This window comes from Brevibacterium sp. p3-SID960, from assembly GCF_025144725.1.
Taxonomy (GTDB): domain Bacteria; phylum Actinomycetota; class Actinomycetes; order Actinomycetales; family Brevibacteriaceae; genus Brevibacterium.
Map to the genome: position 1 here is coordinate 1 of NZ_JALXKS010000027.1, position 42,900 is coordinate 42,900.

Annotated in this window: 44 protein-coding genes and 1 riboswitch; of the genes, 11 read left to right on the forward strand and 33 right to left on the reverse strand. The window is 67.7% G+C overall.

Translation table 11 applies throughout. The features are described from left to right. Positions 1 to 53: 53 nt before the first annotated feature. The 3 genes from M3B11_RS08915 to M3B11_RS08925 all read right to left on the reverse strand — a co-directional run bounded on the left by M3B11_RS08915 (position 54) and on the right by M3B11_RS08925 (position 4,147). Entirely contained in the window at positions 54 to 2,393 is a 2,340-nt protein-coding gene (locus M3B11_RS08915) for a bifunctional UDP-sugar hydrolase/5'-nucleotidase (RefSeq protein WP_259877150.1), read from the reverse strand. A 225-nt stretch (positions 2,394 to 2,618) separates the two neighbouring features. Beyond that, positions 2,619 to 3,506, reverse strand: coding sequence for a tRNA pseudouridine(38-40) synthase TruA (gene truA, locus M3B11_RS08920; protein WP_259877151.1), 888 nt, complete (start codon positions 3,504 to 3,506; stop codon positions 2,619 to 2,621). Beyond that, the gene (locus M3B11_RS08925; protein ID WP_259877152.1) at positions 3,503 to 4,147 is read right to left on the reverse strand and encodes a hypothetical protein; all 645 of its coding nucleotides are present in this window, start codon (positions 4,145 to 4,147) and stop codon (positions 3,503 to 3,505) included. The genes truA and M3B11_RS08925 overlap by 4 nt, the downstream gene beginning before the upstream one ends. A 194-nt stretch (positions 4,148 to 4,341) precedes the next feature. On the opposite strand from M3B11_RS08925, the gene M3B11_RS08930 reads away from it, so the two are divergent. After that, on the forward strand, positions 4,342 to 5,517 hold the full coding sequence (locus tag M3B11_RS08930) for a glycosyltransferase family 1 protein (RefSeq protein ID WP_259877153.1): 1,176 nt from the start codon (positions 4,342 to 4,344) through the stop codon (positions 5,515 to 5,517). 25 nt (positions 5,518 to 5,542) lie between these two features. Here M3B11_RS08930 and M3B11_RS08935 read toward each other — a convergent pair whose 3' ends face one another. The 13 genes from M3B11_RS08935 to M3B11_RS08995 form a co-directional block, all read right to left on the reverse strand. Continuing rightward, complete coding sequence (locus M3B11_RS08935; protein ID WP_259877154.1) at positions 5,543 to 6,157, reverse strand: energy-coupling factor transporter transmembrane protein EcfT; 615 nt, start codon at positions 6,155 to 6,157, stop codon at positions 5,543 to 5,545. Beyond that, positions 6,154 to 6,984: an energy-coupling factor ABC transporter ATP-binding protein gene (locus M3B11_RS08940; protein WP_259877155.1), complete on the reverse strand. Its 831-nt coding sequence runs from the start codon at positions 6,982 to 6,984 to the stop codon at positions 6,154 to 6,156. Before M3B11_RS08940 ends, M3B11_RS08935 begins: the two co-directional genes overlap by 4 nt. Before the next feature lie 4 nt (positions 6,985 to 6,988). Next, positions 6,989 to 7,612, reverse strand: coding sequence for a biotin transporter BioY (locus M3B11_RS08945; RefSeq protein WP_259877156.1), 624 nt, complete (start codon positions 7,610 to 7,612; stop codon positions 6,989 to 6,991). 162 nt (positions 7,613 to 7,774) lie between these two features. Further along, on the reverse strand, positions 7,775 to 9,373 hold the full coding sequence (gene guaA / locus M3B11_RS08950) for a glutamine-hydrolyzing GMP synthase (RefSeq protein ID WP_259877157.1): 1,599 nt from the start codon (positions 9,371 to 9,373) through the stop codon (positions 7,775 to 7,777). 34 nt (positions 9,374 to 9,407) lie between these two features. Then, positions 9,408 to 9,878: a DUF3817 domain-containing protein gene (locus tag M3B11_RS08955; RefSeq protein ID WP_259877158.1), complete on the reverse strand. Its 471-nt coding sequence runs from the start codon at positions 9,876 to 9,878 to the stop codon at positions 9,408 to 9,410. Next, a complete protein-coding gene (locus M3B11_RS08960) occupies positions 9,868 to 10,767 on the reverse strand; it encodes an SURF1 family protein (protein WP_259877159.1) in 900 nt (299 codons plus the stop codon). Before M3B11_RS08960 ends, M3B11_RS08955 begins: the two co-directional genes overlap by 11 nt. Positions 10,768 to 10,799: 32 nt before the next feature. Next, positions 10,800 to 11,936: a GuaB3 family IMP dehydrogenase-related protein gene (locus M3B11_RS08965; RefSeq protein ID WP_259877160.1), complete on the reverse strand. Its 1,137-nt coding sequence runs from the start codon at positions 11,934 to 11,936 to the stop codon at positions 10,800 to 10,802. 83 nt (positions 11,937 to 12,019) lie between these two features. Next, positions 12,020 to 12,574: a DinB family protein gene (locus tag M3B11_RS08970; RefSeq protein ID WP_259877161.1), complete on the reverse strand. Its 555-nt coding sequence runs from the start codon at positions 12,572 to 12,574 to the stop codon at positions 12,020 to 12,022. A 356-nt stretch (positions 12,575 to 12,930) separates the two neighbouring features. Beyond that, entirely contained in the window at positions 12,931 to 13,401 is a 471-nt protein-coding gene (locus tag M3B11_RS08975) for a hypothetical protein (RefSeq protein ID WP_259877162.1), read from the reverse strand. Beyond that, complete coding sequence (locus M3B11_RS08980; RefSeq protein ID WP_259877163.1) at positions 13,398 to 13,790, reverse strand: hypothetical protein; 393 nt, start codon at positions 13,788 to 13,790, stop codon at positions 13,398 to 13,400. The genes M3B11_RS08975 and M3B11_RS08980 overlap by 4 nt, the downstream gene beginning before the upstream one ends. Further along, the gene (locus M3B11_RS08985; protein ID WP_259877164.1) at positions 13,787 to 14,296 is read right to left on the reverse strand and encodes a hypothetical protein; all 510 of its coding nucleotides are present in this window, start codon (positions 14,294 to 14,296) and stop codon (positions 13,787 to 13,789) included. The genes M3B11_RS08980 and M3B11_RS08985 overlap by 4 nt, the downstream gene beginning before the upstream one ends. 92 nt (positions 14,297 to 14,388) lie before the next feature. Further along, positions 14,389 to 14,862, reverse strand: coding sequence for a hypothetical protein (locus M3B11_RS08990; RefSeq protein ID WP_259877165.1), 474 nt, complete (start codon positions 14,860 to 14,862; stop codon positions 14,389 to 14,391). Positions 14,863 to 14,990: 128 nt separating this feature from the next. Further along, positions 14,991 to 15,902, reverse strand: coding sequence for a LysR family transcriptional regulator (locus tag M3B11_RS08995; RefSeq protein ID WP_259877166.1), 912 nt, complete (start codon positions 15,900 to 15,902; stop codon positions 14,991 to 14,993). A 165-nt stretch (positions 15,903 to 16,067) separates the two neighbouring features. On the opposite strand from M3B11_RS08995, the gene M3B11_RS09000 reads away from it, so the two are divergent. Next, positions 16,068 to 16,781 carry a LysE family translocator gene (locus M3B11_RS09000; RefSeq protein WP_259877167.1) on the forward strand — a complete coding sequence of 238 codons (714 nt, stop codon included), beginning with the start codon at positions 16,068 to 16,070 and terminating at the stop codon, positions 16,779 to 16,781. Positions 16,782 to 16,850: 69 nt separating this feature from the next. Here the strand turns inward: M3B11_RS09000 and M3B11_RS09005 are convergent, their stop codons facing one another. The 5 genes from M3B11_RS09005 to thiM all read right to left on the reverse strand — a co-directional run bounded on the left by M3B11_RS09005 (position 16,851) and on the right by thiM (position 21,271). Then, positions 16,851 to 17,906 carry an epimerase gene (locus M3B11_RS09005; RefSeq protein WP_259877168.1) on the reverse strand — a complete coding sequence of 352 codons (1,056 nt, stop codon included), beginning with the start codon at positions 17,904 to 17,906 and terminating at the stop codon, positions 16,851 to 16,853. A 13-nt stretch (positions 17,907 to 17,919) separates the two neighbouring features. After that, entirely contained in the window at positions 17,920 to 18,675 is a 756-nt protein-coding gene (locus M3B11_RS09010) for a TenA family protein (protein WP_259877169.1), read from the reverse strand. A gap of 59 nt (positions 18,676 to 18,734) precedes the next feature. Continuing rightward, the gene (thiD, locus tag M3B11_RS09015; protein WP_259877170.1) at positions 18,735 to 19,646 is read right to left on the reverse strand and encodes a bifunctional hydroxymethylpyrimidine kinase/phosphomethylpyrimidine kinase; all 912 of its coding nucleotides are present in this window, start codon (positions 19,644 to 19,646) and stop codon (positions 18,735 to 18,737) included. 3 nt (positions 19,647 to 19,649) lie between these two features. After that, positions 19,650 to 20,411: a thiamine phosphate synthase gene (gene thiE, locus M3B11_RS09020; RefSeq protein ID WP_259877171.1), complete on the reverse strand. Its 762-nt coding sequence runs from the start codon at positions 20,409 to 20,411 to the stop codon at positions 19,650 to 19,652. Next, positions 20,408 to 21,271: a hydroxyethylthiazole kinase gene (gene thiM / locus M3B11_RS09025; RefSeq protein WP_259877172.1), complete on the reverse strand. Its 864-nt coding sequence runs from the start codon at positions 21,269 to 21,271 to the stop codon at positions 20,408 to 20,410. Before thiM ends, thiE begins: the two co-directional genes overlap by 4 nt. After that, positions 21,259 to 21,355: riboswitch (TPP riboswitch) on the reverse strand. It overlaps the preceding gene by 13 nt. A gap of 154 nt (positions 21,356 to 21,509) precedes the next feature. Between thiM and M3B11_RS09030 the strand changes: the two genes are divergently transcribed. The 4 genes from M3B11_RS09030 (at position 21,510) to M3B11_RS09045 (ending at position 25,257) form a co-directional block, all read left to right on the forward strand. Beyond that, complete coding sequence (locus M3B11_RS09030) at positions 21,510 to 22,364, forward strand: acyl-CoA thioesterase II (protein ID WP_259877173.1); 855 nt, start codon at positions 21,510 to 21,512, stop codon at positions 22,362 to 22,364. A gap of 100 nt (positions 22,365 to 22,464) precedes the next feature. Then, complete coding sequence (locus tag M3B11_RS09035; protein WP_396121554.1) at positions 22,465 to 23,442, forward strand: metal ABC transporter substrate-binding protein; 978 nt, start codon at positions 22,465 to 22,467, stop codon at positions 23,440 to 23,442. Positions 23,443 to 23,497: 55 nt separating this feature from the next. Continuing rightward, complete coding sequence (locus tag M3B11_RS09040; RefSeq protein WP_259877174.1) at positions 23,498 to 24,394, forward strand: metal ABC transporter ATP-binding protein; 897 nt, start codon at positions 23,498 to 23,500, stop codon at positions 24,392 to 24,394. Next, on the forward strand, positions 24,391 to 25,257 hold the full coding sequence (locus M3B11_RS09045; protein WP_259877175.1) for a metal ABC transporter permease: 867 nt from the start codon (positions 24,391 to 24,393) through the stop codon (positions 25,255 to 25,257). The genes M3B11_RS09040 and M3B11_RS09045 overlap by 4 nt, the downstream gene beginning before the upstream one ends. A 362-nt stretch (positions 25,258 to 25,619) precedes the next feature. On the opposite strand, the gene M3B11_RS09050 is transcribed toward M3B11_RS09045, so the two are convergent. Continuing rightward, positions 25,620 to 26,576: an AraC family transcriptional regulator gene (locus M3B11_RS09050; protein WP_217006460.1), complete on the reverse strand. Its 957-nt coding sequence runs from the start codon at positions 26,574 to 26,576 to the stop codon at positions 25,620 to 25,622. Positions 26,577 to 26,759: 183 nt separating this feature from the next. Between M3B11_RS09050 and M3B11_RS09055 the strand changes: the two genes are divergently transcribed. Both M3B11_RS09055 and M3B11_RS09060 read left to right on the forward strand, forming a co-directional pair. Continuing rightward, positions 26,760 to 27,590 carry an NmrA family NAD(P)-binding protein gene (locus M3B11_RS09055; protein ID WP_259877176.1) on the forward strand — a complete coding sequence of 277 codons (831 nt, stop codon included), beginning with the start codon at positions 26,760 to 26,762 and terminating at the stop codon, positions 27,588 to 27,590. Between the two features lie 5 nt (positions 27,591 to 27,595). Beyond that, positions 27,596 to 28,078, forward strand: a complete 483-nt coding sequence (locus M3B11_RS09060; protein ID WP_259877177.1) for a DUF1772 domain-containing protein — start codon at positions 27,596 to 27,598, stop codon at positions 28,076 to 28,078. A gap of 234 nt (positions 28,079 to 28,312) precedes the next feature. Here the strand turns inward: M3B11_RS09060 and M3B11_RS09065 are convergent, their stop codons facing one another. Beyond that, positions 28,313 to 29,083 (reverse strand): metal-dependent transcriptional regulator, encoded by a 771-nt coding sequence (locus tag M3B11_RS09065; RefSeq protein WP_311197780.1) that lies wholly within the window; start codon positions 29,081 to 29,083, stop codon positions 28,313 to 28,315. Beyond that, a complete protein-coding gene (guaB, locus tag M3B11_RS09070; RefSeq protein ID WP_259877178.1) occupies positions 29,080 to 30,603 on the reverse strand; it encodes an IMP dehydrogenase in 1,524 nt (507 codons plus the stop codon). Before guaB ends, M3B11_RS09065 begins: the two co-directional genes overlap by 4 nt. Positions 30,604 to 30,755: 152 nt before the next feature. On the opposite strand from guaB, the gene M3B11_RS09075 reads away from it, so the two are divergent. Next, complete coding sequence (locus tag M3B11_RS09075) at positions 30,756 to 31,361, forward strand: GNAT family N-acetyltransferase (RefSeq protein ID WP_217006457.1); 606 nt, start codon at positions 30,756 to 30,758, stop codon at positions 31,359 to 31,361. An 81-nt stretch (positions 31,362 to 31,442) separates the two neighbouring features. Here M3B11_RS09075 and M3B11_RS09080 read toward each other — a convergent pair whose 3' ends face one another. Continuing rightward, complete coding sequence (locus tag M3B11_RS09080) at positions 31,443 to 32,354, reverse strand: hypothetical protein (RefSeq protein ID WP_259877179.1); 912 nt, start codon at positions 32,352 to 32,354, stop codon at positions 31,443 to 31,445. Positions 32,355 to 32,419: 65 nt separating this feature from the next. Beyond that, positions 32,420 to 33,433, reverse strand: a complete 1,014-nt coding sequence (locus M3B11_RS09085; protein ID WP_259877180.1) for a pseudouridine synthase — start codon at positions 33,431 to 33,433, stop codon at positions 32,420 to 32,422. Between the two features lie 145 nt (positions 33,434 to 33,578). Here M3B11_RS09085 and M3B11_RS09090 point away from each other — a divergent pair, with 145 nt between their 5' ends. Next, positions 33,579 to 33,980, forward strand: a complete 402-nt coding sequence (locus M3B11_RS09090; protein ID WP_259877181.1) for an HsmA family protein — start codon at positions 33,579 to 33,581, stop codon at positions 33,978 to 33,980. Positions 33,981 to 34,084: 104 nt separating this feature from the next. Here M3B11_RS09090 and groL read toward each other — a convergent pair whose 3' ends face one another. From groL to M3B11_RS09110, 4 genes are all read right to left on the reverse strand, one after another. Then, complete coding sequence (gene groL, locus M3B11_RS09095) at positions 34,085 to 35,677, reverse strand: chaperonin GroEL (protein WP_191726710.1); 1,593 nt, start codon at positions 35,675 to 35,677, stop codon at positions 34,085 to 34,087. A 49-nt stretch (positions 35,678 to 35,726) separates the two neighbouring features. Further along, positions 35,727 to 36,020 carry a co-chaperone GroES gene (groES, locus tag M3B11_RS09100; protein WP_170275095.1) on the reverse strand — a complete coding sequence of 98 codons (294 nt, stop codon included), beginning with the start codon at positions 36,018 to 36,020 and terminating at the stop codon, positions 35,727 to 35,729. A 222-nt stretch (positions 36,021 to 36,242) separates the two neighbouring features. After that, positions 36,243 to 37,112, reverse strand: a complete 870-nt coding sequence (locus tag M3B11_RS09105; RefSeq protein ID WP_259797740.1) for a formate/nitrite transporter family protein — start codon at positions 37,110 to 37,112, stop codon at positions 36,243 to 36,245. A 101-nt stretch (positions 37,113 to 37,213) separates the two neighbouring features. Continuing rightward, positions 37,214 to 38,434 (reverse strand): resuscitation-promoting factor, encoded by a 1,221-nt coding sequence (locus M3B11_RS09110; protein WP_259877182.1) that lies wholly within the window; start codon positions 38,432 to 38,434, stop codon positions 37,214 to 37,216. A gap of 306 nt (positions 38,435 to 38,740) precedes the next feature. On the opposite strand from M3B11_RS09110, the gene M3B11_RS09115 reads away from it, so the two are divergent. Next, positions 38,741 to 39,418 carry a hypothetical protein gene (locus M3B11_RS09115; protein WP_259877183.1) on the forward strand — a complete coding sequence of 226 codons (678 nt, stop codon included), beginning with the start codon at positions 38,741 to 38,743 and terminating at the stop codon, positions 39,416 to 39,418. A gap of 54 nt (positions 39,419 to 39,472) precedes the next feature. Here M3B11_RS09115 and M3B11_RS09120 read toward each other — a convergent pair whose 3' ends face one another. From M3B11_RS09120 to rsmI, 3 genes are all read right to left on the reverse strand, one after another. After that, complete coding sequence (locus M3B11_RS09120) at positions 39,473 to 40,396, reverse strand: TatD family hydrolase (RefSeq protein WP_259877184.1); 924 nt, start codon at positions 40,394 to 40,396, stop codon at positions 39,473 to 39,475. 6 nt (positions 40,397 to 40,402) lie between these two features. Next, positions 40,403 to 42,067 carry a methionine--tRNA ligase gene (metG, locus tag M3B11_RS09125; protein ID WP_259877185.1) on the reverse strand — a complete coding sequence of 555 codons (1,665 nt, stop codon included), beginning with the start codon at positions 42,065 to 42,067 and terminating at the stop codon, positions 40,403 to 40,405. 11 nt (positions 42,068 to 42,078) lie between these two features. Further along, positions 42,079 to 42,900, reverse strand: an 822-nt coding sequence (gene rsmI / locus M3B11_RS09130) for a 16S rRNA (cytidine(1402)-2'-O)-methyltransferase (protein ID WP_259877186.1), incomplete at its 5' end; no start/stop codon positions are given.

Sequence of the window (42,900 nt, forward strand, 5' to 3'; positions counted from 1 at the left end):
GATGGTGGTGGCCTCACCGGTCAGCGGTTCAGCTGACCGATCTCATCTGCTGCTCAGAGCTGCGAGCGGCGGCGAACGGCGTAGACCGAGGCGGCACCTGCACCGATGAGGGCCAGTGCGACACCGAGTGCGGTGGCGAGCTCGGCGCCGGTGCGCGGCAGACGACCCTTGTCGTCCTTGCCCTTGCCGTTGTCGTCCTTGTTGTTGTCGTCCTTGCCCTTGCCGTCGTCATCCTTGCCGTCATCGGACGGGTCGTCGGAGGGCTCATCGCTCGGGTCGTCGGAGGGCTCATCGGACGGGTCGTCGGAGGGGTCATCTGACGGGTCATCTGACGGATCGTCAGATGGGTCATCCGACGGGTCGTCTTCGGGAACCGTCACGGCTGCTTCGACCTCGTGGACGAGCGGCATCGGGTTGTCGTCCCAGAAGGCGTGCTCCGGGTCAGCGGTCAGGCTCACGGTGAACGGGTACTCGCCGGCCTTGGCGCCCTCAGGTGCCGTGATGGTGAACGGGTAGTCCGAGTCTCCGGCCTGGATCTCGTCGATTCGGGCGCCGGCACCCTCGTCGTCGGCGTTCTCGCCGTAGTCGACCTCGAAGCCCTCCGGCAGGCCGGAGACTGCGTAGGTGACCGGTCCGGTGACCTTCTCCTCAGCCTTGAGGTTGACGGCGAAGTTCGTCGGCTCGTCCTCGCTGCCGGTCAGCGTCGCTTCGACGGTGCCGTTGCTGATGACGTCGAGAGCGGCGTCAGCCTGGCGCTCCTTCTTGTCCGGGGAGACTGGGGAGTTCTCCTCGAAGTACTTCTGCCAGATCTCGAAGTCGGTCATGCCCGACTGCTCGAAGGTTCCGGTGGCGAAGGAGGAGAAGTTGTCCCCGCCGGCTGCCAGGAACGACAGCGTGGCGACCTTGTACTCCTTCTTCGGGTCGATGTCCTCACCGTTGACCTTGACGGACTTCACCCGGTCACCGGCCTCGGCAGTCGAGTCGTAGACGACATCGAGCTCATCGGAGATGCCCAGGTGCAGGAACGGACGCGAGGCGCCCTCGGGCTGCCACTGCTCTTCGAACAGCTGGGTGACGGCCTCACCGGACATCGTCACGACACCGTGGTCGTTGGCAAAGGGCAGCACGCCGTTGAGCTCGGCGACGGTGACTTCGCACTGCTCTTCGCTGTTGTAGATGTCATCGCACTTGAGGTCGGTGCGCAGACCGCCCGGGTTGGTGATGCCGAAGTCGGCCTCCCCGAGCTGGGTGTAGGAGGCGCCCTCCTTGAGGGCGTCGGCGACGAGGTTGCCCAGTGTCGACTCAGCGCCGCGGTCTTCCTTGCCGTCCTTCTCTGCCCGGGTGATGTCCTCGGTGATCTTGCCGACGACCTGAGAGCCCTTCTCCTGGGCGACGTCCTCAGCGTCGGAGATGATCTGCTTGACCTTCGTCACGCGCTCGGAGTCGTAGTCCTCGCCCTTGGTCGGCAGCACCTCATTGGTGTCGACCTTCCAGTTGCCGTCGGCATCGGCTTCGAGGACGAGCTTCGAGACGGCCTTGGCGTAGTGGTCGGCCTGCACGATCGGGCGGGTGCGCTCGGTGCCGGGGACCGGAGCTTCGAGCTCCATCTTCTTGTGCGAGTGGCCGAAGAACAGCGCGTCGACCGAGGCGTCGGCGTCGTCGACGAGCTTGGCGAACTCCTTGTTCGAGCCCTTCGCACCGTCGACGGAATCGGTGACGTCCGGGCCGAGGTGGGCCTGGACGATCGTCAGATCCGGCTTCTCGGCATCAGGCAGCGCTTCGAGGCGCGCGGCCTCGTCGTTGACAGCCTCAGTCGCGTCGCCGAATTCGAGTCCGGAGATGCCGTCGGGCGAGACGAGGCTGGCGGTGTCCTGGGTGACGACGCCGATGACCGCGATCTTGACGCCGTCGACTTCGTACTGGTGGCTGGCCGGCAGGGCATCGAAGTGATCCTTCGTGCCCTCCTTGTACACATTCGCGCCGAGGGTCGGGAAGTCGCTGCGCTGCACGACCCGGTTGCTCAGGTCGTCAAGACCGCGATCGAATTCGTGGTTGCCGACGGCCGAGGCGTCGAGCTCGAGGGCGTTGAGGTAGTCGATCGTCGGTGCGTCCTCCTGGGCGGAGGAGGTGTAGATCGAGGCACCGATGTTGTCACCGGCCGACAGCAGCGTCGTCGCTTCCTCACCGCCGTCGAAGGCGGCGCGCTCGCGCTCGATGACCGAGGCGGTGCCGACGCCGTCGGCGTCGAGGCGGCCGTGGAAATCGGTGATCCCCAGGATCTGGATCTTCTTGCCCTCCTCGACATCAGCCATGGCCGGCAGTGCACCGAGCGGCACAACCAATCCGGCGGCGGCTGTGACGCCGATGAGCAGGCGGGGCAGGGATGAAGCCATTTTCGTCCTTCGTCAGGTACCTGATTCGTCTCCGCGCCGGGCCCGCTCAGGGGCAGCGGCGCACCGTTCCAGCCTGCCGTCTGCCGATTGCCTCACGGCGAACTGAAGCTGAACGCGCTGTGAAAACGCTCAGGCTCTTCACATGGTCCAGGAATCACTCTCTCATAGACCAGGGCCGGCCGGAACCCCGGCACGCAGATGCACCAGCTGATGAACCCGCGGTGCTCAGTCGGCGGCCGACTCGGCATCCCGCCGGGCGCGGGTGCGCTCAGCACGCGCCTGCCACTCCCGAGGCGGTGGATACTCGACGTGCTCCATCACCAGGCCGTGAGCAGGGGTGACGAACATCGGGCCGAGGTCAGTGCTTCCTGCCTCGGCGCGGGCGATGAGTTCGGCCGGGCGAGTGGCCGGCCAGGCGCCGGTGCCGACCTTCATGAGCCCGCCGACGAGTGCGCGGACCATGTGGTGGCAGAAGGCGTCAGCGCGCAGGTCGATGACGATGATGTCCTCGTCATCGCGGGTGACGGTGCAGTCGAGCAGGGTGCGGATCGTCGTCGATTCCGGGCGCGGCTTGCAGAAGGGCAGGAAGTCGTGCAGGCCGAGGATCTCCTGTGCCGCGGTGTGCATCGCCGCAGCGTCGAGGGGTTCCTTCGACACGGTGGTGTGCCCGGCGGCCAGCGGGTCGAGGAAGGAGTGCGGGTCGGCGATCCGGTAGGTATAGCGGCGCGAGACCGCAGCGAAGCGGGCATCGAAGGCGGCATCGACCTCGGCGGCGGCATGGACGACGATGTCCTCTGCGCCCAGGTGGCGCAGCGCCCCGCGCAGCCGGGCGGCCAGCGCATCACCGGCGGTGCGGTCGGAGCGGCCGATGAGCCGGGCCGCGATGGCACCGGTGATGTCGAGGTGGACGACCTGACGGCGGGCATGCACCCCGGCATCGGTGCGCCCGGCGACGACGGTGCGCACCGGGGTGCCGCAGATCGTCTCCAGTCCCGCCTCGATGAGGCCCTGCACGGTACGGGCCTCAGGCTGGCGGGCCCAGCCGTGGAAGTCGGTGCCCCGGTAGCCGAGGTCGAGGCGGATCCGCCTGCGCGACCCCTCCGCCTGACTCACCGGCCCTCGCTCAGCCGGCCGGGCCGGTAGTCGGGATCGCCGCTGGACACGATGTCCTGGGAGTCGGTGTCGATGTCGAGGTCGAGCTCGGAGTACGGCACCGGGGTGAACTCCGGGAAGCGGCGGGGCATGAGCACCGGCAGCACCCCGCGCCGGCGACCGCGGTAGCGGGCGACATTGGCGTTGTAGTAGCGGGAGTCAGCGGCGATGCGCGATTCGACAACACACATCTGGATGAACAGCGCACGGGCGACGTATTCGGCATCCGAGGCCGACTCCCCTGGTGCGACCTGCTGCTCGCCGAGGCGCTGGTGCAGCTGCGCAAGAGCCACGGTGAGCTGCTCTTCAGCCGCGCCCACCGCCTCGGGCCCGGTCGACTGGCGGGCGGCGGCGAAGGCGTCGGCGACCGCATCGACCCGCGAACGCAGCTGCGGGTTCTCCTCGACGAGCGTCGAGCATGATTCGAGGAAGGAGGGGATGAGGGAGCGGCGCTCGTGGATGTCGCCACTCAGCTGCCGGTGACCCTCGGCGCACAGATCGCGGGCGAGGCTGAGCTGATTGAACCGGATGACGAGGATGACGATGGCGACGAAGAGGAGCAGGCAGGCCAGTCCGGCCAGCCACCACAGCAGCGTCGGCATCGTGTTCCTTTCCTCAAACCTCGAGAAGCGCCGGCGCACCGCACCCGCCTTGCCGCGTGCATCGCCGGCTGGCAGGTTCGGCGCCGCCAACAGTTTACCGTGTGTTCGCCTGGAACTCCGGGCTTCGCCCGGAGTTGTCCGACACGTCACATCATGGCCGAACGAGCGTCACGCACACCCGGTGCACTGGAATCATGCGCGTCGCTATCCTGGCCGAATCATTCCTCCCTCACATGAACGGGGTGACCCATTCGCTGCTGCGGGTGCTCGATCACCTCGCCGACCGCGGCGACGACGTCCTCGTCATCGCCCCCGGCACCAAACGCGACAGACCCCACGAGGTAGCCGGTGCGCCGATCGTGCGCGTGCCCTCCTTCGCGCTGCCGAAGTACCGGCGCGTGCGCGTGGCCCCCGGCGGTGTCGCCCGGATCCGCCGGCTGCTCGCTGAGTTCGAACCCGATGTCGTGCACCTGGCCTCCCCGTTCGTGCTCGGCTGGCGCGGCGTGCTCGCCTGCCAGGACCTCGGTCTGCCGTCGGTGGCCGTCTACCAGACCGAGGTGCCGGCCTACGCCGCCCGCTACGGGATGCACGGGCTGGAGCAGATGCTGTGGCATCACGTGCGCAACATCCACCAGCACGCCTCGCTGACCCTTGTGCCCTCCAGCTACGCTGCCGGCCAGCTGACCTCGCATGGGGTCGGCGCGGTGCGCACCTGGGCGCGCGGTGTCGATGCCAGCCGCTTCGACCCGACCCGCCGCAGCGAATCCTGGCGGCAGACGATCGCCCCGAACGGTGAGAAGATCATCGGCTTCGTCGGCCGCCTCGCGGTCGAGAAACAGGTCGAGGACCTCGCGGTGCTCGCCGGCGATCCTTCGCTCAAGCTCGTCATCGTCGGCGAGGGCCCGCAGAAGAAGCGCCTCCAGCAGGTGCTGCCCGGTGCCCACTTCACCGGGTTCCTCGGCGGCGACGCACTCGCCCAGGCGGTCGCGAGCTTCGATGTCATGGTCGCCCCCGGTGAGCTGGAGACGTTCTGCCAGACGATCCAGGAGGCGATGGCCTCAGCGGTTCCGGTCGTCGCACCGGCGCGCGGCGGCCCGCTCGACCTCGTCGACTCCTCGCGCACCGGCTGGCTGTATGAGCCCGGTGACCTGCGAGCGCTGCGCGGTCACGTCCGCGACCTCGCCGGCGATGACGCCAAGCGCCGCGCCTTCGGTCAGACCGCCCGCGCCACCGTCCTCGGCCGGACCTGGAAGTCGGTGTGCTCACAGCTCATCGGCCACTACGCTGCGGCCATCGAGAACCCTGCCCCGCAGGTCATCGGCCGCTCCGGAGTGGGTGTGCCCCGCTGGGCGCAGGACCGCGTCGGCTGAGTCTCACCGTCGCCGAGGCGGTGGTTCAGTCCCCGAGCCCGCGGGCGTCAAGTGCCCGGCCGGTGTCCTGAGCGAACTTCACCGCACCGAGCACCACCGGCACTGACCGTGCCTGGATGCTGCGCTCCAGCCCGCGGGCCCGTGCGGCATCTGCCGACTGTCCGACGAGCTGGGCCATGAATGGTATCGAGCGCACCATCAGCGCAGCGGTGAGCGCAACCCGTTCGGCGTCAACGCCGAGGAATCGCAGCGGGCGCACGAGCACAGCGAAGGCCTCGAGCAGCTGGCCGATCGAGGAGGTGAGCATAAGCAGGCCGGCGGCCTGGACACACACGATGAGCTTCGACACCATCACCAGTGCTTGGGCGGCATCGCTGAAGATGAGGTGGAAGGCGATGATGAGGGCGACGAAGATCCAGATCGCCCGCAGCGGGGAGAGCACCTGGCCCAGCCGCAGCCGCGAGGTCAGTCCGCAGGCGAGCAGGACTGCGAAGACACAGGCGTCGACGACCGGGTTGCGCAGAGCGAGCACGACGATGCTGATCGCTGCGACTGCCCCAAGTTTGAGGAGCACCGGGGTGCGGTGCAGCCAGCCGCCGGCGGGCACATAGGTGCCGAAGAACCGCGACTGCCGTCTCATCGCTGCTCCTCACCGGAGGCGGGTCTGCCGCCGGTGGTCCGGCGAGCGTGAGAGACGGCGGCGGCGATGAGCTGCCGGTAGGCGGCCACGGCCTCGGCTGGGGCGGTGTCGGCGACGATTCGGCCGTCTTGGAGCACCAGGGTGCGTTCGGCATCACCGGCGAAGTCGAGGTCGTGTGTGGAGACGATGAGCTGGATGCCGCGGCGGGCGGCGAGATCGTCCAGCGTGGCACGCAGCAGCTCCCGGTTGGCCAGATCGAGCAGCGTCGTCGGCTCATCGAGCACCAGCACCGTCGGGGAGACCGCGAGCACGCTGGCCAGGGCTACGAGCTGCCGCTGGCCGGAGGACAGTTCGTAGATGGAGCGTTCGGCCAGATCCTCGACCCCGAACTCCGCAAGTGCCTCGACGGCTGCCTTCCGGCGGGCGCCCTTATCGCGGATGCGGCGTTTGAGGGAGAGTTCGACGTCTTCGACCGGGGTCGGCATGACGAGCTGAGCGGCCGGATCGGAGAAGACGAACCCGATCTGCCGGCGCACGGCAGCCCCATCGTCGACGGTGTCGAGGTCGCCTAAGCGCACGTGCCCGCGGGTGGGTGCGGTGAGCCCGTTGATGAGCTGGAGGAAGGTCGACTTGCCCGATCCGTTCGCGCCGATGACGCTGATGCGCTGTTCGCTCAGCGTCAGGGTGAGATCGGTGAGCAGGGTGCGGGTGCGCAAACGGCTGCTGGCAGGATCCATATCCTCGACGGTGACGGCGACATCGTCGAACACGACTCCGGCCCGGGCCCTGTCCTGGGACCCGGGTACCGGAGTGTGTCCGTCGATCATCTGGTCAGCGCCGCACGAGGATGTTGGGGAAGGCGCGGTGGATGAGCAGGGCGAGTGAGGCGGCGACGATGTTCTTGACGACATCGCCGGGCCAGTACGGCAGGTCGGCGACGAACGCGGCCGAAAGCGGAATGCCGGCGTTGATCGAGATGCCGAGGATGCCCAGCGGGTGGGTGGTGAGGAAGCTGGCGATCAGCCCGCCGATGAATAGGGTGGCCCACAGTTTGCCGCCGGTCATCCGCTTGACCGCCCAGCCGGCGACGACACCGGCGAGCAGCGCGAAGAGCGGGAAGGCGATGAGGTAGCCGGCGGTCGGCCCGGCGAGCACACCGAGGCCGCCGGTGAAGCCGGCGAAGATCGGCAGTCCGATGAGCCCGAGCACCAGGTAGAGCAGGGTGGCGAGGAAGCCGCGCAGCGGGCCGAGTGTCAGTCCGGTGAGCCCGATGACGAGGGTCTGCAGGGTGATCGGGACACCGACGTTGCCGACCGGGATCGGCGGGGCCATCGCGAAGGCGGCGATGAGGGCGGCGAACACCGCGATGAGTGCGATGTCAGTCGACGTGAAGCGGCGCGCCGGCCGGCGGGTGCCGGCTGCCTCGGACGCACCGGGAGCGGTAGGAGAGGTCATGGAGACTCCAGTCTGTTCTCAGTCAGGATGCAAACCAGAACACCATAGCTGAACACCGTTCAGTTCTGTGCGGCGGGCACAGCCGAACGAGCCCTGCGCTGGCGCTCGCGCACACCTGCGGACTGCTGGAGCTGACCGCACCGGCAGTCAGGCCGGGCTGGCTCACTCCCACTCGATGGTGCCCGGCGGCTTCGAGGTGACGTCGAGGACGACGCGGTTGACCTCTTCGACTTCGTTGGTGATGCGGTTGGAGATCGTGGCGAGCAGATCGTAGGGCAGGCGCGTCCAGTCAGCCGTCATCGCGTCTTCGCTGGAGACCGGGCGCAGCACGATCGGGTGGCCGTAGGTGCGGCCGTCGCCCTGCACGCCGACCGAGCGGACGTCGGCCAGCAGCACGACCGGGCACTGCCAGATCTCAGCATCGAGACCTGCGGCGGTGAGTTCGGCGCGGACGATCGCATCGGCTCGGCGCAGCGTGTCGAGGCGCTCCTTGGTGACTTCGCCGATGATGCGGATGCCCAGGCCGGGGCCGGGGAACGGCTGGCGGGAGACGATGACCTCGGGCAGGCCGAGTTCGCGGCCGATGGCCCGGACCTCGTCCTTGAACAGCGCGCGCAGCGGTTCGACGAGCGTGAACTGCAGGTCCTCGGGCAGGCCGCCGACATTGTGGTGGCTCTTGATGTTCGCGGTACCCGATCCGCCGCCGGATTCGACGACATCGGGGTACAGGGTGCCCTGGACGAGGAACTCGATCTCCTCCCCGGATCCGCCGGCGGCGCTTTCGCGGGCTTCGAGGACGAGGTCGGCGGCAGCGTTTTCGAAGGTGCGGATGAATTCGTGGCCGATGGCCTTGCGCTTGTCCTCGGGGTCGGTGAGCCCAGCGAGCTGGCCGAGGAACTGCTCGGCGGCGTCGATGGTGACCAGGCGGATGCCGGTGGCTTCGACGTAGTCGTTCTCGACCTGGGTGCGCTCATCCTGGCGCAGCAGCCCGTGGTCGACGAACACACAGGTGAGCTGGTCGCCGACGGCCTTGTGCACGAGGGCTGCAGCGACCGCGGAGTCGACGCCGCCGGACAGGCCGCAGATGACCTTCTTGTCCTCCACCTGCTGGCGGATGAGCCCGACCTGTTCGTCGATGACGCTGGCTGGTGACCAGTCGGAGGTCAGGTCTGCGACGTTGTAGAGGAAGTTGCGCAGCACTTCCTGCCCGAACTCCGAGTGCATGACCTCCGGGTGCCACTGCACGCCGGCGAATCGGCGCTCACGGTTCTCGAACGCAGCGATCGGCGCACCGGCGGTCGAGGCGAGCACGGTGAACCCAGCCGGCGCCTCGGTGACGGAGTCGCCGTGGCTCATCCACACCCTCTGGCTCTCCGGCTGCCCGGCGAGCAGGGTGCCGGGTTCGGTCACGGTGAGCTGGGTGGAGCCGTATTCGCGGCGGTCGGTCTTGGCGACCGTGCCGCCGAGCGAGGTCGTCATGATCTGGAAGCCGTAGCAGATGCCGAAGATCGGCACCCCGAGGTCGAAGACCTCAGTGTCGAGAGCCGGCACGCCCTCGCCGTAGACCGAGGACGGCCCACCGGAGAGCACGATCGCCACCGGCTTGCGCGCAGCGAACTCCGCGGCCTTCGCAGTGTGCGGGACGACCTCGGAGTACATGCCGGCTTCGCGCACACGGCGGGCGATGAGCTGAGCGTACTGGGCGCCGAAGTCGACGACGAGAACGGGTGGCACCTGCGTTGCGGTGGGAGTCTGGGTCATGTGCTCAATCCTAATGTGCTTGGCGGGTGCGGGGTCAGCCCTCGACAGGGGCGACGACGACGGCGGCGTCGAGTTCGTCCTGGACGCGGTGGTGGACGCGGCGCTCGAGGATGAAGGACATGACCGGCACAACGCCGGCCAGCGCCATGAGCAGCAGCCGGCTGAGCTTCCAGCGCATCGTCTGGTTCAGCCACAGACACGAGATGAGGTAGACGACGTAGCACCACCCGTGACTGATGGCGATCGCGGCGGCGAGGTTGAAGTTGCCGATCATGAGCGCCTGGGAGGCGTCGCCGTTCATGATGAGCCCGACGATGATGTACTTGTAGATCATCTCGACGGTGAGGATGAGCAGCAGAATGCCGGTGATGATCGCCATGACCCGGTAGAAGCGCGAGGCGTTGAGCGCTGAGGTGTAGCGGCTGTAGAGCCAGACGTTGTCATCGGAGAGGTCGGGCCGGGCGTCGTCGGGGTGCTGGCGCGCATCATGGGGGTCAGTGACCATCGGTGTCCTTCATCGGGTGCTGCTGAGGCTGAGCGGCCTGGCCGGTTCCCTTGGCTCCGGCCGGCTTGACGACCACATAGTCTACTGTCTTCCCGGCTGCGGCGCGCTGCTGAGCGAGGTGGGCGTCGCGCAGCAGACGCCACCAGATGTAGAAGGCGAAACCGGCGAAGAACAGCCATTCGAGGGCGTAGACGCCGGACTGCAGGTCGAAGCCGCCGGATTCGTCGGCGGTCAGGTGCACGCGGGTGAGCCCATCGACGGCTGCCGAGGCGCCGGGCCCGGAGTCCTGTTCGGGGAACAGATAACCGGAGTAGGTGTAGATGTCGAAGAGGTTGACCAGCTGCGAAGTCGACACAGTGCGCACCTGCCCGGCTGGCAGGCCCTCGGTCGACTCCGGTCCTTCGATCGGGCCGAGCCGGGCCGTCATCTCCACCGGGCCGTCATGGGCGCGCGAGCTCATCGCCGCCTCTTCGCTCTCCACCCAGCCGCGCACCACCGGGATGGCGGTCGGGCGGGTCTCATCCGCCTCGGCGGCGGCTGGCAGTCCTGCTGCCTCACCGAACCGGGCATCGTCGGGGACGAACATCGTCACTACCCAGAAGCCCTCCGTGCCGTCGTGGTAGCGGCCGGTGACCGCGACCTGCGCATCGGGCAGGTAGTGGCCGGTGAGCGTCACCCGCTGGTCGGCGACGATCCCGGGCTGCGGGACCTGGGCTTGGACGACCTCGTTGAAGTCCTTGACGGTTTCGATGTCCTGGGAGCTGATGGCGTCGTTCTTGTGCTGGGCGCGGTTGAGCTGCCAGTAGGACAGCCCGACGAAGGCGGTGGCGAGCAGCAGGACGAGGGCGAGGAAGCCCATCCAGCGTGGGGTGAAGGCGAGTCGGAACATACGGATCGCTCAGCGCTGTCAGGCGCGCCGGCTCAGAACCCCGCGTTCTGCGGCTGGTATGGGGAGACGACGACGTCGACGCGCTGGAACTCCTTGAGATCCAGGTAGCCGGTCGTCGCCATCGCCCGGCGCAGCGCCCCAGCGAGGTTGACTTCGCCGATCGCGGTGTGGCCGGGGCCGAAGAGCAGCTGTTCGAGCGGGGCGACAGTGCCGATGTCGACGCGGCGGCCGCGCGGCAGCTGCGGGTGGTGGGCCTCGGCACCCCAGTGGCAGCCCTTGCCGGGAGCCTCTTCGGCGCGCGCGAGCGCGGAACCGAGCATCACGGCGTCAGCACCCATGGCGAAGGCCTTGATGATGTCGCCGGAGGTGCCGAGTCCGCCGTCGGCTATGACGTGGACGTAGCGGCCGCCGGATTCGTCCATGTAGTCCCGGCGGGCGGCGTGCACATCGGCCAGTGCGGTGGCCATCGGGGCGTGGATGCCCAGGGTCCTGCGGGTGGTGGCGGCTGCTCCCCCGCCGAAGCCGACGAGCACACCGGCGGCACCGGTGCGCATGAGGTGCAGGGAGGCGGTGTAGGTCGCAGCGCCGCCGACGATGACGGGCACGTCGAGTTCGTAGATGAAGCGCTTGAGGTTGAGCGGTTCGGCGTTGGAGGAGACATGCTCGGCCGACACGGTGGTGCCGCGGATGACGAACAGGTCGACGCCGGCGTCGACGACGGTGCGCCAGTACTCCTGCGTGCGCTGCGGGGTCAGTGCGCCGGCGACGGTGACGCCGGCTTCGCGGATCTCGGCGAGCCGGGCGGTGATGAGCTCTTCCTTGATCGGCTCGGCGTAGATCTGCTGCATCCGCTCTGTGGCCTGTTCGGCCGGCAGCGTGGCGATCTCGTCGAGGTAGGGCTGCGGGTCCTCGTAGCGGGTCCACACGCCTTCGAGGTCGAGCACGCCGAGTCCGCCGAGCTTGCCGAGCGCGATGGCCGTGGCTGGGGAGGCGACGGAGTCCATCGGGGCGGAGATGAACGGGATGTCGAAGTGATAGGCGTCGATCTGCCAGTCGAGGGAGACGTCCTGCGGGTCGCGGGTGCGCCTGGCCGGGATGATCGCGATGTCATCCAGGGAGAAGGCCCGCAGGCCGCGCTTGCCTTTGCCGATTTCGATTTCGCTGCTCACGCCTCCAGGGTACCGCAGGCCCCGGACATCGCTCTCACCGCCCGTTCAGCCGGCGAGCAGGGCTCTCGTTTCCGGTTGGCGATTCAGTCGCCGGTGGATCCGTCGAGTTGCTCGCGGATGAGGTCGGCGTGGCCGAGGTGACGGTTGTATTCCCCGATCATGTGCACGAGCACCCAGCGCATATTCCATGGTTCGCCTTCGCCTGCCGGTTCGGCGACCGGCGCGGACAGGTCACCGAGGCCTGCGGTGATCTCACGGGAACGGGCGACGGTCTCCTCGAACAGGGCCCGCGCCTCGGCGGTGGGGATGTCGGCAGCGAGGTCCCAGTCCCAGTCGTTGTTGTCCTCCCAGGGTGCGGTGGCCCAGGGCTCGCTGGGTGCGCGGCCGGCGACGCGGAAGCCGAACCAGTAGTCCTCGACGAAGGCCATATGGGTGAGTAGTCCGGCCAGGGTCATCGTCGACGGTGCCAGTGCGGTGCGCAGCTGCGCGTCGGTCAGTCCTTCGGTCTTGCGCAGCAGCACGCTGCGGGAGAAGTCGATGAAACCGGTGAGGGCGTCGAGTTCGGTGCCGCTGTTCGGCGGTTCGTGGACGGGGGTGATCGGTTCAGGTGGCGGCGTCGTTGCCGCAGTGTTCTCCATGTCCGTCAGCGTATCCGAGGAATCGTGGTCACAGGGGTCTTCGCCGGCCACTGTCGTTGGGACCCGGACGGTGTGCCCGCTGCCGTGCTCGACTACCTCGATGCCCCCGTCCCGGGGGGTGTTGAGCGTCTGCCTGTGCGGTTCGGCGGCTTCGCAGCTCGGTTCCCGATCCCGTTCGGCGCTGTCGTCGAGAAGCGCGGTGAGCAGGCACTGCGCATCTCGAAGGACTCCATCTCCTCGGCCTCCGACGACTCCGACGGCACGCTTACGATCCTCACCCGCAGCGGCCATCGGGCGTTTCGCGGCAGCATCGAAGGAGACAAGGAGCGACTGGGCCGGGCGTTCGCCGCTTACGGCTACCGCTGGAGAAGGGGCAGAGTGCGGCGCCTGCCGCTGACGAGCTGCAGGATCGAGGCGACGGCCAGCGAGACGGCTGCGGCGAGGACGAACAGCAGGCCCCATGACGGCTCAGCCTGAACCGGACCGTGGGGCACAAGCTCGCCGTCGATGATGTGGTCGTACATGATGTGCGGCCATTCGGCGGTGACGACGCCGACGGAGCCAGTGAACAGGCAGGCGCTGCCGACCAGGCCGATCCATCCCCATACGCGCGGATGCCACCCGGTGAGCGATTGCATGGCCATGAGGACGCTGATGGCTGTTCCCGGCCGCAGGAGCCATGTAGCCATCGAACGGTCAGCGGCCTGGAGGACGTTGGAGCTGAGCATGGCGAAACCGGGTTCAGCCGATTCGTAGACCGGGAAGCCGATGGTGAGGCCGAGCAGCAGGGGTGAGGCGATCGCGCACAGGCGGGCGTACTCCCTCATGCCGGCCCCGGGTCCGCAGCGGCAGGCGGTGCCTGCCGGGCGGCGAGCAGCTGCAGGGTCGCGGCGTGGGCGAGCACTCCGGCGGCGCACACGATGAGCAGCAGGCCGAGCCAGGGCTCGGGGACTTCCATCCCGCCGGCCGGCCGGCCCTGGTCGTCGACGCCGTCCCACATGAGCGAGGGCCGGTTCTCGCCAGTGAAGGCACCGAACGCCCCGACGGTGAGGAAAAGCGCGCCGATGTAGCCGATCCACGCCCAGACGCCGGGCCGCCAGCCGGTGAAGGACTGGATGACCATGAGCACGGCGATGAGGATGCCAGGTGCGAGCAGCGCAGCCACCGGTGAGAGGCCGACCGCGGCGATGGAGAACACACGTGAGGCGATCATCATGATCCGTCCTCCTCCCCTGCCGGTGCCGGGTCGGCACGCTGAGCCTGGGCGCGCCGGCTGCGGTGGGCCGTCACCAGCTGCAGGATCGAGGCAAGCGCCAGGATCAGCGTGGCTGCGGCGATGAGTGCCGTGCCCCACCAGGGCCCAGGCAGGATCAGCCCGCCGGTGGGCATCCCGTCAGCAGTGACGCCGTCCCACAGGATGCCGAACGTCCACAGATTCGACACCACCGAAACCGCCCCGGCGGCAATGCACACGCAGCCGGCGAGCCCGATCCAGCCGCCGGCCCGCGGCAGCATGCCGGTGAAAGCGCAGAAGCACAGGACCACGGCTGCGAGGATGCCGGCGAAGATCAGCGGCGAGAGCTCACCGGCTGTCGCTGCGGAGATGAGGCCGATGTCATCAGAGCTGCAGTCACGGTCGGTGATGCGCAGCACCGGCACCCAGAAGGCCGCTGCGAAGAGCGCGACCGTCACGGCGGTCAGGACGCGGGTTGTCGTTCTCATATTTCCAGCCTCTGATGACTCAGCGTGCCGGTGATGACCAGGCTGTGCCGGTTCCGCCACAAGCGCAGGCAGGCGCCGCCTCCGGCGCGGGGTCACGAGCCGTGGCGCTCCCCGGGCGAGCGAGTGCGGAAGTCTGCCAGCTGCACGATTCCGGCGGCGATGAGTGCGAATCCAGCCGCGGCGGCGAACGCCAGGCCCCACCAGATGTCAGGCTGCTCCATCCCGCCGATCGGCACCCCGGTGGGGTCGATGCCGTCCCACATGATGACGTTGTCACGCCGTGAGAGGGCCGTGTCGCCGGCGCCGAGGAGCTGGAGCGCGCCGACGGCAGCGGTGAGGAACCCGGTGATCCGAGTGCGCAGGCCGGCCAGGCCGATGACGATCACGACTGCTGCGGTGCCGATGACCGGCACCAGGAGCAGCGAGAGCGGGGAGGAGCCTCCTGCCGCGAGGACGGTGTCGTATCGGGCGAAGTCCCGGTTGGCGTAGCGCAAGACGGGCATCGTCAGCGAACCGGCCAGGCAGGCAAGCGCGGCGACGGCGAGCAGGCAGGAGATCAGTCTCATGTCTCCAGCATGGCCGCAGCCTGCGTCACCGCAGTGACGTCAGTGTCACCGTCCTGACACACGGTGGGGCCCTGACACACGGCGGGGTCCCGTCACATGGCGGGGCCCGGTCATACGGCGGGGTCCTGTCACACGAGGCCGAAGCCCTCGGCCTGGGCGATGATCTCATCGGCGGTGAAGCTGATGTGCGGCAGGTGGGCGGACTGCTCGACGACGTGCATGCACACCCGCCGGAAGGGCACCGGGTGGGTCAGCGCCACACTCGTGAGCCCAGCCGGCAGGCTGAGCAGAGCCAGGGCCGGCAGCAGGGTGATGCCGTGGCCGGCAGCAACGAGAGCCAGTGCTGCGTAGTGGCCTTCGGAGCGGGCGATGACCCGCGGGGCGATACCGGCGGCAGCACACGCGTGCAGGATCGCGCTCATCCCCGCAGTCGCGCGGGATTCGGCGTCGATCCAGCGCTCCTCGGCGATCTCGGCCAGCGGCACCTCCCCGGCGTCTGCAAGCCGGTGGCTGGTGGGCACAACGAGGTGGAACTCGTCGTCGAACAGCGGTGTGCGGATGGTGCCGGGCACCTCAGTGGCGGCGGCGAAGCCAGCCTCGCTGCGTATCTCGATGTCCGGCAGCCGCGGGGAAGGCGCGGAGTCGCGCTCATTGTCGAGGATCTCGAAGCGGATCGTCGGAGAGGTCCTCACGACGGAGTCGACGACCGGTGGCAGCAGGGTCTCGTGGAAGGAGGTGAACCCGGAGAACACGATGCGCGGGTCCGGCGAGGAGGTCATGTCATCGACGGCGCCGTCGAGCCGGCGGACCTGGTCGAGGACCTTGGAGGCCTCCTCGGCGAGCTTGCGGCCGGCCTCGGTGATCTCGATGCCCCGCCCGGCCCGCCGGTAGAGCTCCAGGCCGGTCGACCGCTGGAGGGTGGCGATGTGCTGGCTGATCGTCGCCGGCCGGTAGCCGAGGTTGGCGGCGGCCTCGACGACGGATCCGGCGGTGACGACAGCTCGCCAGATGCGGCGCCGATTGAGGTCCCAGGAGCGCACGGGCACAGCCTAACCGGCATGTAGGCAAAACCGAATGGTCATCAGTGTTTCTCTGCTTGCGCCTGATGATCACCGGTTCCACAATGTTCCTGCCGGCACTGCATGTAGGAGTGCGTGGCCGGCGCTCACAAAGGATGCAGTCCTCGTTGTCCAAAGGAGGCTCTAGTGACTCTCACCGTGTTCGGCGCGCTCCTCGCCGCCTCGGTCGGCATCTCCGTGACGCCAGGTCCCGAGACCATACTCGTCCTCCGCTACGGCGCCCTGCGCCGGCGGGCGGGCCTCTTCTGCACAACGGGGACTGCGCTTGGGGCTCTTGTATGGGCGGTGCTGGCGATCACCGGAGTCGCTGCGATCATGCAGCGCGAACCGGCGCTGCTCGCCGCAGTCAAGACCGTCGGCGGCATCTACCTGCTCTTCCTCGGCGCGAAAGCCGCCTACCCGCTCATCCGCACCTGGTGGGCCACCAGACGCAGCCTGGCAACCGCCTCGGCTTCCGGATCTGCATCGGCGACCGGTGCCTCGAGCGCGCTGGAGGCGAGCACCGGCTCCCTCGAGCTTGCTGCAGTCAACGCATCTCTGCGAACGCCGACGGCGCTTGCGAGCTTCGCGACCGGGCTGTTCACCGCGCTGACGAACCCGAAGTCCGGGCTGTTCTTCCTCGCGGTGCTGCCGACGTTCATCCCAGCTGACCCGACGCTGGTCGACTATGCGATCGTCGTCGGCACGATCGTCGGCTGCCTGGGCCTCTACGCCGCGGGTCTCGTGTTCGTCGCCAACCGGGTGTCCTCGCTGCTGCGCACCCCGCGCGCCGATATGGTTCTTGGCATCGTCTCGGCCAGCGTGCTCAGCATCCTCGGCGTGCTCATCCTCACCCTCTGAGCCAGACAGACACTGCCCTGAGCCTGCTGACTCTCCGGCCTGACAGCTTCCCTCGCCCGGCCGGCACGTTCAGCCGTTGACGGCGTCGTCGACGGCGGGCTCCAGCTCGGGATAGGCGAACTCATAGCCTGCCGCCTGCAGCCGCTCGGGCAGCACCCAGCGGCTCTTGAGCACGAGTTCGGTCTCAGTGCGGATCGCGATCGCACCGATCTCGAGCATCCAGCGAGCCACCGGCAGACCGACCGGCATGCCGGTTGCAGCCCGGATCGCTGCCATGAACCCGCGGTTGTCTGACGGGTTCGGGGCGGCGGCGTTGATGGGCCCGTCGAGCTCAGGGTGGGCTTCGAGGAAGTCGATGATGCCGGCGACGTCGTCAAGGTGGATCCAGCTGAACCGCTGCCGGGCTCCGCGGGTGGCGTAGGCGTGGGCGGTGCCGGCGCGCCTGCGGCCGGGGGTCGTCGGCCAGCGGCCATCGTACTGGGCGCCGCCGAGGCCGATGCGGGCGAGATTGATGAGCGGGCCGAGGGCGCCGTTGCGGCTGCCGGCCCCTGAACCGGTCGCGGCCTCGGAGGTGTCGTGGCCAAGCACGATCGCAGTGCGCAGGGCGACCCGGCGAGTGGCCGGCAGGTCGGCCGCGAAGAGCGCACGCTCCCAGGTGCGGGCCACGTCGACGGAGAAGCCTTCGCCGATCTCGCCGCCGGATTCGGTCATCGGCCGGTCATCGGCGTGTCGATAGATCGTCGCGGTCGAGGCGTTGATCCACAGCGGCGGCGGGTTGTCCGCTGCGGCGATCGCATCGGACAGGGCTGTGGTGGTGGACAGCCGGGAGGTGAAGATCTCCTCCCGGTTCTTCGCGGTGTAGCGGCATCCGACACTCTTGCCGGCCAGCCCGATGACGAGGCCTGCCCCGTCGACGGCGGCCGCGATCCCATCCGAGTGATCCCAGGTAAGGTCGGCGTCGGACCGGGAGATCGTGACGACCTCCCGGCCTTCGGCCCGGTACTTGGGCACCAGGTGGCGGCCGATGAAGCCGCTGGATCCGCCGATGACGACCCGCCCGAGGCCGGGCTCACCGGCACCCTCCTGGGAGGTGCTGGCTGGGGTGGCCTCGGGGGTGTCGTGCATCGCCGGCACCCGATCAGGACAGTGCGGCCTCGGCTGCCGGTTCGCCGAGTGCTGCGACGTCCCAGGACTGGAAGACGTGGGCGGAGGCCCAGAAGTGCAGTTCGTACACGGTGGCCTGCGCGAAGGCGGCCATCATCGCCTGCCGGGTGGTCTCGTCGGCTGCGGCCATCTCGCGTTCGAGGATCGCGACGGCACCGTCGACGGATGCGTCGAAGTCGGGGCTGTCGTAGGTTTCGATCCAGGCGCGGTACGGGTGGGTGTCCATGCCGTCGCCGACGCGTTCGGTGAGCACCTTGCCCATGTGTGCGTACACCCAGAAGCACGGCAGCACTGCGGCCGCGCCGACCGGGTAGGCCGCGGCCGAGGCCTGGGCGATGAGATAGGAGGTGTAGCCCAGCGTCGTCGGCGAGGGCTGCGGTTGCCCGTCGGCGTCAGTCAGCTGGCTGCGGGCCGAGGCGAATCGCTCCTCGGCCAGCAGTGCAGCGTGCATGTCCTCTTCGACGGTGACGGCTTCGCCCGCGGCCAGGGCCCAGAAGCGGGTGTCCTCGCGGTTGGGGGCGCGCACGCCGAGCTGGCTCATGGCGCGGGCGTAGCCGTTGAGGTACAGCTCGTCCTGCAGGATGTAGTTGACGAAGGTTCGCACCGGCAGTTCGCCGGTGGCGAGTGCGTCGAGGAAGGGCAGGTTCTCGATCTCATCGAGGGTGCCGGCGACGGAGTCCCAGATCGCCTGGGTGTTCTCGCCTGCGACGAAGCGGTTGCGGTCGGTCATGGCAGTCCTTTCCTTAGGTGCCCGGGCTCGGCGGGCGCTCATCTTCGAGGTGGGCGGGTTCAGCGCGTGACGGTGAGGTCGACGAGGTGGTCGACCGGCCCGTGGGCGCCTTCGGGGTTGAGGCTCAGCTGCCAGTGATCTGCCGAGGCGAGCGCACGGGCGAGGTAGTCCAGTGACCGTTCGACGGCTGTGGTGATGGTCTCCGAGGCAGTGGTGGTTTCCGAGGCGGTGGTGTCTGCGCCCGAGGCGGCGCTCGCCTGTGCGTGGCGGGCGGCGGCCATCTCAGCGGTGATCGTCGCTGACAGGGTGCAGCCGGTGCCATGGGTGTTCGGGGTGCGGATGCGAGTGTGGGTGAATTCCGAGGTGGTGCCGTCGGCCAGGGCGAGGACGTCGATGACCTCATCGTCGGCACCGTGGCCGCCTTTGAGCAGCACGCCGTTCGCACCGTGTTCGATCAGCCGGCCGGCCTGGTCGCGCATCTGCTCGATGCTTGCGGCTTCGGGTTCGGATTCGCCGAGCAGCAGTGCGGCTTCGGGCAGGTTCGGGGTGATGAGGTCCGCGCGCGGCATGAGCTGGCGGCGCACAGAGTCGACGGCGTCGTCGTCGAGCAACTGGTGTCCGGAGGTGGCGACCATGACGGGGTCGACGACGAAGTAGCCGAGGTCCTTCTCATCGGCGGTGTGACAGACGAGTTCGACGAGGCTGCGGGTGGCGAGCATCCCGGTCTTCGTCGCGTCGACTGGCACATCATCGAGCACGCTGGACAGCTGGGCTTCGACGAAGGCCTCGTCAATGCCGTAGACCTCGCTGACGCCGTGGGTGTTCTGGGCGACCAGGGTGGTGATGGCGGTGGTGCCGTAGACGCCGCGGGCGCAGAAGGCTTTGAGGTCAGCGTGGATGCCGGCGCCGCCGGACGGGTCGGTGCCGGCGATGGACAGGGCGATCGGCGGGCGGGATGCGGGTGCGGGCATTGTTCAGCGTCCTCCGTCTGCAGTGTGGGAGCCGGTGTCGTCGTGCGTCTCAGTCCGGTCCTCGGTGTCGGGTGTCTGGCCGGTGAGAAACGCGGTCTTGATCCCGGCAGCGGCTGCGCGCGGGTCGGCGGCAGTGCAGATGGCGGAGACGACGCAGATGCCGGCGACTCCGGTGCCGTGCATCTTGGCAGCACCTGCCAGGTCGATGCCGCCGATGCCGAAGACCGGCAGGCCGGCTTCGCCGGCGAGCGCGCGGATCTTCTCGGGGCCGAGGACGTCGCGGGCGTTCTTCTTCGTCGTCGTCGGAAACGCCAGGCCCACGCCGAGCAGGTCGACGGTGCCGGCCTCACGGGCGGCGGCGAACTGATCTGGGGTGGTGGCCGAGAGCCCGAGCAGGGCCTCCTGGCCGATGTGCTGGCGGACTTCGGCAAACGGCATGTCGTCCTGGCCGACGTGCAGGTGCACGAGGTGTCCTTCGCTGTTGAGCTGTTCGACGACGGCGACGCGGTCGTTGACGAACACCGGCACCGGCCGGGTGATCTTCGCATCGCCGAGCACCTCGTCGACGGCTCGCAGCACATCGCAGGTGAGGTCGTACATGGCGTCGTCGGTGATGTCCTTATCCCGGATCTGGACCATTCCCGCCCCGCCGGCCACCGCCTCGGCGACGGTCTCGGCCACCGACCGGCCGGCGGCAGCACACTGGGCGGTGTCGGTGATGAAGTACAGGGCGGTGTCGACCTCGCCGAGGCGATCGTGGCTCATGCGGTGACTTCCACGGTGTCGTAGCTGACGCTGACTGCGGCGATGTCCGCGGCGGTGACGGAATGCAGGGCGTCGAGGAACTCGACGGCGAAGCTGCCGGGCCCGCGGCTCGTGCTGGCCGCGCGGGTACCGGCGGCTGCATAGTGGGCGTGGGCGGCGACGACCGCGGCGAACGGGTCGGCCGGCAGAGCGCCGAGGTAGGCGGCGACGACACCGCCGAGCGAGCAGCCGGTGCCCACGACCAGCGGCATGTAGTCCGAACCGCCGGAGACCCGGGCGATGCGCACCTGCTCACCGGCGTGGACGATCGCGTCGACCTCGCCGGAGACAGCGACGACGGAGCCGAGTGCGTGGGAGAGCTGGATCGCAGCCTCCAGGACGGCTTCGACCTCGTCGGTGGAGTCGACGCCGCGAGCACCGGCACCGGTGCCGGCCAGGGCTGCGACTTCGGAGGCGTTGCCGCGGATGGCGGTCGGCTGCCAGGTCAGGGCCTGCTTGATGCGGGTGGTGCGGTAGTCGATGACACCGTAGGAGACGGGGTCGAGCACCCAGGGGGTGCCGGTCTCACGGGCGGCGGTGATGGAGGCGTCGGCGGCGAGGAAGTTGTGGGAGCTGGCGGTACCGAAGTTGATGAGCAGGCCGTCGGCGATGCGGGTGAACTGGGCGGCATCGGCTTCGTGGTTGATCATCGCCGGTGAGGCGCCGATTGCCAGCAGTGCATTGGCACTCAGCGGCTGCACGACGGTGTTCGTGATGCACTGGACGAGCGGATTCGACTCCCGCACCGCGGTGGCAGCCGCTACGAGGTCGGGTACCGAGTCCGCCGCCTGTGCGGCGGCAGATGCGTGCTGCTGCGTCATGACAATCCCTTCGCCAGCATGATCCAGATCAGGTTCGATGGGTGTGTTCTCAGCCCGGCCTGCCGGGCACCCCATGTCTGTCCGCCACTCTAACAGTCCTGGCTGATGACGCCAGTTTGCGCTGGAGTGTGACGGCGCGGCGGCGCGCGGAGTCCGCATGCATGGGTCGCTAGGATCGGAGCAGACGGCGAAATCCGTCGGCCACCGGCAGCGCACCTGATGAAAGCGGAGGAAACCTGTGAGCGATGTGCTCTTCTCACCCAGCGAAACCGGCGAGGGCTCGTTCCTCGACCTCATGCAGCTGGAGAAGATCGACAAGAACATCTACCGCGCCGGCTACGTCTTCGATGAGCCCTATGCCCTCTACGGCGGGCAGGTCGCAGCGCAGTCCGTGCACGCCGCGGCCCTGACCGTCGATGAGGAGCGCAAGCCGCACTCCCTGCACGGTTACTTCCTGCGCCCGGGCAATGCCGCCCGGCCGACGGTCTTCCAGGTCTTCCGGGACCGCGACGGCGGCTCCTACTCCGCCCGCCGGGTCGTCGCCACCCAGGACGGCGATGTCATCTTCAATATGGCCATCAACTTCACCCGCGGCAACGAAAGCCCCGACCTGCAGGGCCCGACGGCCGCCGCCGAGGCCGGGATCCGGTTCGGGGACCCCACGCCGATGCCGCGGATGTTCTCCTTCGAAGCCCGCAGCACCGACCAGCCTCTCGCCACGACCGACTACCCGGTCCGGTTCTGGGCCCGCTGCACAGAAGACCTCGGCAATTCCGAACTGCTGCACATCTGCGCCCTGACCTACCTATCCGACATCTCATCAGGTCTGGGGGCGTTCAATACCGATGAGTTCAAGTCCGGCTCCAGCCTCGATCACTCGCTGTGGTTCCACCGGCCGGTGAACATGAACGACTGGGTGCTGTGCGACTACGCCCCGCGCTCCGCCGCCTACGGCCGCGGTCTGTACACCGGCGACATCACCACAGCCGACGGCGTGCTCGTCGCCTCGGTCGCCCAGGAAGCCCTGTTCCGCAGGCTCACCCCGGAGCAGCTGCGGCACTATCGCGGGATCGGCCGGCAGAAGACGGACTGAGATCCCTAAGCCGACCCAGCACCCGGCGCTCGCTTGCGCACATCAAATAGTTCGCATATGCGAACTTTGAAGATTCGCTGCGGAGAACTATTGTGATGCCATGGCATTCCGATCCCCCCTCCATCGCCTGCGCTCACCTCGCGCGCACAGCCGCACCCGGCGCATCCCCCTTCTCATCACCGGCCTGATGAGCGCAGCCGCATTGGCACTGTCCGCCTGCAGCCCAGCAGCCACCTCGGGCACGGACGACGACCGCCCACTGGTGCTCACCACCTTCACCGTCCTCAAGGACATCGCCGCCAACGTTGCAGGCGATCACCTGCGGGTGGAGTCGATCACGCAGGAAGGCGCGGAGATCCACGGCTACGAGCCCTCCCCCAGCGACATCCGGCACGCTGAGGAAGCCGACCTCGTCCTCGAGAACGGCATGGGCCTGGAGAAGTGGTTCGAGCAGTTCATCGACGTCGCCAGCACGAAGCACGTCGTGCTCAGCGAGGGCATCAGGCCGATCGACATCACTGAGGACGCCTACGCCGGCAAGCCGAACCCGCACGCTTGGATGTCACCTGCCAACACCGCGATCTACGCCAAGAACATGGTGACGGCCTTCTCGGGGCTCGCCCCCGACCACGCTGCGGACTTCGAAGCCAACGCCGAGGACTACACTGCCAAGCTCACCGAAGTCGAGACTAAGCTGACCGACACGCTTGAGACCCTGCCGGAGAACCAGCGTGCGCTCGTCACCTGCGAAGGCGCTTTCTCCTACCTCGCCCGCGACGCCGGGCTGACGGAGAAGTACATCTGGCCGGTCAACGCCGAGCACGAGGCGACCCCGCAGCAGGTCGCCTCGACCATCGAGTTCGTGCGCGAAAACGACGTCCCGGCCGTGTTCTGCGAATCGACCGTCAACGACAAGGCGATGCAGCAGGTCGTCGACGCCACCAACGCGAGCTTCGGCGGCACCCTCTACGTCGACTCGCTCACCACCGCCGACGGCCCCGTGCCGACCTACCTCGATCTCATCACCCACGATGCCGAGACCATCGCCGATGCTTTGACCGGGGCCGCAGGCGCATGACGGCCGCCGCAGTCTCACCGGCGTCGTTCATCCGGCTGCGCTTGACTGGACACCGATGACCCCTCCCCGACCCCCGCACCAGCCTGCGGCGCACCCGCCCGGACCCGGCGCGTCCACCGCCCTGGAGGTCCGGAACGTCACGGTGCGCTATGGCTCAGTGCTGGCTCTCGACGAGGCGAGCGCCGTCATCGGCCGCGGCCGCATCTGCGGTCTGGTCGGCATGAACGGCGCCGGTAAGTCCACCCTGTTCAAGTCGATCGTCGGCAGCCTCAAACCGCAGGCGGGTTCCGTGCGCATCGCCGGCCTGCCGCCTGCCAAGGCCCGGCGGGCCGGGCTCATCGGGTACGTGCCGCAGGCCGAGATGGTCGACTGGGACTTCCCGATCACCGTGCGCGAGGTGGTGGGCACCGGCCGCTACGGGCGCACCGGGATCACCCGCCGACTCACGCGGGCCGACCAGGACGCCGTCGAGGCCGCACTGGCCCGCGTCGAGCTCACCGAGCTGGCCGGCCGGCAGATCGGCCAGCTCTCCGGCGGGCAGCGCAAGCGCGCCTTCGTCGCCCGGGGCCTGGCGCAGGAGGCCTCGGTGCTGCTGCTCGATGAGCCCTTCGCCGGCGTCGACAAGCGCTCTGAGCAGATGATCTCGACGGTGCTGCGCGAGGCCGCCGATGCCGGGACGACGATCGTCGTGTCCACCCACGATCTGCACGCGCTGCCGGATCTGGCCGATGAGGCGATCCTGCTCATGCGGCGTGTGCTGCTGCACGACTCGCCTGCCGAGGTGCTGCGTCCGCAGAACCTGGCGCTGGCCTTCGGACTCGACCCGCTCGGCCGGCCGACCGACAGGCCGACCGGCAACCGGCGGGCCGGCGAGACCCCGGCTGCCGGCGGGGCCCCGACTGTCGGCGACGCTGCGGCCAGCGATGGGAACTGGGACGGTGAACGGCATTGAACATCATCCACCTGCTCGCCGACCCGGTTTCCTATGAGTTCATGACCCGCGCGCTCATCGCCGCGGTCATGGTCTCGATCGTGTGTGCGCTGCTGTCATGCTGGCTGGTGCTCATCGGCTGGTCGCTTATGGGCGATGCCGTCTCCCATGCGGTGCTGCCCGGGGTCGTGCTCGCCTATGTCCTCGACGTGCCGTTCGCCATCGGCGCGCTCGCATTCGGGTTCCTCGCCGTCATCCTCATCGGGACGGTGCGCGACACCTCCCGGGTCAAGGAGGATGCCGCGATCGGCATCGTGTTCACCACGCTTTTCGCCCTGGGCGTCGTGCTCGTGTCCGTCACCCCCTCGGACACGGACCTCACGCACATCATCTTCGGCAACATCCTCGGCGTCTCCCGGCAGGACCTCACCCAGATCCTCATCCTCACGCTCGCCGTGCTGCTTGTCGTGCTGGTCAAGCGCCGCGACTTCACGCTCTACGCCTTCGACCCGACCCATGCACATGCGATCGGCATGAGCCCGCGGCTCATCGGCGCGGTCATGCTCGCCCTGCTGGCCGTCACCGCGGTGGCGACCCTGCAGATCGTCGGCGTCGTCCTGGTCGTGGCGATGCTCATCATCCCCGGCGCCTCGGCCTACCTGCTGACGAACCGGATGAGCATGATGCTCATCCTCGCCCCGGCGATCTCGGTCGGCTGCTCGCTCATCGGCCTGTACACCAGCTACTACGCCGATACCGCGTCGGGCGGCATGATCGTGCTCGCTCAGGGCTTCGTCTTCACCCTCATCTACCTCTTCAGCCCCCGCCAGGGGGTCATCGCCCGGCAGCTCAAGCGCCGCCGCCGGGCAGCCGCAACGGCCTGAGCTGCAGCAGGTCAGTCCATCCGCTGAGGTGGTGCCGGCGGAGCAGCGAGCCGGCGGCCGCCGATGCGGGTCACCTCACCGCGCCTGACAGCCTCGCGCACCGCAGAGTGGAATCAGCCGGGACCCCAGCGGCGGGCGCCGAAAGAGCTGCCGCTCGGTCAGCGGGCCGCGCTCGCGGACGAACCGGACGACACCCTCGATCTCCTTCTCACTCACCTCAGGCGGGACGTCACGCGAGGAGACCGACGCCCAGTGCGCATAGCCACCGGCCGATCCTGGTCCCGGACGCAGCCGGGAGATCCCGCGCGGCTGGCCGCCGCATCGACGGGGCACCTCGGAGCAGTAGTGCTGTCGCGCTTCGGCTATTGGCGCTGTCGTCGACGGACGGAGCCGGGGGTATATCCGTTGATTCGGGTGAAGGCGCGATTGAACGCAGCCTCCGATTGGTACCCCAGTTCGGCGGCGAGACGGGTGGCGGTGATGTCCTCGTCACGCAACCTTGATGCGGCAACGCTCATGCGCCAGCGAGTGAGGTATGCGATCGGTGATTCACCGGCAAGTGTCGTGAAGCGGTTGCTGAACGACGACCTCGACATCGTTGCAAGCTGTGCGAGGCGGTCGAGGCTCCACTCATTGCCAGGGTCATGGTGGATTGCTTCGATCACGCGACCGATTCGTTGGTCTTCGAGTGCGCGCAACCAACCCGCAGGCGTCGTCGCACCGTTCATGAGCCAGGAGCGGATCGCTTGGACGACAATAATGTCGGCGAGTCTGGTGGCGACGGCTTCGCCGCCGATCTGTGGGTGGGAGAGCTCACCCGCCATCAGACGCAGCGTGTCCTTGATCGAGGACGCTGCAGAGAGAGCGTCACCACCGATGAAGAGCACAGCGGGCAGAGTGCGCATCAACTCGCGGGCAGCGGGATCGTCGAACGACACAATGCCGCAGATCAACTGCGCTGCACGGCCAGGACCCCCATATTTGAGTATTGAATACAGAGGATTCACATACTCCTGGGGCAGCTGGTCGACCCTCGGGCCGCGGCGCGCGTCGTCTTCGCTCAGCAGGTCATGACCAAGGCCGTGAGGAACAAGGGCGAGGTCTCCAGCGCGCATCTCGATCGGATCCGCTTCGGGCAAGCGTAGCCAGCACGTCCCTGCGGTGACGACGTGAAAGCTCACAGAGTCGGCGATCGCGGGCATCTCCAGCGCCCACGGCTCCGAGAGCTCGGCATGGCAGTAGAAGGTGCTGCGCATTCGGAGCGTGTGGAGTACGCGTGCCAGCCGATCCTGATGTTCAACGCGCTGGGTGACGTCCATGATGCAATCGTGCCACACGAACGAACAGATACTCCGCGAGACCGGATGCACGAGCAAGAAAGATGTCCTTTCGAGCATGGTTTCGCCAGACAGTGGTGCATAGCGTAGAGGAACAGTCAAACGAATATTCCGGGAGGAACTACTATGTACGCCATTGCAGGGGCCACAGGCAGAGTCGGATCGGTGACCGCACAGATACTGCTCGATGCAGGGGTCGACGTGCGCGTTCTCGTGCGCCGTAAGTCGGATGGGGAAGCGTGGGAGACACAAGGCGCCGAGACACGGATCACCTCTTTGGAAGATCAGGCGGTGTTGAGCGATGCACTCGACGACGTAGCAGGGTTATTCGTGCTGCTGCCGTTCGATCTGACCGCCGATAACCTCGGAGCTCACGCCGACGCGCTGATTGCTTCGATCACGGGTGCGGTCGCTGCCCAGCAGGTACCGCACGTCGTCGTGCTCTCATCAGGTGGAGCAGACCTGGCCGAAGGCACCGGCCCGGTCACGGGGCTGCACCGATTAGAGCAGGCACTCCTCGCGACCGGTACGACAGCGACCGCGCTGCGCCCGGGTCACTTTCAGGAGAAAGTGTCCGACGTGATCGACGTCGCCCGAAACAGCGGCATCTATCCGGTGTTCGCGGCGTCGGCCGACGTACCGCTTCCCATGGTCGCGACCCGCGACATAGGAGCCGTAGCAGCCCAGATGCTACTCTCACCACCCACCCGTAGCGAGGCCATCGATATCATCGGCCCCTCCTACACAGAACGTCATGTCGCCATGATGCTCGGTGAGGGCCTCGGGCGCAAGCTACATGTCGCCACGATGCCCGAGGAGGCCTGGGCCGACGCGCTGATCGATGCGGGATTCCGCCCGCACATCGCAGAGAGCCTCGCCGAGCTGTACCGGGCCGGCGAACAGGGGCTGCTCGCGCCGCGCGGCCACCGCAGCATCCGAGTGGAGACGAGCATCGACGTCACCCTCGATCGTCTGCTCGCCCCACGGGCTGAGTAAGCATCGTGTTGGCCTTCGCATCCACGGCGGCGCTCGCGGTCTCCCTCATCACCAACGGGATGCTGGCCGGCCTGTTCTTCGTGTTCTCCTGCGCAATCTACCCTGGGTTCCGACGCCTGGACGACCGCAGCTACGTCCGAGCATTCCGCGCTATCAATAGGTCAATCCTGAACGTTTGGTTCCTCAGCGTCTTCTGCGCCGCACCGCTCACCGCCATAGCAAGCGCGATCTTGATCATCGGTCGAGAAGAGCCGACACCTTTCGGCTGGCTCGTCGCGGGCGCTGCCTGCTCAGTGCTCACCTTCGTCATCACCGCCGTCGGGAATGTGCCTCTGAACCGTGCCCTCGAGGTGGCTCCCGTCGATACTGAGCAACAACAGCGCAGGGCTCGCCAGGATTTCGACGCCCGCTGGAACACATGTAACCATGCCCGCACCCTCTCAAGCATTGTCGCGCTCACAGCCCTGGCGATCTCTTCCACAGGCTGAGAAGGTGGCCAGGAACAAGCTCGTCTGCTCCTCCGGGGCGTGGCGAGGAAGCAATGCCAGAACTGCTCGACGCAGGTGCAAGCTCCGTCATGACGCAGCGGTCCGATATGAGCAACCGGGGGCTCAGGGGCGGACTGCGCCCCTCGGGAATACCTGTCCGCCGGTAGAGAGAAGATGAGCTGCCGGTTCGCAGCGTTCAGCACCCGCTGCGTCGGGTCGATTGCAAGTACATCCTCACCGCTCTGACCCAACGGCTCCGACGGCTGAGACCCACATCGCTGCCGCCGCGGCATCGCCGAGGGTCAGGTCATCAGCGCCGCGGCGCTGGAGTATGCGGGTGCCGGAGAACTGCTCTCCGGCGGCGAGTGTGAACACGGCACCGACGTCGAGGCCGCGGTCGGCGAGAAACTGCAGCAGTTCCGGATCGGCATCTGAGATCCGCTCGAGCCGGTAGTCGGATCCGGGTTCGCAGTCGGTGAGCTGCCGGGCCCGAGGTGTGGCGACCTGACCGTCGGCGGCTGGGATCGGGTCGCCGTGCGGGTCGCGGCCGGGGTTGCCGAGGTGGGCTGAGATCCGGTCGACGAGCTCATCGGAGACGGCGTGTTCGAGCACTTCGGCCTCATCGTGGACTTCATCCCAGCCGTAGCCGAGCACCTGGACGAGGAAGGTCTCGATGAGCCGGTGGCGGCGCACCATCTGCACCGCATGCGCCCGACCCTCCTCGGTCAGCGACACCGCACCGTAGCGGGTGTGGGTCACCAGTCCCTGTCTGCCGAGGCGTTTGATCGCATCGGAGACCGTCGACATCCGCAGGCCGGCCTTCTCGGCGATGATGCTGGGCTGGACGGGTGTGCGCTCCCGATCCCATTCCTGGACGCTCCAGATGATCTTGAGGTAGTTCTGCGCACTGGCTGTCAGCTCGGACACCGACGGTGCGCGCTCCCCTGCCGGGGCAGGCCCGTCCACTGGTGCCGCCTGCGGCTTCTCGGCAGCAGCCACTGTCACTTCACCGTGTAGTTCGGCGCCTCGACCGTCATCTGGATGTCGTGCGGGTGGCTCTCCTTGAGCCCGGCTGCGGTGAGGCGGACGAACTGGCCCTTCTCCTTCAGCTCGGTGATCGTACGCGCGCCGACGTAGAACATCGTCTGCCGCAGCCCGCCGGTGAGCTGATAGGCGACCTGCTTGAGCTCACCGCGGTAGGCGACCCGGCCCTCGACGCCTTCGGGGATGAGGTCGGTGTCGGTCGACACATCGGCCTGGAAGTAGCGGTCCTTGGAGTACGAGGCGCCCTTGCGCGGGGCCATCGCACCGAGCGAGCCCATCCCGCGGTAGGCCTTGTACTGCTTGCCGTTGACGAAGATGAGCTCACCGGGGCTCTCATTGCAGCCGGCGAGCAGGGAGCCGACCATGACGGAATCGGCACCGGCGACAAGTGCCTTGCCGATGTCGCCGGAGTACTGCAGTCCGCCGTCGCCGATCACCGGCACGCCGGCCTCACGGGCGGCCTGGTGGGCCAGGTGAATGGCGGTCACCTGCGGCACGCCGACGCCGGCGACGACGCGGGTGGTGCAGATCGAGCCGGGCCCCACACCGACCTTGATGGCGTCAGCGCCTGCGTCGATAAGCGCCTGGGCGCCCATCCGGGTGGCGACATTGCCGCCGATGACCTGGACGCCGGCGAACTTCGGGTCCTTCTTCAGGGCGCGGATCATCTCGGTGACTCCGCGGGCGTGGCCGTTGGCGGTGTCGACGACGAGCACATCAACGCCGGCTTCGGCGAGCAGTCCGGCGCGGTCGTAGGCGTCGCCGTAGAAGCCGACGGCAGCGCCGACGCGCAGCCGTCCCTCATCGTCCTTCGTCGCCAGCGGGTATTCCTCGCTTTTGACGAAGTCCTTGACGGTGATGAGGCCGCGGATGACGTTGGCGTCATCGACCAGCGGCAGCTTCTCGATCTTGTTCTCGGCCAGCAGCTCGAAGGCCCGCTCAGCGGAGACGCCAACCGGGGCGGTGACGAGCGGTGAGCGCGTCATGATCTCGCCGACGGTGGTGGTGGCGAAGTCCTTGCGGGAGACGAAGCGCAGGTCCCGGTTGGTGATGATGCCCACGAGCACATTGTTCTCATCGACGACCGGCAGGCCGGAGATCCGGTACTGCCCGCACAGCTCGTCGAGCTCGGCGAGGCTGCGGTCGGCGGTGATCGTCAGCGGGTCGTTGATCATGCCCGATTCACTGCGCTTGACGTAGTCGGCCTGGTCGGCCTGGTCTTCCTTGCTCAGGTTGCGGTGCAGGATGCCGATGCCGCCGATGCGCGCCATCGCGATCGCCATCCGCGATTCGGTCACCGTGTCCATCGCTGCCGACAGCAGCGGGATGTTGATGTCGATCTCGCGGGTCAGCCGCGTCGTCGTCGAGGCCTCGGACGGGATGACGTCGGTGTCCCCGGGCAGCAGCAGCACATCGTCGTAGGTGAGTCCGGTCAGCGCGAAGGGATCCTCTGCTGCTTTGAAGTGCTGCTCGATGTTCACCTGTGTCTACCTCCCGAGGCGGAATACGGCGTGGGGTCGCTGGCTCAATCGTAGTCCGTCGCAGCGGCCCGGCACCACACCCAGGGCGAAGCCCGACTGCAGCTCCGGCTGTGACTCTGCCCACGCCTCGGCAAAGTCCTACACTTGAGCCCATGAGCGATCACGACGATGTGTCTGTTCCCCATGCCTTCGCCGCGACCCCGCAGCTGGCCGGCACACGGGTGCTGCTGCGCCGGGTCGAGGTCTCCGACGCCGAGGCGCTGGCCGCCGCCGTCGGGGACCTCCCGTCCTCGTGGGTGACGAGTGTGCCCGCGCCCGAGGCGATGGCTGATGAGATCGAGCGCCGGCAGGGCCTGCAGGCGGCTGGGTCGATGGCGCCGTTCGCGGTCGTGGCAGACGGCCGGCCGGTGGGCATGACGACGTTCATGAACATCGATGCCGCCAACCGGCGGGTCGAGATCGGCTCGACGTGGCTGTCTCCTGCCGTGCAGGGCACCGGAGTGAATGCAGAGGCGAAGCTGCTGCTTCTCACCCGCGCGTTCGAGGCCCTTGACTGCATTGCGGTGGAGTTCCGCACGCACTTCCACAACTTCCAGTCCCGAGCGGCGATCGAACGCCTCGGCGCGAAGTCCGATGGGGTGCTGCGCTCCCACCAGCTGTTCAACGGAGTGCTGCGGGATACGGCGGTCTATTCGATCATCGCCTGCGAATGGCCCACGGTGAAGCGGGGCCTGGAGCACCGGCTGGCCGGCCGCTGAGGTCAGCGTCGCGTTCGGCGATCCGCCGGAAGGTCACAACGCTGCGCACACCGAGGCGCTCCGCGTGCTCAGGCGGGTGGCTCACCGGCGATGTCCTCCTGTACAGGGGCCGGTGGGCTCCGGAGTCGGCCTGCGCAGAGACGTGACCGGCATGAGGCAGACGAACAGGAAGATGACAACTGCGAGGGTGATCCCGGCCGGGACCATGACGCTTGTCGTGTCGTAGGCCGGCACAGCCTTGATGAACATGACGATTCCGACCGTCAGGCCCATGCTGCCGAGCACCCAGCCGCCACCGAGGATGAAGGCGATGATCGGGTTGACCGCCATCATGCGCACCATGAAGACAGCCCCACCGAGAACCGAAAGCGTCACGGACCAGCAGCACAGGAACACCACGAGCAGGTGTGCCGCATCCGGTTCCCAGCTGTCGATGAAGAGCCCCGAAGGTGCGAAGTCAACCACGTACGGCCACACCAGCGTCGAGACTGTCAGCAGCCCGGCGTTCACCGCCGAGGTCGCGAAGATGAACGCCGCAACCGGCAGCCACTTCTGACCAGCGGTGGAGAAGACCATGCTGTAGTCCATGAATGGGAACATCCAGGACAGGACGACGAGGAAGATGAGGCCCATGAGTCCCGCGTGCTCGGCCGGGACGACCTCTCCCGTCTTGCCGAGCAGCATCTCCGCCCCGACGATTAAGACGATGACGGCCCCGGCTGCGGCCAGTGCGAGGCTGACGAGTACGGCCCGACCGAAGCGCGGCAGCCATCTGATCGGCTTCTCGCCGTTATCGGAGAAGACCTCCTCGCGCTGCCGGTCGAGTTCGCTGAGATCGTAGCGCCCGTCGACCCGCGGCACACCGGCAGCGTACATGTACGGCTCCTCACGGCGCGGGTGCGGCACACGCGGTCCCGGCGGCGTCCGCTGCGCTGGCGGCTGGGGAGGCTGCGGGGGCACAGTCCGGTCCGAAGGCGGGTTGGGATCGGTCATGGTGCCACTGTAATGGCGGGCCGGCCCACCTCAGGTTGCGCTGCAGTGGCAGCCCTGTGACATCCTCATCCACCCAGCTGCGCCCACGCGGCGGCCGCGTCGAGCCGCAGCCCGGTGGCGAACCGCCGCTGCTGTCCGGTCAACGGGTCGGTGAAGGCGAGCGCGGATGCCAGCAGCTGCAAGGGCGAGGAGAAGTCGTAGGGATCCGGGTTGTCATCGACCGGATAGACCGGGTCGCCGAGGATCGGCAGGCCCAGTGCGTGCATGTGCACCCGCAGCTGGTGGGTCTTGCCGGTCACCGGCTGCAGCTCGAACTCCCCGATGCTTACGCCTCCCTCCCCCGTTCCCGAGGCGGTGGGCACCTGGCCGCCGGCTGGCACCTCGTGCACGGCTGTCAGCCGGATCCGGGTGTGGGCGTTGGGCTCACCGAGCACTTCGCGGACCTGGCGGTCACCAGCGGTCTTCTCCAGCCGGGTGCGGCGCTCACCGGGCAACGAGCCCGGGTCGAAGCCCAGCGGCAGCACTGCCAGCGCCCGGTAGGTCTTCGTCACCTTCCGGTCTTGGAACAGCCGCTGATAGCGTCCACGGGATTCCGGCCGGCGCGAGAGCACGAGCAGCCCGGCAGTGACCCGGTCGAGTCGGTGGATGGCGACGAGATCCGGTTCGCGGCGGTCGACGCGCAGCCGGGTGACGGCGCATTCGCGTACGAACCGGCCGTTGGGGGTGCTGGCCAGAAAGTGCGGCTTGTCGACGACGAGCACATCCTCGTCCTCGTCCACGATGCCGATCTCGAACGGCACCCGGGGCTCGGGCGGCACCGGGCGGTGGAACCAGTAGAACGCTCCGGGGATGACCGGGTCCTCCAGCCGGGCGGGTCCGGCCTCGGCGGTGCACAGGCGGCCGTCGGCCACGAGAGCAGCCCGCGCCTCGGGTGTGGAGCCCGGCACGAGGACGGCGAGCATCTCATCGACGCTGCCCGGCACCGGGGCGTCGGAAAGCGCGTGGGTCTCATGCCCGCCGGGGGCGCGCAGGCGCGTGGCGGAGATCCCCTCTCGTGGGGGCAGCGGACTGCGAGGCATGTGCCCAGCCTACGGGTTCAGCAGTCCTCTTCGCTCGCGCCGAGGATTCTGGGCGCCTCCTGCAGCCGGAGTCAACCATTCGGCTGATGCCGAGATCAGCCCCTGGCCCGAGGTGCGCGGCTTCCTGCCGTGCGACGATGGCGGCATGCTGACACCTGCCATCATCTTCATCACCCTCGCGCTCATCTTCTACACCGTCGGCGTCTGGGCCGAGCACCTGCGCAGGAACCTCACCTGGACTCATGTCGTGTTCTTCGGCCTCGGTCTCGTCTGCGATGCCACCGGCACCGAATTCATGCGCCGCATCGCCGAATCCGGGGATGCGAACTTCTTCGCCGGCTCAGCTGCCGGGTTCCTCAGTCTGACGATGGCGCTCACCGGCGCGCTGGCGCTGCTGCTCATGGCCATCCACTTCGTGTGGGCCGTCATCGTCATGATCCGCGGCACCGAGGAGGCCAAGGGCACCTTTCACCGCTTCTCGCTCATCGTGTGGATCATCTGGCTCGTCCCCTACTTCACAGGGATGGCGGCTTCAATGATCGGGTGAGCGGCCCGCCGCCGGACCCGCTGGCTCTGATGACAGCACCGCGCCCCTGGGAGGTTATCCCAGGGGCGCGGTGTCTGTGCTGAGGCAAGCTCAGAGGCAGAGGGTCAGTCCTCGTCCTCTTCTTCCTGCTTCTCCACGACGAGGGTCTCGGTGGTGAGCACGAGTGCTGCGATCGAGGCTGCGTTGCGCAGCGCCGAACGGGTCACCTTGACCGGGTCGATGATGCCCTGAGCGATGAGATCGCTGTACTCGCCGGTGGCGGCGTTGAAGCCCTGGCCGGCGTCGAGCTCTGCGACCTTCGAGGCGACGACGTAGCCGTCCTGGCCGGCGTTCTCGGCGATCCAGCGCAGCGGCTCGCCGATCGCGCGGCGCACGATCGTCAGGCCGGTCTGGGCGTCGTCCGAGATGCCGAGGTCGACGTTCTCCAGGGCCTTGCCGGCGTGGACGAGGGCTGCGCCGCCGCCGGCGACGATGCCTTCTTCGATGGCGGCGCGGGTGGCCGACACTGCGTCCTCGACGCGGTGCTTGCGCTCCTTGAGCTCCACCTCGGTCGCGGCACCGACCTTGATGACTGCCACGCCGCCGGCCAGCTTGGCCAGGCGCTCCTGCAGCTTCTCGCGGTCCCAGTCCGAATCGGTGTTCTCGACCTCGGCGCGGATCTGCGCCACCCGGTCGGACACTGCGTCATCGGAACCGGCACCGTCGACGACGGTCGTCGAATCCTTGGTGACGGTGACGGTGCGGGCGTTGCCCAGATCGTCGAGCGTCACCTGGTCGAGCTTCATGCCCATGTCGGCGGTGACGACGGTGCCGCCGGTGAGCACGGCGAGGTCTTCGAGGATTGCCTTGCGGCGGTCGCCGAAGCCCGGTGCCTTGACGGCAGCGACGTTGAGGATGCCGCGCAGCTTGTTCACCACGAGGGTCGAGAGAGCTTCGCCTTCGACGTCCTCAGCGACGATGAGCAGCGGCTTGGAGGCCTGCTGCACCTTCTCCAGCACCGGGAGCAGATCCTGGATGTTGGAGATCTTGCCCTGGTTGATGAGGATGTAGGGGTCGTCGAGGACGGCTTCCTGGCGGTCTGCGTCGGTGACGAAGTACGGCGACAGGTAGCCCTTGTCGAACTGCATACCCTCGGTGAACTCGAGCTCGACCGATGCGGCCTGGCTCTCGTCGATGGTGATGACGCCGTCCTTGCCGACCTTGTCGAAGGCCTCGGCGATCATCTCGCCGATCTCACGCGACTGCGCCGACAGCGCGGCGACGTGGGCGATCTCCTCGGAGCCGGAGACGTCGCGGGCGGTCTCCCGCAGCTTCTCCTCAACGAGTTCGACAGCCTTCTCGATGCCGAGCTTGAGCTGGCTGGGGGCGGCACCGGCAGCGACGTTGCGCAGGCCCTCGTGGACGAAGGCCTGAGCGAGCACGGTCGCAGTCGTGGTGCCGTCACCGGCGACATCGTTGGTCTTGGTGGCGACTTCCTTGGCCAGCTGGGCGCCGAGATTCTCGTACGGATCGTCGAGTTCGACCTCGCGGGCGATCGTCACACCATCGTTGGTGATGGTCGGAGCGCCCCACTGCTTGTCGAGCACGACGTTGCGGCCGCGCGGGCCGAGGGTCACCTTGACGGTGTCGGCCAGCACGTTGACGCCGCGCTCAAGGGCCTTGCGCGCGTCGTCGTTGAACTGAAGTGTTTTAGCCATGTGTCACTTCCTTCTGTGAAGTACGAACAGTCTGCTCAGGCGCAGATGCTCAGCCGATGACGGCGAGCACGTCACGCGCCGAGAGCACGAGGTATTCCTCACCTGCGTACTTGACCTCGGTGCCGCCGTACTTGGAGTAGATGACCTTGTCACCCACGGCGACGTCGAGCGGCACGCGGGTGCCGTTGTCGGCGACGCGACCCGGGCCCACGGCGACGACTTCGCCTTCCTGCGGCTTCTCCTTGGCGGTGTCAGGGATGACGAGGCCGGATGCAGTGGTCTGCTCGGCTTCAACCTGACGGATGACGATCCGATCTTCGAGCGGCTTGATGGAGACCGACATGTGCGGACACTCTCCTTTGTCTGTAGTCCTCAACAGCGTCCTGCGGCGGGCACTGGGTAGTGCTGTGGCCTGCTCGTCGTCGCGGGTGCCGAGCGTGCCGATCCGCTTCAGGGGCTGTTAGCACTCATTGGCTTAGTGTGCTAATTCGACTTTAGAGCGCTGCTTGGCACTCGGTCAACTCGAGTGCCAATTCCGTCGTGGAACCGCAGCCAGCACGCAGGCTCAGTCGCGGGCTGCCTCTTCTTCGAGGTCTTCGAAGCTCAGCTCACCGCGGCGCACTGCCCGCAGGATCCGCCATGTGCGCGCCATCCGCGGCAGCGTGATGATGAGCAGCCCGCCGAGCATGTTGAACGGGATGACGATCGCCATCCACACAAGGAAGTCTGTGACCGAGATGTCAGCTCCGGCGACCATCGCGCCGAAGATGATCATCGCGTTGAGTGCACCGTGCAGCAGACCCAGCCCGATGACGATGAGCCCGGAGATCATCGAGATGACAGCGAAGACGACGTGGTTGTCGGTGCCCTGCTGCATGCGGGTGGTGAGCGTGATGGAGGCGCCGGCGAGCAGCGACAGGCAGATCATCACGAGCAGCGAGGGATTGTCGACGTAGCTGGCCGCCTTGTCGACGAGGGTGCCGTGGTAGTCCGGCAGGGCGAGCACCGTCAGCCACATGAAGGCGAAGCCGCCGGCGAGGTTGGTCACGAGTTTGACGCTCCACAGCCGCAGCAGCTGGAGCCAGGTGCCCTGTCCGGCTGCGATCGCGTGGATGGGCAGCAGGAACTCCTCGGTGAACAGCTCCGAGTGGGCCATCTTGAGGGCGAACATGCCGATGCCGAAGGCCATGCCGGCGAGGATGTCGCTGCCGGTGGCCTGCAGCACGAGGATCATCGCGAGGATGCCGAAGGACACGTCGATGCCGCCGAACAGGCCGGTGATGATGAGCTCGACCCACGTGCGGTTGAGCCGCTTGGCGCCGGTGGAGACCGTGGCGGCGGCTTCGTTGAGCAGCTCCGGTTCGATGTCGAAGTCGGTGTTGCCCAGCCGGCGGCGCTGCTCGGCTTCGTCGATGTCGGTCTGCGACTTCTTCACGGATGCCCCCTTCCAGGCGTCTGGCCACCTGACCAGGGTACGGGATGACACACCTCGGGCCCGGTGCGATGACCGGGCCCGAGGTGATGGCTGGCTTCAGATCAGGCGCAGGCCCACTGTCCCCATCCTGCTTTCTGCTGCAGGATCTTGGCGCGCTTGAACTGCTCCTGGGGGCTGGCGTCGATCGGGTTGCCGGAGCCGCCGACCGAACGCCAGGTGGCGAGCTTGAACTGGAAGAGCCCGAAGTGGGCGCGGTTGGACTGGTTGATCGCCCGCGGGTTGAAGTTCGACTCGCATTTGGCGATCGAGTACCACTTGGAGCCGGGCCCGCCGAGCATCTCCTTGATCTGGGCGGTGGTCATGCTGCCGGAGTAGTTGTCCTCGGAGTTGTCGGAGTCGTTGCCTTCGGAGTTGTCCGAGCCGCCGGAGCCGCGCTCGTCCTTGCTCCGCGAGCCCTTGTCGGATTCGCGCTTCTTCTCCGGGGCCTTAGTGCCCTCGACGACGACCTCTTCGACCGGCTTCTCGATGTCTTTGGAGGAGACCTCTTCGCGGCTGACCTCGTCGCCGTTGACCGCGCGGACCTTGAAGACGACCTCGCGCTTGCCGTCCTTGCCCTTCTTCTCGACCTTCTTCTCACCGCGCGGCAGCGAGGAGTCCTTCTTGACGGTGACCTTCTTCTTGATCGTCTCGGTCTCGGTCTTCTCTTCGTTGACCACGCGCATGACATTGACGACCTGACCGTCGTAGACGTTGGAGGTCAGCGGGGCAGACGTGATGTCGTCGGTGCCGAGCTCGATGCCGGCTTCGCTGATGACATCCTGGACGGTCTTCGAGGCGGCCTCGACAGGCTGAGTCTTGCCGTCGGCCATGACGTTGACGGTCTTCGCAGTGGTGACGTCGATGGTCTCGCCGTCGCTGATCTTGTCATCCAGCGAGACGGAAACCTCAGCGCCCTCGTGTTCGATGCCGAGGTCGGCCAGGGCCTGTCCGACGGTCGAGGCGTTGGTCCATTCGTCCATCGGCTTGCCGTCGACGGTGAGGTCGAGGTCCTTGGCCTTGTTCACGACGATGTTCATGTCGCGTTCGACCTGGCTGCTGCGGCTGGGCTGGACCTGGTCGCGCTCGTCGAGCGTGATGTCCTGTGCGGCGAGCACGTCGTCGACGGTCGAGCCGAAGCTGCGGACCTGCTCGGCTTCGCCGTCGACCGTGACGTTGACGGGCTTGTTGAGCGCCACGAAGGCACCGGTGCCGCCGACGAGCGCGGAGATGACGACCGACTGCGCGACGATCTGCACCTTGCGATTGCGAATGGATGGAATCACGTAACTACCCCAATAGACTCTCTGCATATGCCAGCCCGCGGTGGCGGGCTCCATGTCAGTGCTCTTGTGGCCCCGGTGGGCCGGCACCGCCGAGCCTGCTGTGCGGTGGAGGCGGCGATGAGAACGAGACCCAGCGTAACCGAACCGTTACCAACATTGCAAAGCTGTGACATATGCGGTGGGTCTGCCCTGGTCAGCGGCACTGTCGAGCCCAGGAATCAGGGTCACACGGCCTGTGACGCAGCCGGAGGCGCGGGGTGTGCTCATGCGCCGACCCAGTGCCGATGCACGCGTAGGCTGAGGTGTATGGTCGACCCGACTCGCGCTATTCCCACCGGCGGCACACCTGCCGGGCACACCGTGAGCTCACTGCCTGCGCACCAGCAGATTCTGCGTCTGCGCGGACTGCTGAATCGGCAGCTCACCAGCACGCTCATCTTCTCCGCCGCCGGTTTCCTCATCCTGGCAAGCGGCTGGATCTACGGCCTCTTCAGCTGGCTGCCGCAGAAGCTGCCGGCCGCCGTGCTCGTCGATACGGCCCACGAGCTGGGTCGGTTCGGGCTGCTGCCGCTGGCTCTGTGGATCGCACTGCACGCACTGCTCATCGTCGTCGGGGCGGTCGGCTTCCGCGCGCGGGCTGCGCTCGCTTCGCTGCGCGGCGGACGGGTCTTCCAGGCGCTGCCGGCCGGAGTGCTGCCCGGCGTCGCCATCGTCCTCTATCTCGTCGGCCTCGGATGCGTCTTCCTCACCAGCGTCGCTGTCGCCGCAATCGGTCTGCTCGTCGGAACGAGTGCCGCGGTGGCACTTCCCGACTCCTACGATGCCCAGCTCCGTCCGCAGCTGGGCATCGTGCTGCTTGCGGCAGCCGGCTGGCTGTCTGCCGGGACTGCACTGCTGTTCGTCTCCCAGATCACCAACAACCGAGGACTCTCGACAGCTGCGCGTATCGAGGCGCATGTGCAGGCGGCCACCCACCGCCGGTGATCGCCGGCGCGTCCCTGCCTGCACGGTTCAGCCCGTTCTCAGTTCAGCCCGCTCTCAGTTCAGTGCCCAGGAGCCGAAGATCCGCTCGGCGTTGGCGGTCGTGACCTCGGCGATGTGGGCTTCGCCGACACCGCGCACCTCAGCGAGCTTCCGGACCGTCAGAGCCGTCAGGTACGGTCCGCCGGGCTTGCCGCGGTGCGGATGCGGTGTGAGGAAGGGGGCGTCGGTCTCGGTGAGCAGCAGCTCATCGGGCACGACGGAGGCGGCATGCCGCAGGTCGTCGGAGCGTTTGAAGGTGACGTTGCCGGCAAACGACATGTAATAGCCGCGCTCGGCGCAGATGCGGGCCATCTCGACGTCGCCGGAGAAGCAGTGGAACACCGTCTTGGCCGGTGCGCCCTCCTCTGCGAGGATGCGCAGCACATCGGCGTGCGCTTCGCGGTCGTGGATCTGAAGCACCTTGTCGAGCCGCTTGGCCATCTCGATGTGGGCGCGGAAGGACTCCTGCTGGTCGGCCGCACCGTCGTCGGCGGTGCGGTAGTAGTCGAGCCCGGTCTCGCCGACCACCCGGATCCGCTCGGCACCGGCGAGCTGCTCGATCTCGGTCAGCGACTCCTCCAGCAGGCCGGCGACGGCAAGCCGGGGCGCCTCGTTCGGGTGGATCGCCACCCCGCCGAGCATCCAGTCACGACCAGCGGCGGCCTCGGCGGCGACGACCTCGGCGGTCCAGCGAGCCGAGGCCATCTCGCAGCCGATCTGCACGATGCGCGTGATGTTGGCAGCCGTTGCGGTGTCGAAGAAGAACGACAGCGGCGGAAAGGTCTCGTCTGCTTCGGGTTCGACCTCCGGAGCGGGTTCACCGTCCTTGATCGGCCCGCGTGCGCCCACGCCGATGTCGAGGTGGCAGTGGGTGTCGACCCCAGGTGTATTCAGCGGTTGGGGAACCTCGGGATACGTGCCTGCAGCCCGTGATGCCATTGAGCCTTACTCCTCCACCTGGAACTTGGGGAATACCGGAGCCGGCTTGGGCAGCGGCGTGCCTGCGGCCAGCGGGGTGTCGACTGCGGTGAACAGACGAGCCGGTTCGGGCCGGCCCGCCCCCGGTGTGCCTGTGCTGTCTGCGGCTCCACCGACGTGCACCGGGGTGATCGCCGGGGCGCCCTCATTGGCGGCGTGGACGTTGCGGGCACCGGCTGCTGCGGCCGCCTCGCCTGCCGGCACACCGAGCTGGTCGAGGATCTTCCCAGTCGATTCGGGCATCACCGGCTGGATGAGCAGCGTGATGATGCGCACGACCTCCAGGGTCACCCACAGCACGGTCTCCATCCGGGCATTGTCTGTCTTCTTCAGCTTCCAGGGCTCCTGGGCCGAGAAGTATCTGTTCGCCTCAGACAGCACCTTCCAGCAGGCACCGACGTAGAGGTGCAGATTCTGCACATCGATATGCCGGCGCGCCTCAGGCAGCACGCCGCGGGCCAGTGCCAGCAGCTCCTCGTCCTCGGCGGTGAGCGAGCCTGGGGCAGGCACCTGGCCGCCGCAGTTCTTTGCGACCATCGACAGGGAGCGCTGGGCGAGGTTGCCGTACTCGTTGGCCAGATCGGTGTTCTTGCGGGTGATGATCGACTCCTGTGAGTAGGAGCCGTCTTGGCCGTAGGAGATCTCGCGCAGCAGGAAGAACCGCAGGGTGTCGAGTCCGAAGGCATCGATGAGGTCATAGGGGTTGACGACGTTGCCGACGGACTTCGACATCTTCTCGCCTGCGTTGAAGAGGAAGCCGTGGGCGTGGATGCGCTCGGGCAGGGTGATGCCGGCGCTCATGAGGAAGGCTGGCCAGTACACGGCGTGGAAGCGGGCGATGTCCTTGCCGATGATCTGCGCATTCGGCGGCCACACCTGCTCGAATCGGTCACCGGAGCTGGCCGCGCCGGGGAAGCCGGCACCGGTGAGGTAGTTCGTCAGCGCGTCGACCCACACGTACATCACGTGCGTCTCATCGCCGGGCACCGGCACACCCCAGTCGAAGGTGGTCCGGGAGATCGACAGGTCGTTGAGTCCGGAGCGGACGAATGAGGCGATCTCGTTGCGGCGGCCCTCGGGCCCGAAGAACTCGGGACGCTCCTCATAGAGCTTCAGCAGCGGTTCGGCGTAGCGGGACAGCCGGAAGAAGTAGGACTCCTCCTCCGTCCACGTCACCTCCGCGCCGGTGGACACAGCCACGCGCACGCCGTCACGCACCTCGGTCTCGTCTTCGGCGAAGTACGCTTCATCGCGCACGGAGTACCAGCCGGAGTAGGAGCCGAGGTAGATGTCACCGGCGGCTTCCATCCGCCGCCACAGCTCCTGGCTGGCCGCGTAGTGGTCGGCGTCGGTGGTGCGGATGAACCGGTCGTACGTCGAGCCGAGCGCATCGTGCAGGTGCCGGAATTTGGCGGCGTTGCGGTCGGCGAGCTCGCGGCTGGTGATGCCCTCACGCTGGGCGGTCTGCTGCATCTTCAGCCCGTGCTCGTCGGTGCCGGTGAGCATGAAGACCTGCTCACCGTCGAGTCGTTTGAATCGGGCGATGATGTCGGCGGCGACGTATTCGTAGGCGTGGCCGATGTGCGGGGTGCCGTTGGGGTAGGCGATCGCTGTGGTGAGGTAGAACGTCATAGACGCTCAGTCTAACGCTCCGCCTGCAGGTACGTTTCATACGCCTGCCGCTTGGACACCCCGTGCCGGGAGGCGACTTCGCCAGCAGCGTCCTTGACCCGCATGCCGGCGTCGACGAGCCTGCGCATCTCCTCGACGTAGTCACCGGCGTCGGCGGCCTCGCGTGAGGCCCCGGAGATGACGAGGGTGATCTCTCCGCGCACCCCATCGCCGACTCGCGCGCGCACCTCGGCGACGGTGCCGCGGATGACCTCTTCGTAGGTCTTCGTCAGCTCCCGGCACACCGCGATCTGCCGACCGGGTCCGCACGCGCCCTCCAGATCGGCAAGCGCGTCGACGAGCCGGTGGGGACTTTCGAAGCACACGAGCGTGCGCTCATCGGCGGCCAGTGCGTCCAGCTTCCTGCGCCGCTCCCCTGCCTTGCGGGGCAGGAAACCCTCGAAGGCGAACCGGTCGCTCGGCAGCCCGGACAGGGCGAGGGCGGTGATGACGGCTGACGGGCCCGAGGCGGCGGTGACGGTAACGCCGCGGGCGTAGGCGGCGGCGACGACCCGGAATCCGGGGTCGGAGACGGCCGGCATCCCGGCATCGGTGAGGAGCACGACGTGCCTGCCGGCTGCGACCTCGTCGATGAGGAATTCGGCTTTGGCCTCCTCATTGTGATCGAACAGGCTGGTGATCTCCCGGGTGTGGCGAAGTCCGAGGCGTTCGGCCAAGCCGAGGAACCGGCGGGTGTCCTCAGCGGCGATGAGATCGGCGGACTCGATTGCGGCCCGCAGGTGGGCTGAGGCGTCGTCGAGGTTGCCGATCGGAGTGCCGACAAGGGTGAGCCG

Bases quoted from the DNA above. Each gene is read 5' to 3' on its own strand.
- M3B11_RS08915 (WP_259877150.1), bottom strand. From the start codon at position 2,393: ATGGCTTCATCCCTGCCCCGCCTGCTCATCGGCGTCACAGCCGCCGCC.
- M3B11_RS08925 (WP_259877152.1), bottom strand. From the start codon at position 4,147: ATGCCGACGCTGCTGTGGTGGCTGGCCGGACTGGCCTGCCTGCTCCTC.
- M3B11_RS08930 (WP_259877153.1), top strand. From the start codon at position 4,342: ATGCGCGTCGCTATCCTGGCCGAATCATTCCTCCCTCACATGAACGGG.
- M3B11_RS08935 (WP_259877154.1), bottom strand. From the start codon at position 6,157: ATGAGACGGCAGTCGCGGTTCTTCGGCACCTATGTGCCCGCCGGCGGC.
- M3B11_RS08940 (WP_259877155.1), bottom strand. From the start codon at position 6,984: ATGATCGACGGACACACTCCGGTACCCGGGTCCCAGGACAGGGCCCGG.
- M3B11_RS08945 (WP_259877156.1), bottom strand. From the start codon at position 7,612: ATGACCTCTCCTACCGCTCCCGGTGCGTCCGAGGCAGCCGGCACCCGC.
- guaA (WP_259877157.1), bottom strand. From the start codon at position 9,373: ATGACCCAGACTCCCACCGCAACGCAGGTGCCACCCGTTCTCGTCGTC.
- M3B11_RS08955 (WP_259877158.1), bottom strand. From the start codon at position 9,878: ATGGTCACTGACCCCCATGATGCGCGCCAGCACCCCGACGACGCCCGG.
- M3B11_RS08960 (WP_259877159.1), bottom strand. From the start codon at position 10,767: ATGTTCCGACTCGCCTTCACCCCACGCTGGATGGGCTTCCTCGCCCTC.
- M3B11_RS08970 (WP_259877161.1), bottom strand. From the start codon at position 12,574: ATGGAGAACACTGCGGCAACGACGCCGCCACCTGAACCGATCACCCCC.
- M3B11_RS08975 (WP_259877162.1), bottom strand. From the start codon at position 13,401: ATGAGGGAGTACGCCCGCCTGTGCGCGATCGCCTCACCCCTGCTGCTC.
- M3B11_RS08980 (WP_259877163.1), bottom strand. From the start codon at position 13,790: ATGATGATCGCCTCACGTGTGTTCTCCATCGCCGCGGTCGGCCTCTCA.
- M3B11_RS08985 (WP_259877164.1), bottom strand. From the start codon at position 14,296: ATGAGAACGACAACCCGCGTCCTGACCGCCGTGACGGTCGCGCTCTTC.
- M3B11_RS08990 (WP_259877165.1), bottom strand. From the start codon at position 14,862: ATGAGACTGATCTCCTGCCTGCTCGCCGTCGCCGCGCTTGCCTGCCTG.
- M3B11_RS09005 (WP_259877168.1), bottom strand. From the start codon at position 17,906: ATGCACGACACCCCCGAGGCCACCCCAGCCAGCACCTCCCAGGAGGGT.
- M3B11_RS09010 (WP_259877169.1), bottom strand. From the start codon at position 18,675: ATGACCGACCGCAACCGCTTCGTCGCAGGCGAGAACACCCAGGCGATC.
- thiD (WP_259877170.1), bottom strand. From the start codon at position 19,646: ATGCCCGCACCCGCATCCCGCCCGCCGATCGCCCTGTCCATCGCCGGC.
- thiE (WP_259877171.1), bottom strand. From the start codon at position 20,411: ATGAGCCACGATCGCCTCGGCGAGGTCGACACCGCCCTGTACTTCATC.
- thiM (WP_259877172.1), bottom strand. From the start codon at position 21,271: ATGACGCAGCAGCACGCATCTGCCGCCGCACAGGCGGCGGACTCGGTA.
- M3B11_RS09035 (WP_396121554.1), top strand. From the start codon at position 22,465: ATGGCATTCCGATCCCCCCTCCATCGCCTGCGCTCACCTCGCGCGCAC.
- M3B11_RS09040 (WP_259877174.1), top strand. From the start codon at position 23,498: ATGACCCCTCCCCGACCCCCGCACCAGCCTGCGGCGCACCCGCCCGGA.
- M3B11_RS09050 (WP_217006460.1), bottom strand. From the start codon at position 26,576: ATGGACGTCACCCAGCGCGTTGAACATCAGGATCGGCTGGCACGCGTA.
- M3B11_RS09075 (WP_217006457.1), top strand. From the start codon at position 30,756: ATGAGCGATCACGACGATGTGTCTGTTCCCCATGCCTTCGCCGCGACC.
- M3B11_RS09080 (WP_259877179.1), bottom strand. From the start codon at position 32,354: ATGACCGATCCCAACCCGCCTTCGGACCGGACTGTGCCCCCGCAGCCT.
- M3B11_RS09085 (WP_259877180.1), bottom strand. From the start codon at position 33,433: ATGCCTCGCAGTCCGCTGCCCCCACGAGAGGGGATCTCCGCCACGCGC.
- M3B11_RS09090 (WP_259877181.1), top strand. From the start codon at position 33,579: ATGCTGACACCTGCCATCATCTTCATCACCCTCGCGCTCATCTTCTAC.
- groL (WP_191726710.1), bottom strand. From the start codon at position 35,677: ATGGCTAAAACACTTCAGTTCAACGACGACGCGCGCAAGGCCCTTGAG.
- groES (WP_170275095.1), bottom strand. From the start codon at position 36,020: ATGTCGGTCTCCATCAAGCCGCTCGAAGATCGGATCGTCATCCGTCAG.
- M3B11_RS09115 (WP_259877183.1), top strand. From the start codon at position 38,741: ATGGTCGACCCGACTCGCGCTATTCCCACCGGCGGCACACCTGCCGGG.
- M3B11_RS09120 (WP_259877184.1), bottom strand. From the start codon at position 40,396: ATGGCATCACGGGCTGCAGGCACGTATCCCGAGGTTCCCCAACCGCTG.
- metG (WP_259877185.1), bottom strand. From the start codon at position 42,067: ATGACGTTCTACCTCACCACAGCGATCGCCTACCCCAACGGCACCCCG.